Source organism: Streptomyces sp. NPDC088766 (assembly GCF_044750845.1).
GTDB lineage: Bacteria > Actinomycetota > Actinomycetes > Streptomycetales > Streptomycetaceae > Streptomyces.
The window spans coordinates 1-56,498 of sequence record NZ_JBIVKQ010000036.1 but is presented as its reverse complement, the minus strand read 5'-3'; the positions used below and the strand labels follow the sequence as shown (position 1 = coordinate 56,498).

Here is a 56,498-nt window from a genome sequence, read left to right as displayed (position 1 = left end):
GGACGAGGCGGCGGCTGCCGCGTCCGCCCTGGCCGCACACGCTGCGGGCGCGGCTCACCGCCGGACTCGTCGTGCTGCTCGCGGTCAGCTGCGCGGCCGTCGGGGTGGCGGCGGTGCTGGAGCTGAACGGCTTCCTCACCGGCCGTGTCGACCAGCAGCTGCGGGAGGCGGGCGCACGGTTCCCGGCCAGCCTGGAGCACGTCGGGACGCTGCCCTCGGACCGCGACGGCGACGAGGACGGCGACGGCGACACCCGCCGTCAGACCGTCGGAACCTTCGGGGCCCGGCTCGTCGGGGACACGGTCACCAACGCCGCGGTGGTGGCGTCCGGCGGCCGCACGGGCACGGTGAGCGTGTCGCTCGGGGCGCGCGACAGCCGTCGGCTGGCCGCGCTGCCGGCCGACGGCGACGGGCACACGACCGAGCTCTCGTCCCTCGGCGAGTACCGCCTGATGGCGTTCCGGGGCGTGGACGGCGACGTCCTGGTCACCGGCCTCCCCATGGAGCCGGTGGAGGCCACCGTCCACCGGCTGGAACTGGTCGCCGCGGTCGTCTTCGGCGCGGCGCTGGTCGTCGCCGGCTTCGCCGGGGCCCTGTGGGTGCGCTGGTCGCTGCGACCGCTCAGCCGGGTGGCCGCGACCGCCACCCGGGTCAGCCGGCTTCCGCTGTCCAGCGGTGAGGTGGGGCTCTGGCCCCGTGCGCCCGAGGCCGACCCGCGCAGCGAGGTGGGACGGGTCGCCGACGCCTTCAACACCATGCTCGGCCACGTCGAGGACGCGCTGACCAAGCGGCACGCGAGCGAGGAACGGCTGCGCAGTTTCGCCGCCGACGCCAGCCACGAGCTGCGCACACCCGTGGCGACGGTCCGCGGCCACGCGGAGCTGGCGCTGCTGCACCCCGGTCCGGTGCCGCCGAAGGTGGTGCGGGCACTGGAGCGCATCGAGGCCGAGGCGGCCCGCATGGGCGAGATGGTCGACGACCTGCTGCTCCTCGCCCGCCTCGACGCGGGCCGTCCCCTGGAGCGACTGCCCGTCGACCTGACCCGGCTGGTCCTGGACGCCGTGACGGACGCACAGGCCGCGGGTCCCGGACACCGCTGGGCGCTGGAACTGTCCGAGGAACCGGTGACGGTGACGGGCGACGCCCACCGCCTCCACCAGGTACTGGCCAACCTGCTGGCCAACGCACGCCTGCACACACCCGCCGGCACCACGATCACCATCTCGGTGGAGACCGACGGCACGACGGCGGAGCTGAAGGTCCACGACGACGGCCCCGGCGTCCCCGCGGACGTCCGCCCCCGGGTCTTCGAGCGCTTCACCCACGGGGAGCGCCGCCGTGCGGAAGGCACGCCGGGCGGCACCGGCACCGGCCTCGGCCTGTCGATCGTGGCCGCCGTGACGGAGGCCCACGGCGGCGGCGTCACCCTCGACAGCGTGCCCGGGTCGACCACCTTCACCGTACGGCTCCCGGCCCGGCCGGCAGCGGCCGATCGCCCGTGACGGACGGCCGGACGCCGGCCTGCGGTCCCGGGCAGAGCGGCCCTCACGGACCCGGTCGGCCCCTCGGCTCATGCGGCCCTCAGCACCGACGCGGGTCCTCGCCGGTGCCCTCGGCGGGTTCGCCGTCCGGCTGCCGAGCCCCCGCACGGCCCGCGGCCACACGTGCCGCACGGCCCGCGGCCACCCGTGCCGCACCGGCCCCGGCGCGTCACCGCCGCGCGGGCGCGCACCGGTGACGCGCCGGGGCCGTTCGGCTCCCGACGGGGACCTCCGGCCCTGCCGGCCCGCACGCGTGGCCCGCCAGACTGGGGACGCGCCCTTGAAGGAGGTCCGTACATGCTCGCCATCACCGTCGGTCTCGACGGCTCGCCCGAAAGCCTCGCCGCCGCCGACTGGGCCGCTCGCGAGGCGGCACAACGGGAGACGACCCTGTGCCTCCTGCACGCCGGGGAATCGCCGCGCCCTCTCCACGCGCCGCTCGCGGGCCTTCCGGCACCGGGCGTGCTCGACGCGCAGCGCGCCCGGGCGACCCGGCTGCTGAGCGAGACCGCCTCCCGGCTCGCGGAGCGCCACCCCGGCCTGCGGATCACCACCCGGCAGACCGAGGGGCCGGTGGTGCCCGCCCTGCTGGCGGCCGAGGAGGACACCGAACTGCTGGTCCTCGGGTCCCGGCGCCTCGGCACGGTGTCGGGCTTCCTGGCCGGTTCCGTCGCCCTCGCCACGCTGGCGCGTGCCGAACGCCCCGTCGTCCTCGTACGGGCCGACGGCCACCCCGAGGACGAGCACCTGCCGGACGCCACGGGCGCCGGCGCGACCACCACTCCCTACCGCGAGGTCGTGCTGGGGCTGGACCCGCGGAGCCCGGCCGACGCCGTCGTCGAGTTCGCGTTCGAGGCCGCCCGGCGTCGTGCGGCGGGCCTGCGGGTGGTCCACGGCTGGAACCCGGCGGCCGACCAGGGCTACGGCGCCGTCCTGGAGGCGGGACCCGACGCCGGACCGACGGAAGGGGCACGGCACGGACTCGGCGACGTCCTGCGGCCCTGGCAGGACAAGTTCCCGGGCGTGGAGGTGCGGGAGCAGGCCGTCATCGGAGGTGCCGGCCGTCACCTCGTGCACGCGTCGAGGGACGCGTCCCTGGTCGTCGTCGGACGCGAGCGGCGCCGGGCACCGGTCGGCGGACGCATCGGTCCGGTGACACACGCGGTGCTGCAGCACGCCTCCGCGCCGGTGGCGGTGGTCCCGCACGACTGACCCGCAAAGGAGGGCCGGCTCCGGCGGACCGCCCACGCCGGCGCGGGGCGCCTGGGCCGGACGTCCGCAAGTCCGGGAGTCGGCAGGCCCTCACGTCCGGCAGCCCAGGGGGCCGGCAGCCCAGGGGTCCGGGAGCTCGGGAGTCCGGATGCGGTGCACCGGGGCGAGGCCGGACCACGGCGCTGTCGCCCGTGCGTGCGGCGCCGCGGCCGGGAGGTCCGGCGGGGCCCGCCGGACCGTTCGGCCCGGACCCGGAGGCGCCGCAGCACGGCCGCCGGTGCCCGGCGGCGTTCCCGTGAGCCGCCGGCCGGCTCGGCGTTCCCTCCCGCCCGCGCCGGCGGGCCCGGCGTTCCGCCGCCCCGCTCCGCCGTCCGTCCCTCCCGCGCCCTCCCGTGCCGCCGGTACGCGGGCCCGGCCGGAACTGCGGTCGGGCCAGCCAGTCCTGACGGGGTGTCACGGAAAAGGGCCGGACGGCCCCCCGGAGGGGACCGGGCAGCCTCTGCCGCCGCACCGCCCGCCGGGCGACGCTGGCACCGTAAGACAGAGCGAATGTGGGAGGTGCGGAGATGCTTCTGCCCGTGACCGCCGGAGTCGACGGATCCGCCGAGAGCCTGGCCGCCGCTGCATGGGCGGCCCGCGAGGCCGCCCGGCGGGACCGGCCACTGCACCTGGTGCACGCCCTGGCCTGGCAGCCCCGGCACCAGGACGACGACAGCACGGGCGCCGCCCGGCGGCATCTGGCCCGGCGCGCACTGCGACGGGCGGAGGAACGGGTCCGCGCCGAACGCCCCGGTGTGCGTCTCACCGACGAGCAGTCGGAGGGCCCGGCCACCGCCGCCCTGCTCAAGGCCGCCGACCGGTCCGGCCTGTTGGTCCTCGGCTCCCGCGGGCTGAGCGGTTTCACCGGATTCCTCGTCGGCTCCGTCGCGCTCGGCGTGGTCGCGAGGGCCGCGTGCCCCGTCGTCCTCGTGCGGGCGGACGAGGAGGCGGCGGACGAACACCTGCCGGCCGGCGACGGAGGAGCCTCGACGGACACCGGGTACCGGGACGTCGTGCTCGCCGTCGACCTCGGCGAGGCCTGCGACGAGGTCGTCGAGTTCGCCTTCGAGGCGGCCCGGCTCCGGAACGCGCGCCTGCGCGCCGTGCACGCCTGGCACACGGCAGGCCCGGTCGGCCTCGGCACCGGCGACATCGGCCTGGTGCGGGAGTCCCGGCAGGGCGAGGAATGGCTGGGCTTCCTCAAGGCCGCGCTCCAGGTGTGGCGCGACAAGTACCCCGACGTGGAGGTCCTGGAGACGGTGGTGGAGGACAGGCCGTCGAGCGCGCTCGTGAGGGCGGCGACCGGAGCCGGCCTCCTCGTCGTCGGCCACCGCGTCGCCGAACGCCCGGCCGGCCCCCGTACCGGGCCCGTCACGCACGCCGCGGTCCATCACGTCGGCTGCCCGGTGGCCGTCGTCCCGCACGCCTGAGGGAGCGCCCGCACCGTATTCGGCCGGTTCGGACGGTGGCGTAGGCCGCTCGTCCCGGCCACACTGCCGGTATGAGCGCCGACCCCGGTTTGTACGGCCCGGCCAGTGTGACGTGGCAGGCGCACGGCGATCCCATGATGTGGGTCGCCGGAATCCGCGCGCTCCACCTCCAGGCGCTGCACCCGCGTGCGGTACGCGGCGTCATGCAGAACTCCGACTTCCGCCGCGACGCCTGGGGACGCCTCATGCGCACCGCGGACTTCGTCGGCACCATCACCTACGGCACCGCCGAGGAGGCCGAGAAGGCCGGGGCCCGGGTCCGCCGGATCCACCGCCTGCTGTCCGCGAACGACCCGGACACGGGGGAGCGGTACGGCATCGACGACCCCGCACTGCTGCTGTGGGTGCACTGCGCCGAGATCGACTCCTACCTGCACGTTCTGCGCCGCTCCGGCTACCCCCTCACCGACGCGGCAGCCGACCGCTACCTCGCCGAACAACGCGTCGCGGCCCGCCTGGTGGGCCTCGACCCCGACGCCGTACCCGCCGACAGGGCGGCGATGGACGCCTACTTCGAGAAGGTACGGCCCGAACTCGCCGCCGGGGACGACGCGCACGCGGTGGACGACTTCCTGCGCCGCCCGCCGACGCACCCCCTGCTCGTCCCGGCCCGCGCCGTGCTGTGGCGGCACGTGGCGGACCTGGCGTACGGCTCCCTGCCGCCGTACGCGCACGAGTTGTACGGCCGGGCGGCCCCGCCGCCCGCGACCGTCACCCGGCGGTTGCGGGCCACGGGCACCGTCCTGCGCGCCGTTCCGGCACGTCTGCGGTGGCAGGTGCCGCCCCGGCACATCCTGCGGGCCGTGGCACGGCTCGGCCCCGAGGCGCGTCCGGCGCCGGACGGAGCCGCACGGTAGGCCGGGCGCCGGGGGCCACCACCGAGGCAGACCACCGCCGGCTCCCGCCCGCGGCGACCGGCCGGGAAGCGGTGCCGCGCCGGTGGCGGTCCGCCTCTGGCCGGTCCTGATCGCCCCGTGTTACGAAGAACCATGCCTGCACACGAGGGAGACCCCGGACGTCGTTCCTACGACGTCGTCATCGTCGGCGGCGGTCACAACGGGCTGGTCGCCGCCGCCTACCTGGCGCGGGCCGGGCGGTCCGTGCTGGTGCTGGAGCGGCTGGACCACGCCGGGGGCGCCGCCGTCTCCACCCGGCCGTTCGCCGGCCTGGACGCCCGGCTGTCGCGCTACTCGTACCTGGTCAGTCTGCTGCCGCCGAAGATCGTGCGGGATCTGGGGCTGGACTTCCGGGTCCGGCGGCGCACCATCTCCTCGTACACGCCCGTGGAGCGTGACGGGCGGCCGACCGGGCTGCTCGTGGGCGGCGGCGAGGCACGCACCCGTGAGGCGTTCGCGCGGCTGACCGGCGGCGAACGGGAGCACACGGCCTGGCAGCGCTTCCACGGCATGACCGGGCGCCTCGCCGAACGCGTCTTCCCGACGCTCACCGAACCCCTGCCCACCCGTGAGGAGCTGCGCCGGCGCGTCGACGACGAGGAGGCCTGGCGGATGCTCTTCGAGGAGCCCGTCGGCGTCGCCGTCGAGGAGTACTTCACGGACGACCTGGTGCGGGGCGTCGTCCTGACGGACGCGCTGATCGGGACCTTCGCCGACGCCCACGACGCCTCCCTCAAGCAGAACCGCTGCTTCCTCTACCACGTGATCGGCGGCGGCACCGGCGCCTGGGACGTGCCCGTCGGAGGGATGGGGGCGCTCACCGACGCCCTGGCCGATGCCGCCCGGAGCGCGGGCGCCGTCCTCGCCACCGGGCACGAGGCCGTCCGGATCGACACCGACGGCCGCAGCGCCGAGGTCGTCCACCGCACCGCCGACGGCGAGAGCGTCACCGCCGCCCGGCACGTCCTCGTCAACGCCTCCCCGCAGGAGCTCGCCGCCCTCACCGCAGGCACCCCGCCGGCCCCCGCCGAGGGCGCCCAGCTCAAGGTGAACATGCTGCTGAGACGGCTGCCCCGGCTCCGCGACACCTCCGTCGACCCGCGCGAGGCCTTCGCCGGCACCTTCCACGTCGCCGAGGGCTACGCCCAACTGGCCGCCGCCCACGCCCAAGCCGCGGCCGGCGACCTGCCCACCGCCCCGCCGTCGGAGATCTACTGCCACTCCCTGACCGACCCGACGATCCTCGGCCCGGACCTGGCCCGGCGGGGCTTCCAGACGCTCACCCTGTTCGGCCTGCACACCCCCGCCCGGCTGTTCGAACGGGACAACGACGCCGTACGCGAGCAACTGCTCGAGGCCACCCTCGCCCAACTGGACGCGCACCTCGCCGAGCCGCTCGCCGACTGCCTGGCCACCGACGCCGACGGCCGCCCCTGCATCGAGGCGAAGACCCCGCTGGACCTGGAGCGCGAGCTCGGGCTGCCCGGCGGCCACATCTTCCACCGCGACCTGGCCTGGCCGCACGCCCAGGACGGCGTCGGCCGCTGGGGCGTCGAGACCGCGCACGCCAACGTGCTGCTGTGCGGCGCCGGCGCGGTGCGCGGGGGAGGGGTCAGCGGGGTGCCGGGGCACAACGCGGCGATGGCGGTCCTGGAGGACCTCGCCGAACGGGGCCTCTCCGGATGAGGCCCCGCCGGGCGAAACCCGCCCGCACGGCGGGCCCCGTTCCGAAGCGACCCTTCAGGACCGCATGCCCCCGGCCGTGAGCCCGGCCCCGCACTCGCCGCCCGCCTCCTCGCCCCCTGTGCCGGCCGGCCGGCTGCGAACGGTCCCGGGCCGTCGACCTCATCGCCTGGACGCCCCGCGACCCCGACGGCAAGCCCTACGAGCGGCGGCCGCGGGAGCGGTACCGGGAGGACCGCGCCGGGCCCCGGTGAGGATCACGGGTGTGCGGGTCACCGGTACCCGCCCACCCGGACCGCCCGCAGGGCGGGCGAGGGCGTGCGCGGGCCGGGCGCGGGTCCGCCCCCGCTCCGCCGGCTTGACCTGTCCCGGCGGCCCGCCGAGGATCATGTGCCATGACGCCCGGACACGGCAGCACCGTCGACGGGGTGCTGCGCCGCAGCGCCCGACGCACTCCCGCACGCCTCGCGGTGGAGTACCGAGACCGCACCTGGACCTACGGGGAACTCGACGAGGCGGTCTCCCGCGCGGCGAGCGCCCTGCTCGGCCAGGGCCTCGCCCCCGGCGACCGGGTGGCCGCCTACGGCCACAACTCCGACGCCTACCTCATCGCGTTCCTGGCCTGCGCCCGCGCCGGCCTGGTCCACGTCCCCGTCAACCACAACCTCACCGGCGACGACCTCGCGTACGTCGTCGGCCAGTCGGGCAGCACCCTGGTCCTCACCGACCCCGGCCTCGCCGGCCGGCTCCCCGACGGCGTGCGGACCCTGCCGCTGCGCGACGCCGACGACTCGCTCCTCTCCCTGCTGGCGGCCGCCCCCGCGTACGACGGCCCCGAGCCGCGCGCCGAGGACCTGGTCCAGCTCCTCTACACCTCCGGTACGACGGCCCTTCCCAAGGGCGCGATGATGACGCACCGCGCCCTGGTCCACGAGTACCTCAGCGCGATCACCGCCCTCGACCTGAGTGCCGGCGACCGCCCCGCGCACTCGCTGCCCCTCTACCACTCGGCGCAGATGCACGTGTTCCTGCTCCCGTACCTCGCGGTGGGCGCAACCAACCTCGTCCTCGACGCACCCGACGGCGACCGCCTGTTCGACCTGATCGAGGCGGGCCGGGTCGACAGCCTCTTCGCCCCGCCCACCGTGTGGATCGGCCTGGCCGACCGGCCCGACTTCGGCACCCGCGACCTCGGCGGGCTGCGCAAGGCGTACTACGGGGCGTCGGTCATGCCGGTCCCGGTCCTGGAACGGCTGCGCGAGCGCCTGCCGAAGCTCGCCTTCTACAACTGCTTCGGGCAGAGCGAGATCGGCCCCCTCGCCACCGTCCTGGCCCCCGACGAGCACAAGGGCCGCATGGACTCCTGCGGCCGCACCGTCCTGTTCGTGGACGCGCGCGTGGTCGACGGGAACGGCGAGGACGTGCCCGACGGCACGCCGGGCGAGATCGTCTACCGGTCCCCGCAGTTGTGCGAGGGCTACTGGGACAAGCCCGAGGAGACCGCCGAGGCCTTCCGCGACGGCTGGTTCCACTCCGGTGACCTCGCCGTACGGGACGCCCACGGCTACTTCACGATCGTCGACCGGGTGAAGGACGTCATCAACTCCGGTGGGGTGCTGGTCGCCTCGCGGCAGGTCGAGGACGCCCTCTACACGCACGAGGCCGTCGCCGAGGCCGCCGTGATCGGCCTGCCCGACGAGAAGTGGATCGAGGCCGTCACCGCGGTCGTCGTCCCCCGCGGCGAGGTCACGGAGGACGAACTCGTCGCCCACGCCCGCGAGAAGCTCGCCGCGTTCAAGGCGCCCAAGCGGGTGCTGTTCGTGGACGGCCTGCCGCGCAACGCCAGCGGGAAGATCCTCAAGCGGGAGCTGCGCGACCGCTTCTCCGGAGCGTAGGAGCGCAGGCGCGTCGCCCGGCCGTTCCCTGCCCCGGCCGCCGCTACCCGCGCGGGCGCAGGTCGACGATCCGGCGGATCTTCCCCACCGACCGCTCCAGCGACTCCGGATCCACGACCTCGACGGCGACCGAGACCCCGACACCGTCCTTCACGGCCGCGGCGATCGAACGGGCGGCCGTGTCACGGTCTCGGGGCGAGGCGTCGGGGCGGGCCTCGGCGCGGACCGTGAGGGCGTCGAGGCGGCCCTCGCGGGTCAGCCGCAGCTGGAAGTGCGGGGCGACTCCGGGGGTGCGCAGCACGATCTCCTCGATCTGGGTGGGGAAGAGGTTCACCCCGCGCAGGATCACCATGTCGTCACTGCGGCCGGTCACCTTCCGCATCCGCCGGAACTGCCGTGCCGTGCCCGGCAGCAGCCGGGTCAGGTCCCGGGTCCGGTACCGGACCACGGGCATCGCCTCCTTGGTGAGCGAGGTGAAGACCAGCTCGCCCTCCTCGCCCTCCGGCAGCACCTCGCCGGTGAACGGGTCGACGACCTCCGGGTAGAAGTGGTCCTCCCAGATGTGCAGCCCGTCCTTGGTCTCCACGCACTCCTGGGCGACGCCGGGGCCGATCACCTCCGACAGCCCGTATATGTCGACCGCGTCGATCGCGAACCGCTCCTCGATCTCCCGGCGCATCTCCTCCGTCCACGGCTCGGCGCCGAAGATCCCCACCCGCAGGGAGGTGCCGCGGGGATCGACGCCCTGCCGCTCGAACTCGTCCAGGAGGGTGAGCATGTAGGACGGGGTCACCATGATGATGCCCGGCTTCAGGTCCTGGATCAGCTAGACCTGACGTGACGTCATGCCGCCGGACGCGGGCACGACCGTACAGCCGAGCCGTTCGGCGCCGTAGTGGGCGCCCAGGCCGCCGGTGAACAGGCCGTAGCCGTAGGCCACGTGGACCGTGTCGCCGGGGCGCCCGCCCGCCGCCCGGATCGAGCGGGCCACCATGTCCGCCCACAGGGACAGGTCGTTCTCCGTGTACCCGACGACGGTGGGACGGCCGGTGGTGCCGCTGGAGGCGTGGATGCGGCGGATCCGCTCGCGCGGCACCGCGAACATCCCGTACGGGTAGTTCTCGCGCAGGTCCGCCTTGGTGGTGAAGGGGAACCGGGAGAGGTCGGCGAGTTCGCGGCAGTCGTCGGGGTGGACGCCCGCCTTGTCGAACGAGTCCCGGTAGAACGGCACATGGGCGTACGCGTGCCGCAACGAGGACCGCAGCCGCTCCAGTTGCAGCGCACGCAGCGCCTCCGGGCCGAGCCGTTCGCCCTCGTCCCGCGGGTCCCTCGCAGCCACCACGGACGCCTCCTCGCCAACCGTGCCGATCCGGACGACCGATCATTCGGTCGACGCCTCACGGGCCATTGATCCAGACGCGCGCCGGTGAGGCAAGGGGCCGGGCCGTACTTTCGGGACCTCGGGGAACGCCGTTGCGCCCGGACCCGGACCGGCCCCGAGGGTCTGGGCATGCCGATCCTCACCGCACCCGACGGGACCCCGCTCGCCCACCATGTCCGGGGCGAGGGCGAGCCCCTCGTCGTCCTGCCATGCGGGCCCATGCGGGCCCATGCGGGCCTCGGAGCACCTCGGCGATCTCGGCGGTCTCACCGCCCGCCGCCGTCTGATCCTGCTCGACCTGCGCGGCACCGGCGACTCCTCGGCCCCGGCGGACCCGGCGACGTACCGCTGCGACCGCCAGGTCGAGGAGGTGGAGGCGCTCCGGATCCATCTGGGCCCCGAGCGGACGGACCTCCCGGCCCACCCGGCGGGTGGCAGCCCCGCCATGCTCCACGCGGCCCACCACCCCAGGCGCGTGACCCGGCTCGTCCTCGTGACCGCCGTCCCCACGGCGGCGGCCGAGGTCCTTCTCCCCGTGGCTCGTGGGAGGGGCGCCGCCGCAGTCCCGGAAGGTCCCCCTCACGTGCCCTGTCGGCGCCGGGGACCGGTCGCTAGGCTGGCCGCGGACGACGAACCGGGAGGAGCACGGACGTGGCCGAGAGCACGATCCAGCAGCAGCCGCTCGCGAGCTGGGACAAGCCGGAGCTGGACCTCAGCAACGCCGAGTGGCAGTCCAGCAGCCGGGGCCGGGGTGATGTCCAGATCGCCTTCGTCGAGGGATTTGTCGCGATGCGCAACAGCGGCCGTCCCGAGAGCCCTTCCCTGATCTTCACGCCCGCCGAGTGGGGCGCGTTCGTCTCGGGGGCACGCGAGGGGGAGTTCGACCTGACCTGAGACCCGTCGACCGCGCCGGCCCGTCGACCGCGCCGGCCCGCCGACCGGGCCGCCCCGCCCACTTCGCGGGACGGGCCGGCCCGGCCCGGGAGCCGCCGCGCCCGGCCGGGCGGCCGGATCGCCACCGCGGCGGGCCGAACCGGCGGTGTCATCCCTCGTTCTCCGGACACGCGACCGTGGAGAGCCTGCCGGAGCCGATGCCTGAGCCAGGCTGGCCCCAGCAGGACGACGCTCGTATCCCGGAGGTGAGGACCATGAGCACGCTGCCGGTCGCCGTGGCGGTCGACGGTTCCGAGGACAGCCTGCGGGCCCTCGACTGGGCCGTGGACGCCGCACGCCGACGCCGGACGGCACTGCGCGTCTGCCACGTCCGCCACTACGCCGCGTGGACGCAGCCCGGTGTGCCCATGACCCTGCCCCCGCCCCCGGACGAGGACCCCGTCCTCAGCGACGCGCGCGCCCGGCTGGAGAAGACCGCGGACGGCACGGACGTGGAGTACGTCGGTCTCGACGGGGCGCCGGGCGCGCTGCTGCCCGAACTGGGCGCCGAGGCCGAACTCCTCGTGCTCGGGTCCCGGGGGCGGGGCGGTTTCCGGAGCCTGCTGCTGGGCTCCAACGGCATGACCGCCGCCCGCGACGCCGAGTGCCCGGTCGTGATCGTGCCCCGGCCCGGCCGCGAGGTGGACGGCCCGCCGCCCGGGCCCGGCCCGCGGGTCGTCGTCGGTCTCAACGTGGACAGCCCCGACGACGCCACCCTCGCCCTCGCCTTCACCGAGGCCGCCCTGCGGGACGCCCGCCTCCAGGTGGTCGCCGCCTATCCCTGGCCCGTCCAGACCTGGGCCGCCCCCGGCGAACTCCTCCCGACCGACATCGACCAGGGCGCCCTCGAACGCGAGACCCGCACCCTCGCCGACGGCTTCCTCGCCGCGCACCGGCAGCGCCACCCCGAGGTCCGCGTGGAGCCGTACCCCGCCCCAGGCGACGCGGCCGGCCACCTCGTCGCCGTCTCCCGGGACGCCGAACTGGTCGTGGTGGGCCGCCACCGCCGGCGCCTGCTGGCGCCCGCCCGCCTGCTGGGCTCCGTCACCCACGCCGTCCTGCTGCACGCGGCGAGCCCGGTGGCGGTGGTGCCACCGACACCCGCGGAGGAATGAGACGCCCCTGCCGGTGGCTGCATGCGGCCTATCATCGGCCGCATGCAGGACGCGCTCCCCGCCGACAGCCGCCTCGCCCTCGACCTCGTGCTGACCCTCCGGCACGACGGTCACGGCCAGGTCGCCGACGACCTCACCGACCCAGAGGAACTCACCGCCTGGGTCCGCGCCCACGCCGACGTCCTCCCGGTCTCCCCGGGCTACGCCGCCGACGCCCGGGGCGTCGCCGCCGTACGCGACCTGCGCGCCGCCGTCCGCGCCCTCTTCGCGCACGCCGTACGCCCCGGCGCGCCGAGCCCCGCCGACGCGGCCCGGCTGCTGCCCGTGGCCGAGGCCCTGGACCGTCTCAACACGGCCGCCGCCCGCCTGCCCACCGTCCCCGTCCTGCACTGGAGCGACGGCGCCGGTCCGCGCGCCGGCCGGCGGGCCGTGCCGGACGGCGACGACCTCGACGCCGCCCTCGCACAGGCCGTGATCGCCTTCCTGGCCGGCCCGGACCGGCAGCGCCTGCGCGCCTGCCACGCCCCGCGCTGCGTCCGCTACTTCCTCAAGGACCACCCGCGCCAGGAGTGGTGCAGGCCGTCCTGCGGGAACCGCGCCCGCGTGGCCCGCCACCACGAACGCCACAAGCAGGCCTCGTAGCCCGGAAGGCACCGCACCCCGACGAGAGCCGTGCGGCCACCCCGGACGGGCGGCCGCCCGCAGGACGCCGACGGCCCCCGTACCCGTACCATGGCCCCATGTCGTTCCTCCGCCGCCGCAGTGCCACGCCCGCCGGGCCCGACTTCGACGTCCTGGCCATGGATCCGGGTGACTGGCCCGGCAACCTCGGCGCCGGCCTGCTGCCGGCCCCCGACGGCACGTGCCAGGGCGTCTTCCTGCGCTACGACCTCTTCGGCGGCCGCGGCCCCGCGATGATCATCGGCAACCTTCCCGAGGGCTCGCCGGCCCGCGAGGTCGCCCGGGACGAGGTTCCCTTCGAGGTGGCCCAACTGCTGCTCGCGCTGGAGAACGAGGAGGAGGTGACCGTCGTCGGCACCGAGGACATGCCGGTGATGCAGGGCGACAACCTCCTCATCGTGCGCCGCCTCAAGCTCTCCGAGAGCCGCATCTCCTGCGTGCAGTTCGACCGCAGCGACAACGTCCTGGTGACCATCGCCGCCTGGGACCGCCCCATCACCGACGACCTGTACGCCCTGCTGAAGCCGCTCCCGGCGGAGCTTTTCCAGCAGGGCTGACCGGACCTACGGCGTCGACAGCCGTACGTCCGCGGCCCGGACGAACGCCACCCGGTGCCCGTACTGGATCTCGTAGTACAGGTCCTCGCCGACGACCACCCGGTGCGAGTCGGCGGTGAAGTCCACCGCGTAGTAGTACTCGCCGGGCACCCTGTCACCGACCACGTACTTCTGTCCCGCCGGCAGCCGGTACGGCAGCGGCGACACCGACTGGACGGGCACTCCCGCCGGGTACGCCGACGCCTCCGGGTAGGCGCGCCCGTAGACCGGCACGCTCTCCGCACCGTCCTTCGCCGTCACCAGCAGCCCCTTCGCGGGCACGGCCGTCGGCTGCGCCGCGGGGTTGCGGAACCAGGCCTTCTGGCCCAGGTACCAGATCGCCGTCCAGTCGCCGAAGCGGTCGGCGACCGCGTACTGCTGGCCGGTGGAGACCCGTGAGGAGATGTCGTTCACGCCCGTCGTCGGGGTCGTGCCCAGGCCGGCGTCCGTGATCAGGGCGGAGTTCTCGTCGTGGTCGGAGTACAGCCGCACCGCGCTCGACCCGTGCGCCGCGCACGGTTCGTCCTTCGCCGTGCAGCCCGCGTACACCGGCCGGTTGGCGGAGTAGTCCGGCAGGATCGTCACCACCCCGGCGTTCTTGCGGGCCGTGGCCTTGAAGGGCCGGCCCAGCAGTTCGAAGTAGTGCCGCCAGTCCCAGTACGGCCCCGGGTCGGTGTGCATGCCCGGCACGGTCGCCGCGGTCGGGCCGGGCACGGTGTCGTGCCCCAGGATGTGCTGCCGGTCCAGCGGAATGCCGTACTTCTTCGCCAGGTACGTCACCAGGCGCGCCGACGACCGGTACATCGCCTCCGTGTACCAGGAGTCCGGGGAGGCGAGGAAGCCCTCGTGCTCCAGGCCGATCGACGTGGCGTTGACGTACCAGTTGCCCGCGTGCCAGGCCACGTCCTTCGCCTTCACGTGCTGGGCGATGTGGCCGTCGGTGGAGCGCAGCGAGTACTGCCAGGACACGTAGGTGGGGTCCTGGACCAGGTTCAGGACCCCTTCCCAGCCGCCCTCGGTGTCGTGCACGACGATGTACTTGATCGACTGCGACGCCGGGCGGTTCCCCAGGTCGTGGTTGCCGTAGTCGTTGTCGCCGAACTGCTCGTACGGCGCCGGGATCCACTCGCAGGAGACCGACGCCGGGCACTCGGTGCCGGCCGCGGACGCCGCGCGCAGACCGGCCCGCCGCAGTTGCCCCGTGTCGGGTGCCAGTTCCGGCCGCGCGGCCAGCGCCACCAGCTGGCCGGCGTCCGTGGTCCGTTCCTGTCCGGTGCGGATCACGTCGTACACGTCGTTCGCGTACGTGGCGGCCGTCGCGGTGTCGTCGGCGCCGGAGAAGCGGGCCACCGCGCCGTACCAGTCGGCCGGATCGTCGGTCAGCGGCTCGCCCAGGTCCCGCTGTGCGGCGGCGAGCAGGGCGGCGCCGCCGGCCACATTGGCGGCCGGGTCGGTGCGCAGTTCCTCGGGGCTCAGACCGGTCAGCTCCGCAGCCTCGGGGAGCGTGCTGAGGCGGGCCGGGATCGCGGTGCCGGACGGGAGCGGCGCCTTCGGGCGCAGGGCGGCGCGGGCGTCGTCGCCGCGCGGGTCCTCCGTGCCCTCGCTGTGGTGCGGGGCGCCGGCCAGGGCGGTGCGGGCGTCCGTGAGGTGCATCGGACCGTAGCCGCCGGTCACGCTCGGCGCGCCGCCGTGCGCGTCCCAGCGGGACTGGAGATAGGAGACGCCCAGCAGCACGCTCTGCGGCACGTCGTACTCGGCGGACGCGGCGGCGAACGCCCGTTGCAGCCCCGTCGCCGACCGGTCCGCGGCGCCCGGCGAGCCCGGTGCGGGGGACGCGGCGAGCAGCGGGAACAGCAGAGCCGCCGAGGCGACGGCGCCGGCGGCTCTGCGGGTGCGTGCGGGACCGGTGGTGCGCGCCGGTCCGGGACGGGTGGGGGATCCTCGCAATGCTGACTCCTGGGACGAGCGGGCGGGGCGGGGCGTGCGGGGCCGGCTTGCCGACGATCCGTCAATCATGCCCACGGAAAGGCGATTTCCCATGTCAGCGAGGGGCGGGCGAGTTTCGTGGCGGGTGACCCCGCCGCCTGCGGTCCGTCACCGGCGTACACCAATGGCTCCGGCGCGACGGCGGCCGGTGCACGAAGGTCCGTGGTGCGCCGCCGCTCCGGCGCACCACGGACCTTTCTCCCCTCGGCGGGTGCCGACCGGCGCGGACCGATCCGCACTCGCCGATCAGCGAGTGCCGACCGCCGCCCGGACGGCCCGGCGGGCCAGCTGGCAGTCGTCGTGCAGCCGCCGCAGCAGCAACCGCTGCTCCTCGCCGGACGGCACGGCACCCGGGTGGGCCGCCCCCGCAGCCGCGGGGGCCGCGTCGTGCATCGAACGCTGCACGGCCATCTCGTAGGTGCGGATCTCCCGGGTCAGCACCAGCATCAGGTTGACCAGGAAGGCGTCGCGTGAGGCCGGGCCCGCCGACTGGGCGATCTGGCTGATCTGACGGCGCGCCGCCGGGGCCTCACCGAGGACCGACCACAGCGTCGCCAGGTCGTAGCCCGGCAGGTACCAGCCCGCGTGCTCCCAGTCCACCAGCACTGGACCGGCCGGTGACAGGAGCATGTTGGACAGCAGGGCGTCGCCGTGGCAGAACTGGCCCATGCCCTGCCGGCCCGCGGTCGCCGCGATGCCGTGCAGCAGCTTCTGGAGGTCCCCCAGATCCCGGTCGGTCAGCAGCCCCAGCTCGTGGTAGCGGGAGATCCGGGCCGCGTAGTCGAGCGGGGCGTCGAAGGTGCCGGCCGTGGGCCGCCAGGCGTTGAGCCGGCAGATCGCGCCGAGCGCCGCCCGGATGTCCGCGCGGGGCGGGGCCTCCGCGGGATGCCGTTGCAGGGCCGCCACACGTCCCGGCATCCGTTCGACGACGAGGGTGCAGTTGTCCGGGTCCGCCGCGATCAGCCTCGGCGCCCGCACAGGAGGGCGGTGCCGGACGAACGTGCGGTATGCAGCTATCTCGTGCCGGATCCGCTCGGCCCACGCGGGGGAGTGGTCCAGTAAACACTTGGCGACGGCCGTGCTGCGTCCCGTCGTGCCGACCAGGAGCACGGAGCGGCCGCTGCGGCGCAGTACCTGCACGGGGGCGAACTCCGGGCAGATCCGGTGCACCGACGCGATCGCCGTGCGCAGTTGGGCACCCTGTGGGCCGGACAGGTCGAGTCTCCCGCTGAGGGGCTGTGTGCCGAGCCCCGCGGGGCGCCGGGCGCCGCGGCCCGCGCCGAGCACGGGAGGTGCCGGCCGGGCGGGGTCGAGGTAGGGGCCGCCGCCGCCCGGGCGGGAGTGCAGCGACCGGGGCGGGGCGGACACGGAGGACGATGCTGTGTACATGGGCGAAACAGATCCCTTCGTGTGCCTGCGACATCGATGCGCCGCCCGGCCCGGCCTCCCGGGTGCACCCTGGGGAATGTCCCTCGGCGACCGGGTCGGGGTGGCGCACTCCTACCTGACACCTGTCGCCCAGTGGCACACCATCTGGCGCACCCTGGCGAACCCTGGCGAATAGTCGCCCGGCAACCTGCACGGGGCTACTGTCAACTCAGCCGAGAACCTGGGGGCTTACGTGAGCGGACAACCCAACACCCGCCTGGCGGACCTGTTCGGCCTGGCCGGCTGGTCCAAAGGGGAACTCGCGAGGCTGGTCAACCGGCAGGCGGCGGCCATGGGCCACCCCCAGCTGTCGACCGACACCTCCCGGGTGCGGCGGTGGATCGACATGGGAGAGATCCCGCGCGATCCCGTGCCGCGGGTGCTGGCGGCTCTGTTCACCGAGCGTCTCGGCCGTGTCGTGACCATCGAGGACCTCGGTCTGGTCCGGCACGGGCGTGCGGGGAAACGGCCACGCGACGGGAGTGAGCAGCATCCCGACGGCGTGCCGTGGGCGCCCGAACGGACTGCCGCGGTCCTCACCGAATTCACGGGAATGGACCTCATGCTCAACCGACGCGGCTTGGTGGGCGCGGGTGCCGCGCTCGCCGCGGGATCAGCACTCAGCAGTGCCATGTACGACTGGCTGCACACCGACCCCACCCTCTCCGCCGACGCTTCCGTCGTCGATCACCCCCTCCTGCACGCCGACTCCGCCGGGTTCGACCGTTACGAGGCCGCCCCCGTCGGGACGGAGGAGGTCGACGAACTGGAGCGCTCGGTGGAGGTGTTCCGAGCCTGGGACGCCGCCCGTGGCGGCGGACTCCAGCGCAAGGCCGTGGTGGGCCAGCTCAACGAGGTGGGCGGCATGCTCGCCTACCGCCACCCACCCCACCTCCAGCGGCGCCTGTGGGGCGTCGCCGCCAACCTCGCCGTCCTCGCGGGCTGGATGTCGCACGACGTCGGCCTGGAGCCCACGGCCCAGAAGTACTTCGTGATCGCCGCCCATGCCGCGCGGGAGGGCGGCGACCGGCCCCGGGCGGGGGAGGCCCTCTCCAGGGCGGCCCGTCAGATGGTGCACCTCGGCCGGCCCGACGAGGCCATGGACCTCATGAAGCTGGCCCAGTCCGGCTCCGGTGACGCGGTGCTGCCACGGACGCGTGCCATGTTCCACACCATCGAGGCCTGGGCCCAGGCCTCGATGGGCAAGGGGCAGGCCATGCGCCGCACGCTCGGTCAGGCGGAGGACCTGTTCGTCTCCGGCCGGATCGACGCGGAGACGCCGTCCTGGATGCAGACCTTCAAGGACGAGGACCTGTACGGCATGCAGGCCCTGGCCTATCGCACGCTCGCCGAGTTCGAACCGGGGGCGGCCGTGCACGCCCAGTACTACGCGGAGAAGGCCCTCGCCCTGCGGGTCGACGGGCGGGAGCGGTCGAAGATCTTCGACCATCTGTCCATGGCCTCGGCCTGTTTCATCGCGGACGACCCCGAACAGGCCGACCGGTACGCGCGGCTGGCCCTGATGTCGATGGGGTCGAACTCCTCCCGGCGCACCTGGGACAGGCTGCGCGAGATGTACCGGCTCACCGCCGAGTACGCGAACTACCCGCGGATCAGCGAACTGCGCGAGGAGATCCGGCAGGCGCTGCCGAAGCCGAGGGGAGGGAAGAACAACACCGCTCAGGCGTAGATGAGTTGACGGTTATCGGTCTGTCGGTCACCGGGTGACCCGGGCGACGAGCACGCAGGCGTCGTCCGCGCGGCCGCCGTTGCCGCACTCCCGCGCGATCAGCCGTGCGCAGTCCTGTGCCGTGTGCAGGGAGGCGAGACGCGGGGCCAGGTCCAGGAGGGGGTCCGCGCCGTCGGCGGGGGCCGGCCCGCCGGTGTGCAGCACGAGCACGTCGCCCTCCTCCAGGGCTGCCTCGCCCTGCCCGCGAGCGGCACCCGGGTCGGTGCCGAGGAGGACGCCGTCCGGTGCGTCCAGTCGGCGCCCCCTCCCGGCGCGGAACAGCAGCGGGGCGGGGTGTCCGGCCTGCGCCCATGCCAGGGTGCGGGTGGCCGGCCGGTAACGGCAGTACACGGTGGAGCACCGGACCGACGGGTCGTCGGCGCTCAGTAACTGCTCCAGCCAGGAAAGCAGCCGGGACGGACCGGCGCCGGACATCGCCATGCCGCGCACGGCGCCGAGCGTCGTCGCCGGGGTGGCGGTGGCGTCCGGGCCGTGCCCGGTGAGCACGCCGACGCCCAACAGTGCGTCGCCGTCCGGCAGTTCCAGGACGTCGTACCAGCTGCCGTCGGCCGGGGAACTCGGTGTGGCGGGCAGGCGCCGGGCGGCGAGGTCGAGCGTGCCGGCGGTGCGCGGGAGCCGCGGGGAGACGTGCCGGGAAGACGGCGTGGCCTCCCGCGGCCCGGCCGCGGGCCGGTGCTCGGCCGGTGCCGGGCGCCGTCGCAGGTGCAGCGAGTCACGGGTCGCGCCCACCGCGCGCCGGCTGCGGCGCAGTTCGCTGACGTCCCGCAGCACGGCCCACATCGAGGTGGTGCTGCCGCGGGCGTCGAGCACGGGTTCGCCCATCATGTGCACGGTCCTGACCGCGCCGTCCGGCCGGACGACCCGGAACTCGCCGTCGATGGGCTTCGCGTCGACGAGGCAGCCGGTGACCATGGCGGTCAGGCGCGGGCGGTCCTCCTCGAGGACGAGGGAGGGGAGTTCGTCGAGGGTGAGCGGCGGAGCGGCCGGGTCGCGGCCGACGATGCCGTGCAGCTCCGGGGACCAGACGGCCTCGTCGGTCAGCAGGTTCCACTCCGCGCTGCCGACCCGGCTGAGCGGCGACTCGTGCGGGGGAGGGGACGGCGGGCCGTCCCGCAGTTGCGCCAGGTGCGCGTCGAGGTCCTCGAGTTGGTGCAGTGCCAGGTCGCACAGCGCGCGCTGCCAGCGTCCCCGCGGGTCGAAGGTGTCGTCCTGCGCGCCCTGCCGCACGGCGTCCACGTCGCCCATGAGCCGTCGCGTCTGCGTGATCAGCGCGTCGACCTGGCCGCGTCCGGGCGTCCGGGCGGCTGGGCGGTCCGCGGAGAGGGGGGACGGCATGACGCACTCCGATGGGGGACGGGACGGCCGGACTGACGAAGGGGCCGTTACGACTGTGGCACAGCCCGCGACGCGGTGTAAGGGATTTGGCAACACACGATCCGGTGATGCGTCTGGCATATGTCACAGTCTTCACGGGCAGCTCGGGGGGTGCCGATGACGTAGGCCGCCGCCGGGGCGAGTCGTAGACGGCGTACGTGACTTGAGTGACGTCCGGGGGGCACCGGGAGGCGATCACCCGGGTGTTCGACGGTCGCGTGTTCCGTGCGGGGAGCGGGAAAACGGCGACGGGCCCGGCCGCCGTGACGCAGGTCACAATAATTCACGCGGCTTTCCCGTAATGCGATCGGCCCCTGCGAGGTCCTACAAGCACCACACCGGAAACGGCCGACCACTCACCGCTGCGGAGACCGCCCATGGATCCCACCCACGTCACCGTCGAACAGCCCGCCCGCGCCCGGCTCATCACCGCCGAGGAGCGCGAGCTGCCCGTCCCCGCGACGCTCCGCTACACCTCCGCCGACCCGCTCGCCGTGCACCTCGACTTCCCGCCGGAGGTCTCCCTCCAGGGCGAGGCGGTCACCTGGACGTTCGGCCGCGCGCTGCTGGAGGAGGGGCTGGACGGGCCGGCCGGCGGCGGGGACGTGCACATCTGGCCGTGCGGCCGGTCCCGGACGGTCGTGGAGTTCCACTCGCCGTTCGGGCTCGCCCTGCTGCAGTTCGACACGGCCGCGCTGCGCCGCTTCCTGCTGCGCAGCTACGCCGTGGTCGCAGCGGGCCGGGAGGACGTCGGCGCGGCGGTCGACGAGAGCCTCCACGCACTGCTCGGCAACGTGTGAGGCCGCCCCGGCGTCAGCCGTACAGGGCAGGACGCGGCGCGAGTTCGACGGCCACGCGAGTGCCGTCCGTGCCGTTGCCGAGCGCCCGCACCCCGGCCTCGGCGACGACGGAGGCCGCGTAGCCGTCCCAGGCGGTCGGGCCGGTGACCCGGCCCCGCCGGGTGGCGTCGACCCAGGCCTGCACCTCGCGGTCGTAGGCGTCGGTGAACCGGACGAGATAGTCCTGCGGCACGTCCGTGCCGGCCGAGCCGCGCGCGGTCACCAGGGGACCGTGGTCGTCGCCGATGCGCGCGCTGCCCGCCTCGCACACGGCCTCGCAGCGCACCTGGTAGCCGAAGCCGCAGTTGACGAAGACCTCCACGTCGACCAGGACGCCGCCGTCGGTCTCGAAGACCACGAACTGGGGGTCCAGCAGGCCCTGCGGGGCGCCGGACGACGGGCGGGGCCGCAGCACGGTGACCGCGGTCAGCTCCTGGCCGAGCAGCCAGCGGGCCGCGTCGATCTCGTGCGACACCGAGCTGTCGATCAGCATGGCGCTGGTGAAGCCGGGCGGCGAGGAGACGTTGCGGTGGGTGCAGTGCAGCATCAGGGGCCGGCCGAGCCGCCCGTCCTCCAGCAGCGCCTTGAGCCTGCGGTACTCGGCGTCGTAGCGCCGCATGAACCCGACCTGGGTGAGCCGCCGGCCGAGCCGGGCCTCCGCCTCCAGCACCCGCAGTGCCCCGGCCGGGTCCGGCACCATCGGCTTCTCGCACAGCACCGGAAGGCCGCGGGCGAACGCCGCCAGCAGCGCCTCCTCGTGCGCCGGACCCGGTGAGGCGATCAGGACGGCGTCCACGCCGGGCGCGTCCAGCGCGGCCTCGGCCGTGGTGTGCACCGAGGCCCCCTCGACACCGGCGACGGCTTCCTTCGCACGGGCGGCGTCCGGATCGGCCACGGCGGCGACCCTGGCCCCGCTCACCACCCGGTCGAGGCGGCGTATGTGGTCGGCGCCCATGTGCCCTGCACCCAGCACCGCCACGCCCAGCAGTTCACCCACGCACGCGCTCCCTCCCGGCCGACGATCATGTGTAGCGTACGCCGACCGGGTGGGGGTCTCAGTAGCGCAGCACGCCCGCGATGCCGGCGGCGTCGGTCAGGGTGCCGTCCGGGACGAAGCGGACCTCGGCGCCCGTCTCCAGGCACTGCTCGACGATCTCGTCCACGATGTCGTCGCGGGAGTCGAGGTCGGTGCTCTCGGCCGGGACCAGGTGGTCGCCGTCGTCGCGGACCGTGACGCTGTAGTTCTCCTCCACGGCGAGGAGGCGGACACGGCCCTCCCGGGCGTTCTGCCACAGCTCGTCGACCCCGGCGGCGAAGGTGCGCCGGCCGCGGGCGGAGTCCAGCTCCCGGGCCACGGCGGCGGTGTCCCGGCGGGCCTCGGCGTCGTGCACCGGGCGGACCGCCTCCCACACCGCCTCCGGGGTGGCGTGGGCGAGGCCCCCGTGCGGCACGTGCACGGCGTCACGGGTGCCTTCGCCGATCTCCTCCAGGAGGGACAGCGCCGCCGTCTCGCCGGTGACGTAGAGCCGGCGCGGGGCCTCGCGCAGCAGCCGCCCCATGGCGGTGTCGGCGTCGCGCAGGAAGTGGCGGGTGCCCTCGTCGCGGAAGGTGCTCGGCAGGTCGCCGGTGCGTTCCATCCGCTCGGCGTCGAAGTTCTCCTGGCTCCTGACCAGCGGGAAGCCGTGGGAGTGCTCCTCGGTGACCCGGTCGGCACCGCCGCTCCACAGGGTGACGCGGTCGGCGGAGACCGACAGCACCCAGAACGGCCGCTCGGCGGCCTGCGCCGAGACGAGGTTGCGGGTGAGGAAGGTGTCCGAGAGGACGACGCGCTCCGGGACCGGGCGGGCCAGCGACCACACCTGGTGCTCGCCCGGTGCGGCGAAGATCACCAGGCCGTCCTCGGTGTACGTCAGGTCGACCTCCGCGAGGGCCCGGTCGAGCTGTTCCGTCACGTCCGCGCGGCGCTCCCGGGTGACCGCCGGATCGGCCTCGAGCTGCTTCTTGGCCTCGGCCACGACATTGCGCAGGCGGACCCGGTCCTGGGTGTTGTAGGGCTCGCGGCGATGTGTCGGCGTCAGCACGGACACCGCGGGATAGGGCCGCGGGCGGCGCAGTTCGGAGAGGGTCGCGGGGCTCAGTTCGTGCTCCATACGAGCACGATAGGGCCGAATCGGAGGTAAGGCATTTGGAGCAGCGAATCTGGACGGAACGTCACAGGTGGGCCGGGCTGCCGGGCCGCGGCCCACCTGGACACGCCCCTCGGCCCCCTGGACACGCCCCTCGGCCCCCCTGGACACGCCCCTCGGCCGGGGCGCCGCCCTCGCCGCGTCCGGGCCCGTCCCCGGCTTCCCCGGCTTCCCCGGCTTCCTCGGCTCCTGGGCTCCTGGGCTCCTCGGCTTTCTCGGCGGCCGACGGTGACGCCGCCCCCGTCGGCCGGTTACGGTACGCGTCAGTAACCGGAGGACCGGACGTACCCGCGGGAGACACCCATGCCGCAGCTCGAAGTCGACGGCGCAGCACTGACGTACGACGACGAGGGGCCCCGCGACGGCGGCGGGGTGCCTCTGGTGTTCGTCCACGGCTGGACGGCGAACCGGCACCGCTGGGACCACCAGACGGCGCACTTCTCGACCTCGCGCAGGGTGATCCGGCTCGATCTGCGCGGGCACGGCGACAGCACCGGGGCGGGCGTGCCGACGATCCGGCACCTGGCGGACGACGTCCTCGCCCTCCTCGACCACCTGGACGTCGAGCGGTTCGTGCTGATCGGTCACTCCATGGGTGGGATGATCGCGCAGACCATCGCCCTCGCCCACCCCGAGCGCGTCGAGCGCATGGTGCTGGTGAACTCCATCGGCCGGATGGCGTACAACCGCGGCCGGGGCCTGCTGATGGCCGCCTCCACCCTCGTCCCGTACAAGCTGTTCGTCGCCGCGAACATCCGGCGCGCCTTCGCCCCCGGCCACCCGCCCGAGGAGATCCGCGCCTGTGTCAGGTCCTCCGCGGACACCCCGCGCGAGGTGGTCATGACGCTGTACCGGGCCATGCGCGCGTTCGACGTCCTGGACCGGGCCGGGGAGATCCGCACGCCGACCCTGATGATCCACGGCTACCACGACATCCAGCTCCCGGTGCGGCAGATGCTGCGGATGGCGAAGGCGTATCCGGACGCCACCGTCCGCATCCTCGACGCCGGCCACGAACTGCCCGTGGAGAAGCCGGCCGAACTGACGGCGGCCGTCGACGCCTTCGTGACCGTCCCGTCGGCGGCGGGCGCGGCTAGCTGAAACCGTCCGGGTCCGCCGCCTTCCAGTCCGCGGCCCAGGACTCCGGCGGCCCGGACAGCAGCACTCCCGGCTCCAGCCACTCGTACAGCTCCGCGTACGACCGGAGCGTCCCCGGGGCCGTCCGCCGCACCAGGTGGGCGGGCGTGAGCCCGGCCGGCTCCCGGACGCCCATCGCGGCCATGACCCGCACGGCGTCGCGGACCGTCTCGCGCTGGTAGCGGTGCACCCGCCGGGCCTTGTCGGCCACGTCCAGGGCGCGCACCCGCAGCGGGTCCTGCGTCGCGACGCCGACCGGGCAGGTGTCGGCAGCGCACCGGCCGGCTCCCACGCAGCCGACGGCCCGCATCATCGCGCGCGCCGCGTTGGTGAAGTCGGCGCCCTGGGCGAGCCGCCGGACCACGTCCGTGCCCGTGGCCACCCGGCCGCTCGCCCCGATCCTGACCCGGTCCCGCAGCCCGACGCCGACCAGCGCGTTGTGCACGGTGATCAGCCCCTCGGTGAGCGGCAGCCCGACCTCACCGGCGTACGGCGGCGCCGCGCCGGAGCCGCCCTCCGACCCGTCCACCACCACGAAGTCCGGCGCGACGCCCTCCGCGACCATCGCCCGGCACACCGCGAGGAACTCCCGGCGCGAGCCCACGCACAGCTTGAACCCGGTCGGCTTGCCGCCCGCCAGCTCCCGCAGCCGCGCCAGGAACAGCACCAGCTCCCGCGGCGTGGCGAACTCCCGGTGCCCCGGCGGCGACACCACCGGTTCGCCCACCGGCACCCCGCGCTCCCGCGCGACCGAGGCGCTCACCTTCTTGCCGGGCAGCAGCGCGCCGCCGCCCGGCGCGGCCCCCTGCGACAGTTTCAGCGACACGCACCGCACCTCGGGCAGCGCCGCCTTGTCCGCGAACTCCCGTGCGTCGAAAGCCCCGTCGTCGGTCCGGCAGCCGAAGTAGCCCGTCCCGATCTCCCAGACGAGGTCACCGCCGCCGCGCAGATGGTGCTCGGTCAGCCCGCCCTCGCCGGTGTCCTGCGCGAACCCGCCCAGCGCGGCGCCCCGGTTGAGGGCGTGCACCGCGCGGGGCGAGAGCGCCCCGAAGCTCATCGCGGACACGTTCAGCAGCGCCATGTCGTACGGCAGCCGGCAGTCGGGGCCGCCCACCCGCACCACGGGTGTCTCCTCGGGCGGCTCGACCGGGCCGAGGGACGGCACCAGGAACTCGCGCACCGCGCCGGCCGGCTCGACGGCACCGCGCCGGGGCACCCACGGCAGACGGCCGGTGAGGGGGTACGCCCGCAGCAGCGAGTCCCGGCGCTGCACCAGATCGCGGACTCCGATGCAGGTGAGCGACAGCAGCGGTCCGGCCGCCAGCCACCACCACGCCGAACCGGCGCACGCGGCGAGCGCCGCCCCCAGCGCGCCGACGGCGGCCAGCAGCACCGGCAGATGGCGGCCCACTCAGTCGTCCTCGTCGGCCCCGCAGGAGCTGCCGCTCGGCGGGAGGGAACCGTACAGGAGGAAGTCGTCGACCTTGCGGTGCACGCACTTCGACGAGCCGTACGCCGTGTGTCCCTCGCTGCGGTTGTCCAGCACCACGGCCGACGACCCGAGCCGCTCCGCCGTCTCCACGGTCCAGCGGTACGGCGTCGCCGGGTCCCCGCGGGTGCCGACGAGCAGCATCTTCGGGGTGTCGAGGTCCTTCACCTCGTCGCGTATGTAGTCCGTGCCCCGGGGGCGGCCGTAGCACATCAGGACCTGGGTGAGCCGGTACCGGCCGAAGACCGGCGACGCCTCCTCGTAGTCGGCGCGCAACCGCTTGAGGTCGGCGGCGATCTGCTCGGCGGCGGGGCGGTCGGGGTCGTCGGCGCAGTTGATCGCCATCAGCGCCGCCGGCAGGTTGTCCAGGGGGATCTCCTCCTCGTCGGCCAGCCCCCCGCTCGGATCACCGCCCCCCGGATCGCGCACCGGCAGGGACAGGCCGCCGGTCGCGAACGCCATGACGCCGTTGGTGTCCCCGTTCTCGACGAGCTGGGCCAGTGCCCGCTCCAGGGACGGCCACAACTGCCTGCTGTACAGCCCCTGTCCGATGGCGCCCACCAGGTCCTGCCCCGTGAACGCCTCGCCGAAGTCGGTCGGCACCGGGTCCTCGTCCATGGACCGGACGAGCCGCCGCACCTCCTCGCGGGCGGTGCGCGCGTCCTGCCCGAACGGACAGGCGATGTCCTTCACGCACCAGTCCACGAAGTCGTCCAGCGCCACCTGCTGCCCGCGGGCACCCGCGATGCCCTGCTCGGCGAGCGGCTCGGTGAGCGTGTCCACGCCGTCCAGTACGAGCCGTCCCACCCGGTCGGGGAACTGGGCGGCGTACACCGCGCCGAGCCGGGTGCCGTAGGAGAAGCCCAGGTAGTTGAGCTTCCGGTCGCCGAGGGCCGCGCGGATCACGTCCATGTCCCGCGCCGCGTCCACCGTGCCGATGTGCGGCAGGACCGGCCCGGAGTGCTCGGCGCACGCGGCGGCGGCCTTCTTCAGCTGTGCCAGCAGCGCCCGCGGATCGCCGAGGTCGTCCGGATCGTCGTCGACGGACGCGTACGCCTCGTCCTCGGCGTTCCCGCAGCTGACCGGGGAGGACCGGCCGACGCCCCGCGGGTCGAAGGTCACCACGTCGTAGCCGTCGGTGAGGTCCATGAACTCCTTCCCGCCGTAGGCGAGTTCGGGGACGCCCGGGCCACCGGGCCCGCCGAAGTTCAGCAGTACGGACCCGCGCTTGTCGCCGGTGGCGCGGTAACGGGCGAGCGCCAGGTCGAGGGTGGCGCCGTGGGGGCGCGCGTAGTCGACGGGGACGGTCGCCTTGGCGCACTGGAGGTCGTCGGGCATGCCCTCGCCCGTGCACTTCCCCCACGTGATCTTCTGATCGTGGAACCGGGACAGGTCCGCTGGGCGGTCGGCGTCCGTGTCCGTGGCCGCCGTGGGCAGCCCCGCGCCGAGCAGCGTCAGGGCCGCGACGGCGGCGAGCGCGCCGCGTCGCAGTGCGGGTCGCGTCGACAGCTTGGCCAGCATCAATGCCTCCCAGACGCCTTGCAGCGGACCGGGGACAGGCGCCCCGGCCCACGATAGGCGGGCTCCCCGGGACCCGCCTTTCGGACGCCGGGCGGCCCCGCGCGAGGCCCGCCGGGCGGTCACCGCGAGGGCGTGGTGCCGCCCGTGTCCCGCGCGGACGGCGACGGCGCGAGGTGCTTTGCCACCATTTCGACAGGTGTGACACCCATGGGGGTGAAAGACTTTTTGATCGTGAATCGCATGGTTCCGCGACGTTCCACGGGACGGCGGGCGAGCGCCCGCGACCATGTCTGGAAGGCAGGGACCCCATGAGACGGGCCACCCGAAACGGTGTGATCGCCGTCGCCGCCGCTCTCGTCGCCGCCGCTCTCGTGGGCGCCGCGGCGCTGATCCTCGGCGGAGCGGTCCTCCACCGCCGGTCCCGCCCCGGCGCGGAGCGCTGACCGGCCGCCACCGCGCGGCCGTAGGGCCCCGCGCTGCCCTACGGCCGCTCCGGTTCCGCCCGCACGCCGTGGAACCGCCGGTGCGGCGCCCGCATCTCCCGCGCCGGCCCGGGTACCGGCCCCTCCACCGGCACGCCGGGGGCGATCTCCTGGACCGGCAGGGCCCGTACGGGCGCGGCGGGCACGCCCCACCCGGAGAGCCAGGTCGTGAGCCGGGCGGACGAGGCGGCGTACACGATGCGGCCGAGGCCGATCCGGGAGTGGGCGGCCGCGCACGTCGGGCGGTGCTCGCCGGACGTGTACACCGTGGCCGCCGCCCGTTCCCCGGGCGACAGGTGTGCCGCGGACCAGCGGGCCGGCTCGAACTCGGGGTGGCGGGTGCGGTCGCCGGACGCCACCCGGTTGTGGTCCTCGGCGAGCACGGCCCCCTCGGCCCCCACCAGCACCGAACCGAACGGCCCGTCCCCGGCCCGCGACGCCTCCTCGGCGAGCACGACGCGGCGGCGCGGCGGCGGGACTTCGTCGTCCTTCACCACGACCTGCGGCTCTCCTCGTCCTCGTGCGGGTCTGCCGGCGTCCGGGGCAGGACCGCCGGCCCCCGGTAAATCCGTTGATCGCATCGGGGTGCCCTGCTGGAGTGTCCACCATGGACAACGCCGCGGTACTCGCCCTGTACGACCGGGACATGCGCGAAGGCGCGCTCCCCGAGAGCCCCGACGCACGTGTCGAACGCGTCGGGCGGGTGGTGCGCCACGTCGGCTCCGAAGACGGCTGGAACGGCGTCGTGTGGTCCGACCTGGACTCCGCGGACGCGGACGCGGCGATCGCCGGGCAGGTCGCGTACTTCGGCGCACTCGGCCGGGACTTCGAGTGGAAGCTCTACGGGCACGACCGGCCCGCCGACCTGGGGCGCCGTCTCGTGGCGGCCGGGTTCGTGCCCGAGCCGGAGGAGACCCTGATGATCGGCGAGACCGCCGAACAGCTCGCCGGCGCCGAACTGCCCGAGGGGCTCCGCATCGTGCCCGTCACCGACCGGGCGGGCGTCGACCTCATGGCCGAGGCGAACGAGAGGGCGTTCGGCAGGGGCGCCGACCGGTTGCGGGACCTGATGCGGGACCGCCTCGCCACGGACCCGGACAACGTCGTCGCCCTCGTCGTCCTCGCCGGCGACGAACCGGTCAGCTCGGCCCGCATGGAACTCGTCCCCGGCACACGGTTCGCCGGTCTGTGGGGCGGCGGCACCTCCGAGGCCTGGCGCGGCCGCGGCATCTACCGGGCCCTGGTCGCCCACCGCGCCCGCATCGCCGCCGACCGCGGCTACCGCTACCTCCAGGTCGACGCCTCGGACCAGAGCCGGCCCATCCTGCAGCGCCTCGGCTTCGCGCCCCTGACCACGACGACGCCGTACGTGTACACGCCGTAGGGCCGTCCGTCCGGCGGACCTTCGCCGTGCGCCCGGAACACACCGGCAGCGCGCTCGGCCCGGAGCCGCCGATCCGCCGGTGCGTTCGACGCCCGTACCGCGACGCCGTACCACCCGTTCGGACGCGTGTCGGTTGCCCGTGGGCCGGGCCGCCGGTGGTATAGCGGCGGGGCCGCTGTCGCAGGGCCCGGCTCCCGTCAGTCGCCAGGGAAGGGCCAGCCCATGCCACGGACCGTCGTACGGATGCCGCTCAGAGGGGCCGCCGGTGCGGCGGCCGGGACGTTGGTGATGCTGCTCGCAGCGGTCGGCCCGGCGTCCGCGGGCGGCCCGGGCGGTGACGTCGGGGTCGTCCTGCGGTGGAAGCCCTGCGAGGGGGAGACACAGACCGGGTTCGAGTGCGCGGTGGCCGGCGTGCCGCTCGACCACACCCGCCCCGAGCGCCGCACCATCGAGCTGGCCGTCATCCGCCACCGCGCCGCCGAACCGGCCGGGCGGGCCGGCACGCTGTTCTTCAACCCCGGCGGTCCGGGCGGTCCTGGCACCGTCGGACTGCCGGAACTGTACGAGAAGTTCCCCCGCGAACTGCGCGACCGCTACGACATCGTCAGCTGGGACCCGCGAGGCGTCGGCGAGAGCACGGCCGTGCGCTGCTTCGCCACCGCCGGGGAGGCCGCCGCCTGGCAGGCCGAGGTGCCCCCGTTCCCGGTGGGGGAGCGGGAACAGCGCGCGTTCACCGCCGCGTACGCCGACCTCGCGCGGCGCTGCGAGCGGCGCGACCCGGAACTGCTGCGCCACATCTCCACCGCCGACACCGCCCGCGACCTGGAGCTGCTGCGCCGTGCGACGGGGCAGGAACGGCTGAACTACTGGGGCATCTCCTACGGCACGCTGCTCGGCGCGACCTACGCGAACCTCTTCCCCGAGCGGGTCGGGCGCCTGGTGCTCGACGGGAACGTGGACCCGCAGGCGTGGGTGAACCGGGGCGCGACCGGCGAGCCCGGGCTGAACACCTTCCTGCGGCTCGGCTCCCACGTGGGCTCGGCCGACACGCTGGAGCAGTTCCTCGACCACTGCGGCCGGGCGCCCGTGACGGAATGCGTGTTCTCGGCGGGCAGCCCGGCGGCCACCCGGGCCAGGTACCACTCCCTGCTGCGACGCCTGGCGAAGCGGCCGGTCGGAGGGTGGACGTACGAGCGGACGGTGAGCGAGGTGCGGGGCGGGCTCTACACCGTGCACCCCGGCTGGGCCGGGATCGCGGACACCCTCCAGGGGCTGTGGAACGGCCGGGCGCCCGTCGAGCCCGGCGACGCGGTGGCGCGGCCGGCGCGGTACCCGGGCTTCGAGCAGTCGGTCGCGGTGCTGTGCGCGGAGAGCCCCAACCCGCGCTCGCCGGACCGCTACCCCGCCCTGGAACGACGGGCGGTGGCGGAGGCCGGTGCGCTCGGCAGCTGGTGGGCCTGGGCCAACGAGCCGTGCGCCGGGTGGCCGGCCCGGGCGGCGCGGCCGTACACCGGTCCGTGGGACCGCCCGACCGCCCACCCGGTACTGGTGGTCAACTCGACCCACGACCCCTCGACCCCGTACCGGTCGGGCCGCGCGATGGCCGCGGAGCTGGGCCGTGCGCGCCTGCTGACGCTCGACGGGTACGGGCACACCGCGCTGGACAACCCCAGCGCCTGCGTGGGGCGGCACGTGGTGCGCTACTTCCTGACCGGTGCGCTGCCGCCGGCGGGCACGCGCTGCGCCCAGGACCTCCCGCCGTTCGTCGAGCGGGTCCCGGAGCCCACGGCGCCGTCCGTCCCGGCCGGTACGCCGACGGGGACCGGGTCGCCGGCGGGGCCGCCGGAGCCGGTGCTGCCGGCGTACGGCGTCTGGCCACCGGAGATCGTCTCGGGCCTGCTGCCGCCGCCGTACGCCGCTGCGGAGGCCGGCCGCCGCTGACATGCGGCCGTTGCCCGGCTGCCGGCCGCGCGGACGACGGAAGGCGGCCCGTCCGGACCGCCTTCCTGTCTCCTGTCGTGCCACGGGGTCACGCGCGGGGGACGCTCTTCGCCGCCGTACCGGCGCACACCAGCCCGAGGACCAGTGCCAGAGCCCCGATGACGATGTTGTTGACGATGACACCGGCGTCCGGGCCGTCGCCGACGATCCACGGGGCGACGATCATCCATGTGCCGAGCGCGCACATGGCCCAGCTCAGTCCGTACATACGGGCCGGAGCCGCGGTGAACCCGAGCGCGAGCAGACCGATCGCAATGCCGACGATCAGGTTGTGCGTCACGAGTGCGGGCTGGCTGACGGTGTAGTGGAGTATCCACGGGGACACGGCGCAGTACAGACCGAGCAGGAACACCGGTCCGTCCACGAGCGCCACATCGCGACCACCGAGCATGCGGTCGTACCGAGTCCGCATCTCGGGAACATCCGGGTGAGTCGATATGTCGCCTCTGGAGTGCGAGACGTTGGCCATGACTCATCTCCTTCGACTTGCTGGCCTGACCGCGTGGTGCGGTATGCGCCGCGCCATCCCATTCTGCGCTTATTTTCCATTTATGTGTAGAGTTCGGCGCCTGTCGCTCCCGGACCCGGTCGCAGCTGCTTCCGCCCCGCCCCGTCCCCGTCCGCGGGTGCGCCGCACCCCGCGTCGTTCCGGCGTCGTATCGTCGGCTCATGCGAGAGTCCCCGAACCCCGACGACGTCGGCCTGACGACCGGCACACTGGCCCGTCGGCTGGGCGTGGCACCCACCACGTTGCGTTCCTGGGACCGCCGTTACGGCCTCGGACCGGTGGAGCGCGACGGCGGACGGCACCGCCGCTGGCGCCCGGACGACGTGGCCGTGGTCGAGGCCATGTGCCGGCTGACGTCGGCCGGTGTGCCGCCCGCGGAGGCGGCCAGGGCCGCGAGAGCGGGCGCCGACACGCCGCCCCGGACGGCCGAGGCCCCGCCGGGACGCTCCCGCGCGGCCGGTGCGCTGCCCCTGGGCGCCGACGTCCGCCAGGAGTGCCGGGGCCTGGCCCGTGCCGCGGTGCGGCTGGACGCGCCCGCCGTGGAGGAGCTGCTGGCCGAAGCCGTCGAACGGCACGGGCTGCCCGTCGCCTGGGAGGAGGTGATGGTGCCGGCCCTGCACGCCGTGGGACGCAAGTGGGCGTCGTCCGGCGACCGGTACGTGGAGGTCGAGCACCTGCTGTCCTGGCACGTCTCGACCACCCTGCGCCGCGTCACCGGTCCGCCCGCGGCGGACCGGCGCACGGAGGGTGCCGGGCCCGTGATGCTGGCGTGCGTGCCGGGGGAGCAGCACACCCTGCCGCTGGAGGCGCTCAACGCGGCCCTGCTCGAACGCGGCACGGCCACCCGCATGTTCGGGGCGGCCGTCCCGGCCGAGGCGCTCGCCGCGGCGGTCAGCCGTCTGGGCCCGGCCGCCGTGGTCCTGTGGGCGCAGGCCCGCTCCACGGCGAGCCCCGCACTCGCCCGGCAGGTCGCGGACATGCGGTGGGGCGTCAGCGGCGCGCGGCGCGGGCCGACGGTGGTGCTCGGCGGCCCCGGGTGGGCGGGGCGCTCCGCGCGGGGGCTCCCGCGACCGGCGGGGCTGAAGGAGGCCCTGACCCTGCTGTCGGGCAGGTGAGGACCGCTGCGGATCGGCTGGACCGGGCGGCCTCCCCGCCCGGTCCTGGCGGAGGGCGTCCGGCGCGTCCCGCGGGCCGGCGACCGTGCCGGAAGAGGCGGCCCCGCCCGTCTCGGCGGGCCTTCCTGCCCCGTGGCCCACGGGGCGCGCAGAGCCGCCCGCGAGTCGCGGGGCAGGCCGGATCCGGCTGGTGCGGGGCACCCGGAGGGGGTGTCCGGGGCCCCGCGGAGCCGGCCGGCCGGCGGGGTCAGCCCAGCTTCTTCAGCAGCTCGGCGGCGAGCGGGGCCGAGGAGGCCGGGTTCTGGCCGGTGACGAGGTTGCCGTCCACGATCACGTGCGGTGCCCACGGCTCGCCGATCTGCACGTCGACGCCCGCCTCGGTCAGCCGGTCCTGAAGGAGCCACTTGGCCTTGTCGCCGAGGCCGGCCTGCATCTCCTCGTCGTTGGTGAAGGCGGCGACACGGCGGCCGGCGAAGGCGTTGGTGCCGTCCTCCCGCACGGCGGCCAGCAGGGCGGCCGGGCCGTGGCAGACCACGCCGAGCGCCGTACCGGACTCCAGGGCCGTCGCGAGGATGCGGCCGGAGGTGGCGTCGACGGCCAGGTCCTCCATCGGGCCGTGCCCGCCGGGGTAGAAGACGGCCGCGTAGTCGGCGAGGTCCACGTCCTCCAGGCGCACCGGACGCTGCAGCTCGGTCATCGCCGCGAGGCCGGCCGCGACGTGGTCGGCCCGCTCCTGGCCGCCGTTCGCCTCGGCGGCGAGGCTGCCCTTGTCCACCGGGGGCACCACACCGCCCGGCGTGGCGACGACCACCTCGTGGCCCGCCGCGCGGAACGCCTCGTACGGGGCGACGGCCTCCTCGGCCCAGAAGCCGGTGGGGTGCCGGCTGCCGTCGGCGAGCGTCCAGTGGTCCGCGCCGGTCATCACGAAAAGGATCTTTGCCATGGTGGTCTCTCCGAGGGTCGTTCCTGACGTTCCGGGTGCGGAGCGTCGGTGTGTCGATGCCCCGAACCTAGGCCGTCAAGCCATAGGCAACCAATGAGAATTCCAATGCCAGGTATGGGAATCCCGATGGCCCACACGGAATACTGCGCACGGTGGACCCAAGCCATCACCTGGACCTGAACCTGCTGCGGACCTTCCTCGCGGTCTACCGCTCGGGGTCGTTCACCGGCGCCGCCCAGCTGCTCGGACTCTCGCAGCCGACCGTGACGACACAGATGCGGACCCTGGAACGGCAGGCCGGACGGGAGCTGTTCGAGCGGCTTCCGCGCGGCGTCGCCCCGACCGCCGTCGCCGACGCGCTGGCCGCGCGGATCGCGGCGCCGCTCGACGAGCTGGCCACGGTGGCCGGGCCCGGCCCGGCCACGGCGGGGCGCGCCGATCCCGTGCACCTCGCCGGTCCCGCGGAACTGCTGTGCCTGCGCGTACTGCCCGCACTCGCGCCGCTGGCCGCCGAAGGCCTCCGGCTGCGCGTGGCGCCGGGCCTGACCGAGCCGCTGCTCGACGAGCTGCGGGCCGGACGGCACGACCTGGTCATCGCCACGACCCGCCCGCGCGGCCGCACCCTGACCTCGACGCCCTTCATGGACGAGGAGTTCGTCCTGGTCGCCGCGCCCGCCTGGGCCGGACGCCTCGGGGACCGGCCGGCCGCCGAACTGCCGGCGGCCCTGCACCCGGTCCCGCTGGTCACCTACGCGCAGGACCTGCCGATCGCCCGCCGCTACTGGCGGCACGTCTTCGGCCGGCGGCTGTCCGGTTCCGCCGCCGTGACCGTGCCCGACCTGCGCGGTGTGCTCGCCGCGGTCGTCGCGGGCGCGGGTTTCACCGTCCTGCCGCGCTATCTCTGCCTCGACGAGCTGGCCTCGGGCGCCCTCGTCGCCCTGCACGAGCCGGAGGACCCGCCGATCAACACGGCCTTCCTCGTCCAGCGGCCCGGAGCGGTGGAGAACCCGGACGTCACCCGCGTCCGCGACCGGCTGCTGGACGCGGGCCGCACGTGGTGAGCGGATCCGCGCCCACGGGCGGGAGACGGACGGCCACGGAAGCCGGCGCCGCCGTGACCAGCGGGCCGCGCACACGGCGGCGCTCCCGCGCCGCGACGCCCTACGCCGCCCCGCGCCGCCCCGCCCCGCGCCGCCCCGCCCCGCCGTCCGTCCACCGGCACCGCCCGCACCTCAGTCGAGCCCGCGCGCCCGCCGGAAGCGGGCCAGCCCCTCGGACAGCTCGACCACCGGGTCGGGGTAGCCGCCCACCGCCCGGTCCGGGCCGCGCAGCTTCCACGGCTCGTGCACCGCCGCGCCCTCGATCCCCGCCAGTTCCGGTACCCAGCGCCGCACGTACGCCCCGTCCGGGTCGTACCGCTTGGCCTGGGTGACCGGGTTGAGGACCCGGTTGGGGCGGCTGTCGGTGCCGGTGCCCGCGACCCACTGCCAGTTGAGCTGGTTGTTCGCCATGTCCCCGTCGACGAGCAGTTCCAGGAAGTGGCGCGCGCCGATCCTCCAGTCGACGTACAGCGTCTTGGTGAGGAAACTCGCCGTCAGCAGCCGGCCCCGGTTGTGCATCCAGCCCTCGTGGCGCAGCTGCCGCATCGCCGCGTCCACGATCGGGTAGCCGGTACGGCCCTCCCGCCACGCCGCGATGTCGTCGTGGGCGGTCCGCTCGGTGCGCCAGTCGTCGTGCCGGGGCCGGTAGTCGGCGACGGCGGCCGCCGGACGGGCCGCCAGCACCTGACGGTGGAAGTCGCGCCAGGCGACCTGCCGTACGAACGCCTCGGCGCCCGCGCCGCCCGCCGCACGGGACCGGCGCACCAGTTCCACGGGGGAGAGGGTGCCGAAGTGCAGATGGGGCGACAGCCGGGAGGTGGCGTCGCCGGCCAGGTCGTCGTGCCGGTCCTCGTACGCGGTGATCCCGTGGCGCAGCCAGGCCGCCAGCCGTGCCCGTCCCTCGCGCTCGCCGCCCGCCGCCAGCCCCTCGGACACGCCCGCGTGCGCCGGGAGCTCCTCCGAGCCCACCCCGTCCGGGACGGTGACGGCGCGGGGCGCGTCGAGCACCTCCCGCAGCCCCTCCTGCGACCAGCGCCGGAAGTACGGCGTGAACACGGCGAAGCGGTCCGACCCGGCCGGTGTCACCGCCCCCGGCGCGACGGCGGCCGTCACGGCGTCGTGCACGTGCAGCCGTACACCCCTCGCTTCCAGGGCGTGCCGCAGCCGCTCCTCGCGGTGCTGCGCGTACCGGCTGACGTCGGCCGCCAGATGGACCTCGTCGGCGCCCGCCTCGCCGGCGACCCGGCACACCTCCTCGACGACGTCCCCCGACCGGAGCACGAGCCGTCCGCCCCGTTCGCGCAGCCCCGCGTCCAGATCCCGCAGACAGTCGGAGAGGAAGGCCAGCCGGTTGGGCGCGGCGAACCCGGCGGCGTCGACGGCCCGGTCGCGCACGAACAGCGGGACCACCTCCCGGGCCCCTTCCAGAGCCGCCCGCAGCGGCGGATGGTCGTGCAGCCGCAGATCGGAGGTGAACAGGACGACGGAGACGTTCATGACGTTCACTTCCGACGGGGGTGAGGGGCCACCGGGTGCTTCCGCGGTGAGGCGTCCGGCGGATGCGCGCTCATGCGGCGGACGTCCGGCCGGGAACCTCGGCCGCCGCGGCCCGGGCGATGTTGCGGGCCATGCCGCCGAACACCACCGCGTGGAAGGGGGAGACGCTCCACCAGTAGGCCTGGCCGAGCAGCCCGTGCGGATGGAACAGGGCACGCTGGCGGTAGCGGGTGCCGCCCGTCTCGTCGGTCTCCACGGACATCTCCAGCCAGGCCAGACCGGGCAGCCGCATCTCGGCCCGCAGCCGGAGCAGGCGTCCGGGCTCGATCTCCTCGACCCGCCAGAAGTCCAGCGAGTCGCCGACCCGCAGACGCGCCGCGTCACGCCGGCCCCGGCGCAGTCCCACCCCGCCGACCAGCCGGTCCAGCCATCCGCGCACCGCCCAGGCCAGCGGGAAGGAGTACCAGCCGTTGTCGCCGCCCACGCCCTCGATCACCCGCCACAGCGACTCCCGGGAGGCGTGCACGGGCACCTCCCGGCAGTCGGTGTACAGGCTGCCGCCCGCCCAGTCCGGGTCGGTCGGCAGCGGGTCGCTGGGAGCGCCGGGCAGGGAGGCGGAGGACCAGCGGGTGACGACCTCCGCGTCGCGGACCCGCCGCAGCGCCAGCCGTACCGCCTCGTCGAAGCCCACCGGATGTCCGGGCGGGTCCGGCACGTACCGGGCGATGTCGTGCTCCCGGCACACCACCTCGTGGCGCAGCGACTCGGTGAGCGGCCGCGCGATGGAGGCGGGCACGGGCGTCACGAGCCCCACCCAGTGGCTGGAGAGCCGGGGGGTGAGCACGGGCACCGGGACGATGATCCGGCGCGGCAGACCCGCCACCGCGGCGTAGCGGATCATCATCTCCCGGTACGTCAGCACCTCCGGCCCGCCGATGTCGAAGGCCCGGTTGACGTCCTCGGGCATCCGGGCGCTGCCGACCAGGGCGCGCAGCACGTCCCGGACGGCGACGGGCTGGATCCTGGTGCGCACCCAGCTCGGCGTGATCATGACGGGCAGGCGCTCGGTGAGGTAGCGGAGCATCTCGAAGGAGACCGAGCCCGAGCCGATGACCACGGCCGCCCGCAGCACCGTGGTCGGCACACCCGAGTCCAGCAGGATGCGGCCGACCTCGGCGCGCGAGCGCAGGTGCGGCGACAGCTCCCGCTCGGGGACACCGGCCGGGGTGAGGCCCCCGAGGTAGACGATGCGGCGCACCCCGGCGCCGCGGGCCCCCTCACCGAAGATCCGTGCCGCCCGCCGGTCGGTCTCCTCGAAGTCCCGGCCCGAGCCCAGGGCGTGCACCAGGTAGTAGGCGACGTCGATGTCCCGCATCGCCGCCGCGACCGACGCGGCGTCCGTGACGTCTCCGCGCACCACCTCCACCTCCCCGGCCCAGGGGTGGTCGCGCAGCCGTTCGGGGGAGCGGGCCAGACAGCGCACCCGATGGCCGGCCGCCAGCAGTTCCGGGACGAGCCGGCCGCCGATGTAGCCCGTGGCGCCGGTGACCAGGCAGCGGAGAGGTTCCTGGCCGTGGCCTTGGCCCTGTGCGCTCATGAGTCCTCGGTCCTTCGCGTCGACGTCCCCACTCGGTATGCCTTTCCCCGCGGGGGCGGGCAGCGGATGCGCGACGCGGTCCAAGGGCACGATCGGGTGATCGCGGGCAGCGGCTACGCTGATCGCGTGGCCACAGGGAACGATCGGGACCAGCACGAACGGGGACGGGACGCGGACGCGCCCGCCCCACCGACCGACCTGTACGCCTTCGCGGTCCGGCTGCGGCGGATGAACGGCGAGATCAACCGGCTGGTGCACGGGTTCGCGGGCGACCACGGGCTGCATGCCACGGACGTCCAGGCGCTGGCGGCGATCCTCGACGCCGAGGAGCCCATGACCCCCAAGCGGTTGCGCGAGCGCCTCGGGCTGACCTCCGGTGCCGTCACCGCGTGCGTCGACCGGCTGGAGCGCGCCGGTCACGTCCGGCGGGTCCGCGAGAGCGCCGACCGCAGAGTGGTGCACCTGCACTACGTGCCGGACGCCCGGTCCGCGGCGCGGGCCCATTTCCGGCCCCTGGCCGAGGCCACGCGGGCCGCCCGGTCCCGTTTCACCGAGGAGGAGCTCTCGGTGGTGCTGCGCTTCCTGGCGGCGATGAACGAGGAACTCTCGGGGATAGCCACCCTCGGCCGCTGAGAACGGGGCACGATCCGGCGCATCCGCCGACCCCGCGGGGGCAGAAGAAGGCACGCAGTCTAAGATCGCCTCGTCCATGATGACTCAATGATTGAGATTGTTAGTCATCGAGATATCTGTCCCTTCGCAGCAGGAGAACGATGTCCACCACCCTTCGACGTGCCCGACGGCTCGTCCCGGTCCTGCTCGTCGCCGTATGGCTCGTCCTCGGCGGCGTCCTCGGACCGTTCGCCGGGCGCCTGGGCGAGGTCGCCACGAACGACCAGGCCGCCTTCCTGCCGCGCAGCGCCGAATCGACCGAGGTCATCAGCGCCCAGCGCGCCTTCCGCCAGGACGAGACCCTGCCGGCCATCGTCGTGTGGACGTCGGACCGGGACACCCGGGTGGCGGACCGGCGCGAGGCCGCGGCCCAGGCCCTCGCCTCCCTCGCCGACGCCCCCGGGGTGGCGGGCCGGGTCTCGCCCGCGCTGCTCTCCGAGGACGGCAAGGCCCTGGAGGGCGTGGTGCCGCTGCGTCCCGACCTCGGGGAGGAGCTGGCCCCGGCCCTGGAGCGGATCCGCGCCGCGGCCGAGCGGGTCCCCGGCACCACCGTCCAGCTCGCCGGACCGGCCGCGACCCAGGCCGACCTCTCCGACGCGTTCGCCGGCATCGACGGGCTGCTCCTCGCCGTCGCGCTGGTGACCGTCCTGGTGATCCTGCTGCTCGTCTACCGCAGTGTGCTGCTCCCCCTGGTGATCATCGTCGGCGCCGTCCTCGCGCTCGGCCTCGCCTGCGCCGTCGTCTACGTGCTGGCCGACCACGACGTGGTGCGCGTGGACGGACAGGTCCAGGGCATCCTGTCGATCCTCGTCATCGGCGCGGCCACCGACTACGCCCTGCTCCTGACCGCCCGCTACCGCGAGGAACTCGCCTCCCGCACGGACCGGTTCGCGGCCATGCGGGCCGCGCTGGGCCGGTCCTGGAGCACCGTGGTGGCCAGTGCCGCGACCGTCGCCCTCGGACTGCTCGCCCTGTTGCTCAGCGACCTCACCAACAACCGGGCCCTGGGGCCCGTCGGGGCCATCGGCATCATCGCCGCCGTGGTGAGCACGCTGACGTTCCTCCCCGCCGTCCTGGTGCTGCTCGGCCGTACCGCCTACTGGCCCGCCAAGCCCCGGCCCGCCGACGGCCAGGGTGCCGGCGGCCGGATCTGGCACCGGGTCGCGGCCCTGGTGGACCGCGCCCCCCGCAAGGTGTGGGCGGTGTCGCTGGCCGGCCTGCTCGCCTGCGCGGCGTTCGCGCCCACCCTCACCTCCAAGGGCGTCCCGCTGGACGAGACCTTCGTCAACGACGCCCCGTCCGTGGCGGCCCAGCAGACGCTCGCCCGGCACTTCCCCGGCGGTGCGGGCAACCCGGTGGTGGTCATCGCCGACGCCGACCGGCTGACGAAGGTGGTCGAGACCTCCCGTACGACCGACGGCGTGGCCTCGGCCGCGGCGGTGAGCGCGTCCGGAGCGCCCGGCGGGGAGGCGCTCGTCGTCGCCGGCCGGGCCCGCGTCGACGTCACCCTGAAGGCGGCGGCGGACAGCGACGCGGCCAAGGACACGGTGGCGCGGCTGCGCACCGCGCTGCACGCCGTCCCCGGCGCGGACGCCCTGGTGGGCGGCTACACGGCCCAGCAGTACGACACCCTGCGCACCGCCGAGCGCGACCGCACCCTGATCGTGCCGGTGGTCCTCGCCATCATCTTCGTCATCCTGACCGTGCTGCTGCGCTCCCTGCTCACGCCCGCCCTGCTGGTGGCCACCGTGGGGCTGAACTTCCTCGCCACCCTGGGGGTCTCCAGCCTCGTCTTCGAGCACGTGTTCGGCTTCACCGGCACGGATCCGTCCGTTCCGCTGTACGGGTTCGTCTTCCTCGTGGCGCTGGGCGTCGACTACAACATCTTCCTCATGTCCCGGGTGCGTGAGGAGTCCCTGCGGCACGGGGTCCGCGAGGGCGTGCTGCGAGGCGTGATCAGCACCGGCGGTGTCATCACCTCCGCCGGGGTGGTGCTGGCCGCCACCTTCGCCGCGCTCGGCGTGATTCCGCTGGCCTTCCTCGTGCAGATCGCCTTCATCGTCGCCTTCGGCGTGCTGCTCGACACGCTCGTGGTGCGTTCGCTGCTGGTGCCCGCCCTGGTGCGCGACCTCGGCGCCCGCGCCTGGTGGCCGGGACGGCTCGGCCGTGACGACGACCACGACCGGGACCGCGATCGCGACCGCCGGGATGTCGCCCGGGTGGATGCATCCTGAACATGCTTCGGCCGGCAGCGGGCAGGCGTAGGTGACGGACGTGTTCGTATCGAATCGGGAGGTGTCTGCCGCTATGGGCGCGAAGGTGTTGGAACGTTTCCCCGCGGGAGCCCCGCGCGGATCGTGGCCGGCGGAGGAGTCCGCGGCCAGGCGGCGGGCCGAGGGGGAGCCCGCCACCGTGGTGATGGACCTGAAGTCGGACGCCTTCCTCGTCGTGGTCCAGACAGGTGACGAGGACTGAGACGGGAGCGACGGCCGGCGCCCACCCCACCGGGTGGGCGCCGGCCGTCTCCGTGCGTCCACGCCCCACCGGTCACGGCGCTAGCGGCCCGCCAAGGCGTCGAGGTGGGCCCCGCGGGACTCCCGCGTCTGGCCCTGGACCATGAGGAACAGGGCCTCCCGCGCCAGCCGCTGGGCACGGTTCGTCAGCGACAGGGACCGGCCGCCACCCGCCACCACCGCTGCCGTCGTGGCCGCGTGCAGCACCTCGTACGCCCGGATCCTGACGGCCAGACGCTCCTCCAGGTGTTCGTGCGGCACCGGGTGGTCGGCCAGGGCGTAGGCCCGGTCACGGACCTCGGCGAGGCGGGCGCGCAGGGCGGCCGCCGTGCCCTCGTCCAGCAGGGCGAGCGCCGCCTCCGTCACACCGAACACCGCCGGGTTGGCGGCCACCGTCTTGGGGCGGTCCGTGGCGGCCCACCGCGCGAACGGCGTCCGCAGCGCCACCGCCTCCTCCGGCAGCCGCAGCCCGTCCAGCTCCAGGGAGACCGTGCGGGCCGCGGTCAGCGCGGTCAGCCGCATCGGTGCCGAGGCCCGCAGTCCCGGCTGCTCCCGCGCCTCGGTGAAGGCGAACAGCGCCTCGTCGGCGTCGGTCACACCGGCCAGCAGCATCACGTCGTTCAGCCCCCACCCCGTGTACCAGGGGACCCGCCCCTCGAAGCGCCAGCCGTCGCCGTCCCGGGTGACCCGCACCGGAATCCGCGGATGCGCCCGCAGATGGGCGTAGGCGACCCCCGACAGCAGCTCGCCGCGGGCCAGGGGACCCAGCAGCCGTTCGCGCACCGGGTTCTCGCTCCTGGCGAGCGTCAGGACCGGCGTGTGGTGCTGCGTCTGCACGAACCAGGTCGAGCAGCACGCCCCGGCCAGGATCTCCGCCGTCTCCCGCACCACCGACGCGGGCGCGGCCGAACCGCCGTACTCCTCGGGCGCGTGCAGGCCGAGCAGGCCCGAGCGCCGGATCTTTGCGAGATGACCGGCGGGGACCTCCGTCCGGTCCACCTCTTCGGCGTGCGGGGCCAGGAGGGTGTCCGCGAGGTGCCGGGCACGGGTGACGAGCGGGTGCGGTGCGGTCATGGAGCAGATTCTTCCCGTGCCGGCGCGCGGGGTGTCGATCCGGGGGCGTGCCGTTCGTGTAGGAGGTGAAGGGCACCGCGGCACGGCGGTGCCATGGACCACGTCACGGAGGCCGTCATGAAGTACTACCTGCTCAGCGTGATCACCCCCACCGGCGGAGAGCCCCCCGAGGGGGAGGAGATGGCGCGGATCGGCCGCAACCTCGAGACCTTCCACCAGGAGCTGCGCGAGGCCGGCGCCTGGGTCTTCGCCGGCGGACTGCACGGCCCGGAGACGGCCACCGTGCTGCGGCCCGGGGGCGGCGACGTGCTGGTCACCGACGGGCCGTACGCCGAGGGCAAGGAACACCTCGGCGGGATCTGCGTCGTCAGGGCCCCGGACCTGGACGCCGCCCTGCACTGGGGCCGCCGCGCGACCTGGGCCACCACCCTGCCCGTCGAGGTGCGCCCCTTCATGGGCGAGGCCTGATGCCCCTCGACGTCGAGGCCGTGTTCCGCGCGGAGTACGGCCGTGCCGTCGCCGTCCTCGTCCGCTTCCTCGGCGACATCGACCTCGCCGAGGAAGCGGTGCAGGACGCGTTCACCACGGCCGTGCGCCGCTGGCCGCAGACCGGCGTGCCGCCGAGCCCGGCCGGCTGGATCATCACCACCGCCCGCAACCGGGCGATCGACCGGCTGCGCCGCGAGTCGTCCCGGGACGCCCGGCACGCGGAGGCCGCCGTGCTGCGTGCGTCCACCCCGCCCGCCGAGGAGGGCCCCGTGCACGACGACCGGCTCCGGCTGATCTTCACCTGCTGCCACCCGGCGCTCGCACCGCGGACACGGGTCGCCCTCACCCTGCGGCTCCTCGGCGGACTGAGCACCCGGCAGATCGCCCGCGCCTTCCTCGTGCCCGAGCCGACGATGGCTCAGAGGCTGGTCCGCGCCAAGAGGAAGATCCGCGACGCCCGGATCCCGTACCGGGTGCCCCGCGACGCCGACCTGCCCGACCGGCTCCAGGGCGTCCTGGCCGTCGTCTACCTCATCTTCAACGAGGGCTACACGGGCGAGCCCGGCCTGTGCGACGAGGCGGTACGCCTCGGCCGGCTCCTCGTCGGCCTCATGCCGGACGAGCCCGAGGCGTCGGGCCTGCTCGCACTCATGCTGCTCGTCGAGTCGCGCCGGCCGGCCCGCCGCGGCGCGCACGGGGAACTGGTGCCGCTGCCCGAGCAGGACCGCGGGCGCTGGGACCGCGACCTGATCGCGGAGGGCCAGGACCTGGTCCGCCGCTGCCTGCGCCGCGACCGGCCGGGCCCGTACCAGATCCAGGCCGCGATCCAGGCCGTCCACAGTGACGCACCGACCGCCGGGGCCACCGACTGGGGCCAGATCCTGTGCCTGTACGACCAGCTGACGGCCGTCGCCCCGAGCCCGGTCGTGGCCCTCAACCGGGCGGTCGCCGTGGCCGAGGTCGAGGGCCCGAGCCGGGCCCTCGACCTCGTGGACGCGCTCGGTCTCGACGGCTACCACGTGTGGCACGCGGTCCGCGCCGACCTGCTCCGCCGGCTGGGCCGCACCCCCGAGGCGGCGCGTGCGTACGAGCGCGCGCTCGCGCTCACCGACAGCCCGGCCGAGCGGGCCCACCTCGAGCGGCGCCGCGGCGAGCCGACCCGCTGATCCCGGCGGGAGGGCCGCGCGGGAAAGCGGCCGAGCCGGGGAATATGTTTTGGCGCATGAAAGGTTGGCATATACACCGAGCCGACCGCTCGCCACCCGTACCCAGGGCTGAGAAGCCCGCGCACCACCAGCGAGGCACCGTGACCACCGCCATCCCCGAGCAGCCCGCCGACGTCGTCGCCCGGCTGCGCGCAACCTTCCGCACCGGCCGCACCAAGCCCGCCGCCTGGCGGACCGGACAGCTGCGCCGCCTGCGCGAGATGCTCACGGAACGGGGCGAGGACCTGGCCGCAGCCCTCCACGCCGACCTCGGCAAGAGCGCCACCGAGGCCTACCGCACCGAGATCGACTTCACGATCCGCGAGATCGACCACACCCTCGGCCACCTCGACGACTGGCTGCGTCCCGAGCCCGCCCCGGCCCCCGCCCACCTCGGCGCCGACGCCCGGGCCTGGACCCAGTACGACCCGCTCGGTGTCGTCCTCGTCATCGCGCCCTGGAACTACCCCGCCCAGTTGCTGCTCGCCCCGCTCGTCGGCGCCCTCGCCGCGGGCAACGCCGTCGTCGTCAAGCCCAGCGAGCTGGCCCCGGCGACCTCCGCCGCACTGGCCCGGCTGCTGCCCGCCCACCTCGACACCGACGCGGTCGCCGTCGTCGAGGGCGGCGTCCCGGAGACCACGGCTCTGCTGGCCGAACGGTTCGACCACATCTTCTACACCGGCAACGGCACCGTCGGCCGCATCGTGATGCGGGCCGCCGCCGAGCACCTCACCCCGGTCACCCTCGAACTCGGCGGCAAGTCACCGGCGTTCGTCGACCGCGACACCGACCTCGCCGTCGTCGCCGACCGGCTGGCCCGCGGCAAGTTCCTCAACGCCGGCCAGACGTGCGTCGCCCCCGACTACGTCCTCACCGACCCCGCGACCGCCGCCGCCCTGGAACCCCTCCTCGCCCAGGCCGTCGAGAAGGTCTACGGCCCCGACCCGCAGGCCTCCGGCGAGTACGGCCGGATCGTCAACGAGCGCCACTTCGACCGGCTCACCGGCCTGCTCGACTCCGGCCGCGTCGTGGTCGGCGGCGGCAGCGACCGTGCGGACAAGTACATCGCGCCGACCGTCCTGGCCGACGTCGACCCCGCCTCGCCCGTCATGGGGGAGGAGATCTTCGGCCCGATCCTGCCGATCGTGACCGTCGACGGCCTCGACGGGGCGATCGCGTTCATCAACGACCGCGACAAGCCCCTCGCGCTGTACGTCTTCTCCCGGTCCGAGGAGACCCGTGCGCGCATCGCCGCCGAGACCTCCTCCGGCGGCCTCGGCCACGGTCTGCCGCTCGCCCATCTCACCGTCTCCGACCTGCCGTTCGGCGGAGTGGGGGAGAGCGGCATGGGCAACTACCACGGCCGGTACTCGATGGAGACCTTCAGCCACCGCAAGGCGGTGCTGGAGAAGCCGCTGGGCTGAGCCGCTGGGCTGAGCCGCCGGGCAGGGTCGCCGAGCAGGACCGTCCTCCCGGATCGCGGGAGGTTCCGGCGACACCCCGGACAGTCGGTCCGGCCGCGGCCCGGCCGGATCGACTGGTCTACACCCTTGACTGGTACAGACCAAAGCGGTTGAGTGTGCCCCGACATCCCCCCACCACGGCCGCCCCGAGCCGTGACCGGCTTCACCGGTACGCGCACGAGGCCCGGCTCCGCCCTGCCCCGTGCCGGGGACGGCCGTGCTCCGTGAAGGAGTTGATCCCGTGTCGAGGCGCCGTATCTCCGCGGTCGTGACCGCACTCGTCCTCTCCGGTGCCGTGCCGGTGCTCCTGCCGGCCACGAGCGCGTCCGCCGCCGCCTGTTCGAGCTATCCCGACTGGGTGGCCGGCAAGGCCTACCGCACCGGCGACATCGTCCGCTACACCGACGGCAGGGCCTACGTGGCCGAGCACGACAACCCGGGCTACGACCCCGTCATCAGCACCTGGTACTGGGAGCCGTACGCCTGCGACACCGGCCCCGGGACGCCGGCCGGCCGTTTCGTGGTCACCGAGGCGCAGTTCAACCAGATGTTCCCGGGCCGGAACTCCTTCTACTCCTACAGCGGCCTCACCGCCGCCCTCAGCGCCTACCCCGGCTTCACCACCACCGGCGGCGACACCACCAAGAAGCAGGAGGCGGCGGCGTTCCTCGCCAACGTCGGTCACGAGACCGGCGGTCTGGTGCACGTCGTCGAGCAGAACACCGCCAACTACCCGCACTACTGCGACTGGAGCCAGTGGTACGGCTGCCCGGCCGGCCAGGCCGCCTACTACGGGCGCGGCCCCATCCAGCTCAGCTGGAACTTCAACTACAAGGCCGCGGGCGACGCGCTCGGCATCGACCTCCTCAACAACCCCTGGCTGGTGCAGAACGACGCGGCCGTGGCCTGGAAGACGGCCCTGTGGTACTGGAACACCCAGAGCGGTCCCGGCACCATGACGCCGCACAACGCCATGGTCAACGGCGCCGGGTTCGGCCAGACCATACGCTCCATCAACGGCTCCCTGGAGTGCGACGGCAAGAACCCGGCGCAGGTGCAGAGCCGGGTGACCAAATATCAGCAGTTCGCCCAGATCCTGGGCGTCTCCCCGGGCGGCAACCTCTACTGCTGAACCCGAAGGGCCTGTGAACCCGAAGGGTCTGCGCCACACTTCGCCGATGGCCTCTGATCCGATCACCGCGGACGCCGCGGGAACCTGGAGACCCGGCGACACGACCGTGAGCCGCATCGGCCTCGGCACGATGCGGCTCACGGGCGACGCCGCCTTCCGCCTCGGCGCCCCGGGCGACCGTGACCGGTCGATCGCCGTCCTGCGCAAGGCGGTCGACCTCGGCACCACCGACGGCAGCAGGGCCGCCCGCATCGAACACACCGTCGCCGTCACCGACCGGGGCCCCGCATTCCGACCCTGCCCTGACCTCGCCGCGGACCGGATGGCGCCACCCGCGCCGGTCGGGCCGGCGCGCAAGGCCGACCGGCGCGTCCCCGGTCGGGCCGGCGGGGCGTGGGCGGAACCCGGGGAGGGTGAGGAGCCCAAGGGCGCCGGCCCGCCCGGCCCGCCCGGGCCGGCGCCCGCCCCGGCCGCGCACGCGGCGCGGGTCCAGGTCCGACCCGGTTCCTTCGGAAGCGACTGGCGTCCGTGAGGTTTTACGTATAACCTCTCTCGCTGATCAGCCCTCCCGAAAGGTCCCGATGAGTCGCATCGCCCTGGTCACCCTCGTCGTCGACGACTACGACGAGGCGATCCGCTTCTACACCGAGGCCGTCGGTTTCCGCCTCGTCGAGGACGAGGCGCGTCCCGACGGATCGCGCTGGGTCGTCGTGCGGCCCGGCGATCACCAGGACGGCACCGGCCTGCTGCTGGCCAGGGCCAAGGGCGACGCCCAGCGCTCCCGGGTCGGCGACCAGACCGGCGGACGGGTCGGGTTCTTCCTGCACACCGACGACTTCGCGGGGGACCACGCCCGGATGTGCGCCGCCGGAGTGGCCTTCCTGGAGGAGCCCCGCCACGAGCCGTACGGCTCCGTCGCCGTCTTCCGGGACCTGTACGGGAACCGCTGGGACCTGCTCCAGCCCGCCGGCTGACCCCGCCGGCCCTCGCCCTCTTCCGCGCCCCGCGGCCGGAACCCCGCCCCACCGCCCAGCCCCGCCCGAGGAAAGATCCACCATGACCGCTACGCGCGTAGACGCCGCCACCCTCCGCCGGCTCCCCAAGGCCGTCCTGCACGACCACCTCGACGGCGGTCTGCGCCCCGCCACCGTCGTCGAGCTGGCGGCCGAGGTGGGCCACACCCTGCCGGCCACGGACCCGGAGGAACTGGCCGCCTGGTACTTCGAGGCCGCCAACTCCGGTGACCTGGTCCGCTACATAGCGACCTTCGAGCACACCCTCGCCGTCATGCACACCCGCGAGGGCCTGCTGCGCACGGCGGAGGAGTACGTTCTCGACCTGGCCGCGGACGGCGTCGTCTACGCCGAGGTGCGCTACGCCCCCGAGCTGATGCTCGACGGCGGCCTGACCCTCCCCGAGGTCGTCGAGACCGTCCAGGAGGGCCTCGCGGCCGGTATGGCCAAGGCGGCCGCCGCCGGCACCCCGGTCCGCGTCGGCACCCTGCTGTGCGGCATGCGGATGTTCGACCGGACCCGCGCCACCGCCGACCTCGCGGTCGCCTTCCGGGACGCCGGCGTCGTCGGCTTCGACATCGCCGGCGCCGAGGACGGCTTCCCGCCCGCCGACCACCTGGACGCCTTCGCGCACCTGCGCCGCGAGAACGTCCCCTTCACCATCCACGCCGGCGAGGCGCACGGCCTGCCCAGCATCCACCAGGCCCTCCAGGTCTGCGGCGCCCAGCGCATCGGCCACGGCGTGCGCATCACCGACGACATCGTCGACGGCAAGCTCGGCCGCCTGGCCGGCTGGGTGCGGGACCGCCGGGTCGCGCTGGAGATGTGCCCGACGTCCAACCTCCAGACCGGCGCCGCCACCTCCATCGCGGAGCACCCGATCACCGCGCTGAAGAACCTCGGCTTCCGCGTCACCCTCAACACCGACAACCGTCTGGTCTCGGGGACGACGATGACGCGTGAGATGTCGCTGCTGGTCGAGGAGGCGGGCTGGACGGTCGAGGACCTGCGCACCGTCACCGTGAACGCCCTCAAGAGCGCCTTCGTCCCGTTCGACGAGCGCAAGGCCCTCATCGAGGACGTCGTCCTGCCGGGTTACGCGGCCGCGCTCTGAAGCAGCCCGCGCACATAGGCGGCCTGTCCGACGTGCTGGAGATCGTCGGACAGGACGCTGACCAGGCGTACGCCGAGCGTGACCGGCGGGTCCCAGCGCTCGTCCACGACGCGCTCCAGGTCCGCCGCGGTCACCCCGCGCAGCGCCCGGAGGGTCTGCGCGTGGACGGCGTCGTGGTAACCGGTCAGCAGGTCGCCGTCGGCGACCCGTACCTCGGCGACCTGCGCCGCGCTGTGCCCGTACCCGGTGTCCCGGCGCGGCAGACGCAGGCCGAAGCGTTTCTCCCAGTCCTGTGAGAGCCACACCTGATCGAGCCCGAAGGCGTCGGCGACATGGTCGTCCTGGACGCGGGTGAGGTGCCAGACCAGCCAGGCGACCGAGTTCGTCCCGGCGGCCGGCCGGGCGTTGAGGTCGTCCGGGTCGAGGCCTGCGACGGCGGCGTGGACCTCTTCCCGGACGCGGCCGTAGCCGTCGATGAGGATGTCCTTGGCATGCATACGTCCACCATCGCGCACCCGCCGCCCCGGCGCCGCCTCCCGGCCGGGCCCTATCCGCCGCGCTCCGTCTCCAGCAGGGCCATCAGCGCGCGTGCCGCCGGGCTGGTCGCCCGGGCGGGCGGCAGCAGGGCGACCGTCTCGTACACCACCTCGCCCGTCCCCTCGAGGGGCAGCGCGGTGAGCGCCTCCCGCTTGTGCCGGAAGTGGCGCGGTACGACGGCGACGCCGAGGTTCTCGTCCACCAGGTCCAGCAGGCTGTGCACGTCGTTGACCTCGAGCGCGACCGTCCGGCGGACCCCGGCCGCCGCGAAGGCCGCGTCGGTGGCGCGGCGCGGGCCCCAGTCGGGGTGGAAGTCGACGAACACCTCGTCGGCGACGTCGGCCGGGGTCGGCGCGGCCGCGGCGCCGGTGAGCCGGTGGTCGGGATGGCACAGCACGTACATCGGCTCACCGGCGAGCGAGGCGGAACGCAGCTGGTCGCTGTCCGCCTGCGTGCGGTAGGCGAAGGCCAGGTCCAGCCGCCCGGCGGCCACCTCCTCGGCGAGCGCGCCCGAGCCGGACTGCCGGAGCCGGATCTCCACATCCGGGTGGCGCCGCCGGAACGCGGCCAGCAGCCCCGCCACGTGCACCCCGGCGATGCACTGCTCGGTGCCCACCGAGAGGGTGCCGCGCACCACGCCCTGCACGGCCGCCACCGCCTCGTGCGCGGCGCGCACCTGCACCAGGATCCGTTCCGCCTCCGCCAGCAGCGCGCGGCCCGCCTCGGTCAGCGTCACCCGGCGGGTCGTGCGGACGAACAGGGGCGCCCGCAGCTCCCGCTCGAGCGCGCGGATGGACGCCGACAGCCCCGACTGGGAGACCATCAGGCGTTCGGCGGCCCGGGTGAAGTGCTGGTCCTCGGCGACCGCGACGAAGTGCTGGAGGTGGCGCAGTTCCATGATTGAGAAGCCTATCCGCTGAATTCCATCGGATTCTTCTGTTGGACCACTACCCGCAGGCAGGGCGAGAGTGGATGACGGTCCCGTGGCCGACCTGCCGTTGCCGGGACCGGTCTTCCGAGCCGAACCCCCCCTGGAGTCGCGTTGTACACCGCACACCCCGACCGCTACGCGCACATGCCCTACCGGCGCACCGGACGCAGTGGCCTGAAGCTCCCCGCGCTGTCGCTCGGACTGTGGCACAACTTCGGGCCCGACCGTCCCGTGGAGACCCAGCGGGCCATCCTGCGCCGCGCCTTCGACCTCGGCATCACCCACTTCGACCTGGCGAACAACTACGGCCCGCCGCCCGGCGCCGCCGAGTCCGCGCTGGGCGAATTCCTGAAGGCCGACTTCGCGCCGTACCGCGACGAGCTGGTGATCTCCACCAAGGCCGGCTACCTGATGTGGCCGGGTCCCTACGGCGAGTGGGGCTCGCGCAAGTACGTGCTGTCCTCGCTGGACCAGAGCCTGAAGCGGATGGGCCTGGACCACGTCGACATCTTCTACTCGCACCGCCCCGACCCGGAGACTCCGCTGGAGGAGACGATGGGCGCCCTGCACTCCGCGGTCCAGCAGGGCAAGGCGCTGTACGTCGGCGTCTCCAACTACTCGGCCGAGCAGACCCGCGAGGCCGCCCGCATCCTGGGCGAGCTGGGCACGCCGCTGCTCATCCACCAGCCGCGCTACTCGATGCTCGACCGGCGCCCCGAGAGCGAGGGCCTGCTGGACGCGCTGGACGAGCTCCAGGTCGGCTCCATCGTCTTCTCCCCGCTGGAGCAGGGCGTGCTCACCGCCCGCTACCTCGACGGCATCCCGGAGGACTCGCGGGCCGCGAGCGACAGCCCCTTCCTGAACTCCGACGCCCTCACCGGTGAACTGGTGGGCAAGCTCCGCGCCCTCGACGACATCGCCAGGTCCCGTGGCCAGTCGCTGGCCCAGCTCGCCCTGGCCTGGGTGCTGCGCGGCGGCCGCGTCACCTCCGCCCTGGTCGGCGCGAGCAGCGCCCGGCAGATCGAGGACAGCGTCGGCGCCCTGGACAACCTGGAGTTCGAGGCGGACGAACTGGCCCGCATCGACGCGGTGATCAACGGCTGAGCCGTTACGCCGGCCGGACGGTGACGGATTCGCCCGCCTCTTCTCGAAGCTCTCGCCAAGAACGGCGGTGAATTCCGCTTCCGCGGTGTCGTGCACGGTTTCGTGCACGGCGTCCTCCGTTCGCGGCGATCATCGCCTTTCCCCGGGCTGACCGCCGCGAGCGGAGGAATTCACCGGTCATGCCCCGGCGGGCACCCGGTCGAGGAATCCGAGGACGGCGACGATGCGGTCGTCGGCGTCCAGCGTGATCACGTCGGAGCCGGCCGCCGGCGCCGACCCGCCCGCCTCGCTCACCAGCTCCCGGGCGAAGCGGGCCGTGTCGTGGTGGCCGTCGACCGTGCCGGTGAGCCGGAAGGCGAAACCGGGGAACCGGTCCTGTGCCGCCGTGACGACGGCCGTGATCCCCTCGTGGCCGCGTACGTCGGAGAGAGGGTCGGTGCAGCTGCCCTGCGGGGCCCAGGCGTCGGCCACGGCCTCGGCCCGGGTTCCGGGGCTCGCGGGCGTTCCAGGCCTCGAAGCAGCGGGCGACGGTGTGCTGGTGGCGGGCGACGGCGTGCTGGTGGCGGTCGGTCTGCGCGGACAGGGGAAATCAGCCCCCAACGGGTCGTCGATGCTGGTCAGGACACGGATTCGGGCTTCGCCGATCCGGTGCGACCACCTTGCCCGCGCCCGCCCGCCCGGTCGATTGCCCCACGGGTGATGACGGCGCCGACCCGGGCCTGCCGTATTTCGGCCATGAACGTCGGGGAATATGCCAAGAGACTGGCCAAAAAAGCATGGTGACAGTGTTTCAGTAGTCAACATACTCAAACCCAAGGGGCAGTTCACCCCGCAGGAGCCGCACGGAAAGCGAGGCCCGCACCGGCAGCGAGCGACGGGGGAGAAGGACGTGCACGACGAATTCCTGTGCCATGTCACCGCGTACGGAGTGTGCGACGGACGCCGCATCGGGGTCCCGCTCGGCACCTACCGGGCCCCGACGCTGGCGCTCGCCCTGTGGTGGCTGAGGGACCGGGCCTCCTGGATCGCCGAGCGGCTCGATCCCCGGCCGGAGAGCACGGGCATCCCGCCCAGCGCCCTCGTCCCGGTCTCCGACACCGTGCCGGACGTCCCCCGCCTGCTGAGGGCCTGGTGCGCCGACGTCGACCAGCAGGAACTGATCGCCGACGAACTGGCGGCCGGCCGGCTGGTGCGGATCGCCGCCAGCGACGAGACCACCGAGTACGAACTGCTCGCCGAGTCCGTCGACGCCCTGCGCATGCAGCGCACCGTACCGCCGCTGGTGATGCCGGTCGGCTGACCGGTGTCCGCCGCTGCGGTTCCGTGGCCCGCAGCCCGGTCTCCCGCGCGGCACGCAACGGTGCGAATCGATAGAATTCCGGCATGGCGGAGTCGCCGATCACGTCCACCGCGCCCGAACTCGTGCTGGAGACCGAGACGGGCACCACGGTGATGATCCCGAGCCACGACTACCACGTCGGCCGCGACCCGCTCAGCGACATCGTCCTCGACGACGCCCGCGTCTCCTGGCACCACGCGGTCCTGCGGCCGGACGGCGACCACTGGACCCTCGCGGACGAGCACAGCACCAACGGCACCTACGCCGACGGCCGCCGGGTCCGGGAGTGGAGCATCGGCCCCGGCAGCGTCATCCGCTTCGGCAGCCCGGACGACGGCCCGTGCGCCGTCCTGACCGGCCGCCCGCCGCCCGCACCGCCACGCCCCTCGGCGGTGGCCAACCCCGCCGTCACCGGGACGTTCCGCCGGCCCACCACCGTCCGCCCGCTGCCCACCCGCACCGTCCGTATCGGCCGCGCCCCCGACAACGACCTGGTCCTCGACGACCTCGTCGTCTCCCGCCACCACGCCGAACTGCGCGCCCTGCCCGACGGCACCTACGAGATCGCCGACCTCGGCAGCCACAACGGCACCTACCTCAACGGCCTGCCCGTCACGGCCGCCCCCCTCGGGGCCGGAGACATCGTCGGCATCGGCCACTCGGCGTTCTGCCTGATCGGCGACGAACTCCAGGAGTACGTCGACACCGGCGAGGTCTCCCTGGACGTGCAGGACCTCACCGTCGCCGTCGACCGGGGCCGCAAGGTCCTCCTCGACCACGTGTCCTTCCCGGTGGGGGAGAAGTGCCTGCTCGCGGTCGTCGGACCCAGCGGCGCCGGCAAGTCCACCCTGCTCGGCGCCCTCACCGGGCAGCGTCCCGCCGACCACGGCACCGTCGTCTACGACGGCCGCGACCTCTACCGCGACTACGCCGAACTGCGCCAGCGCGTCGGCCTGGTCCCGCAGGACGACATCCTGCACGCCCAGCTCACCGTCCGCGGCGCGCTGACCTACGCCGCCGAACTGCGTTTCCCCCAGGACACCGCCAAGGCCGAACGCCGGGCGCGCGTCGCGGAGGTCATCCGCGAACTGGGCCTCGAACAGCGCGCCGACCAGCCCGTGCACAGCCTCTCCGGCGGCCAGCGCAAACGCGTCAGCGTCGCCCTGGAACTGCTGACCAAACCGTCCCTGCTCTTCCTCGACGAGCCGACCTCCGGACTCGACCCCGGCATGGACCGCTCGGTGATGCACATGCTGCGCGGCCTCGCCGACGACGGCCGCACGGTCGTCGTCGTCACCCACAGCGTCCTCAGCCTCGACGTCTGCGACCGTCTCCTCGTCCTCGCCCCCGGCGGCCGGATCGCCTACTACGGCCCGCCCGACGACGCCCTCGCCTTCTTCGGGTTCGTCGACTGGCCCGAGGCCTTCGAGGCCTTCGAACGGGACCGGGACCGCGACTGGGCCGGGGAGTACGCCGCCTCCCCCCTCCACCGCCGGTACGTCGTCGACTCCAGCGCCCAGCCGCTGCTGCCGCACTCCGACGCGATCGTCGTACCGGCGCCGCCCCGCCCGCGCAGCCGCGGCGCCCAGCTCGGCACCCTCGTCCGCCGCTACACGGCCGCGCTGAGCGCCGACCGCACCTTCCTCGTCATCATGATCGCCCTGCCGTTCGTGATGGGGGCCATGGCCCGCGCGCTCGCCGGCGACCGGCTCACCCGGGACACCGCGATGAACGCGCTGCTGATCCTGTGCGTCGGCGGCGTCCTCACCGGCGCCGCCAACGCCGTACGCGAACTCGTCAAGGAACGCGTGATCTACCAGCGCGAACGCGCCGTCGGCCTGTCCAGATCGGCGTACCTGATGTCGAAGGTCGTCGTGCTGGGCGCGGTCACCGTCGTGCAGGCGGTCGTGCTCACGCTCGTCGCCCTGCTCGGCGTCGACCTCGGCGCCCCCGGCGGAGAGGGCGTCCTGATGCCCCCGCTGGCCGAGATCACCGTCGCGGTCGCCCTGCTCGCCTTCACGGCGATGATGCTCGGCCTGGTGGTCTCCGCCCTGGTGCGCAAGGAAGAGGTGACCATGCCGCTGCTGGTGCTCCTCGCCATCGTCCAGGTCGTCTTCTGCGGCGCCCTGCTGTCGCTGGACGGTGTGCCGGGCCTCGAACAGCTCGCCTGGCTCATCCCCTCCCGCTGGGCGTTCGCCGCCATGGCCGGCACCCTCGACCTCGCCCGGATCGTGCCCGGCGACCTCACCGGCGACCCGCTGTTCGCGCACTCGACGGGGGTGTGGCTGCTCAACGTGGGCATGCTCGTCGTGCTCTCGGCCGCCTTCGGATTCGTCGTCTCCCGGCTGCTGCGCCGGCACGAACCCGCCGTGATGCGGAAGTAGGCCCGCGATGACGCACCCCGGCTTCCGGCCCACGCACGTCGTCCCCCAGCAGGGCATGCCCGCCTGGGAGACCCCCGACCCGGCCCGGCCCACCGTCCCCCTCGACCCGCTGCTGCCCGTCCGGCTCGTCGAGCGGCGCGGCGACTGGGGACACGTACTGTGCTCCAACGGCTGGTCGGCCTGGGTGGACGGCCGCTACCTCGTCGCCGTGCCCCAGGACCCGCCCCTCCCCGACGACCCCCCCACCACCGCCGCCGACCCGCGCCCCCTGCTCGGCCGCACCGAACAGGCCCTCGCCCGCTACCGCGCCGCCGTCGAGGAACTCGCCACGGGCGGCCTCGACGGCGAGGCCTTCCACCACCGCACCCAGGGCCTGCGGATCGGCGTGGTCGTCGACGGCGAGTCCGTCTGGCTCTACGACCCCGCCTGGTTCTGCTGGGTGTACGGCGACGGCAGCCGGCTGAGCACCTACGCGGCCGACGACCCGCCCGCCGCGGTCCAGGACGGCGGCCGGGACGCCGGTCCGCACGGCGGCCAGGACGGCGGCCCCGACAGTGGCCCGGAGGGCGGCCCGGACATCGGCCACGCCCCGACCCGGGTCGTGACGCCCGACGGCGAACGCCGGTGACCCGCGAGACGACGAGCCCCTTCTCCGGCCGGCCCTCCGACCTGATCGGCCGCCAGGTGGCGGGCTACCGCATCGAGCGGGAGATCGGACGCGGCGGCATGGCCGTCGTGTACCGCGCCCGCGACCTGCGCCTGGAACGGACCGTCGCGCTCAAACTGCTCGCCCCCGAACTTGCCCGCAACGACACCTTCCGCAAGCGTTTCACCCACGAGTCCCGGGTCGCCGCGGCGATCGACCACCCGCACATCGTGCCGGTCTTCGAGGCCGACGAGACCGACGGACTCCTCTACATCGCCATGCGGTACGTCGCCGGCGGCGACCTGCGCCACCTCCTCGACGACCGCGGACCGCTGCAGCCGGCCGCCGCCGCCCGGATCGCCGCCCAGGTCGCCTCCGCCCTCGACGCCGCCCACGAGCACGGCCTCGTCCACCGCGACGTCAAACCCGGCAACATCCTGATGGACCGCGGCACCGACAGCGACCACCCCGAACACGTCTACCTCACCGACTTCGGCCTGACGAAGAAGTCGCTGTCCCTCACCGGCTTCACCACCGTCGGCCAGTTCGTCGGCACCCTCGACTACGTCGCCCCCGAGCAGATCTCCGGCCGCCCGGTCGACGGCCGCTGCGACGTGTACGGCCTGGCGTGCGTGGTCTACGAGACCCTCGCGGGCCACCCGCCGTTCCGGCGCGACGACGACATGGCCCTGCTGTGGGCCCACCAGTACGACGAGCCGCCCCCGCTCACCACCGCCCGCCCCGACCTGCCGCCCGCCGTCGACGACGTCTTCGCGCAGGCCCTCGCCAAGACCCCCGACGCCCGCCACCCCACCTGCCTCGCGTTCGTCGCCGCACTGAGGACGGCACTGCTGTCCGGCTCACCCCGGCGACATCCGCCGACGGAGGCGGACCGCGGACTCGCGGCAGCAGGCCAGAACCGCCCCGAGCCTCCGCCCCGGTGGGCGGCCCCGGTCTTCGAACCGCGGGGCGATCGGGCCTGACGCCGCCTAGTGCTGTGACCGGAAAGGTTTGCCGGAAAGCTCGCGGCGTCCGGTGCGGTGCCTCGCAAGGCGGAGCATGACCCGCGTACTGGATGTACTC

48 protein-coding genes and 3 pseudogenes are annotated in these 56,498 nt (G+C 74.4%); 34 read left to right on the top strand and 17 right to left on the bottom strand.

Annotation, left to right across the window (positions count from 1 at the left end; all coding sequences use genetic code 11):
- Positions 1-14: 14 nt before the first annotated feature.
- The 6 genes from ACIP5W_RS33290 to ACIP5W_RS33265 all read left to right on the top strand — a co-directional run bounded on the left by ACIP5W_RS33290 (position 15) and on the right by ACIP5W_RS33265 (position 8,756).
- The gene (locus ACIP5W_RS33290; protein ID WP_401481403.1) at positions 15-1,502 is read left to right on the top strand and encodes a sensor histidine kinase; all 1,488 of its coding nucleotides are present in this window, start codon (positions 15-17) and stop codon (positions 1,500-1,502) included.
- Positions 1,503-1,838: 336 nt separating this feature from the next.
- A complete protein-coding gene (locus ACIP5W_RS33285; protein ID WP_401481381.1) occupies positions 1,839-2,753 on the top strand; it encodes a universal stress protein in 915 nt (304 codons plus the stop codon).
- Between the two features lie 566 nt (positions 2,754-3,319).
- Positions 3,320-4,222 (top strand): universal stress protein, encoded by a 903-nt coding sequence (locus ACIP5W_RS33280; RefSeq protein WP_401481379.1) that lies wholly within the window; start codon positions 3,320-3,322, stop codon positions 4,220-4,222.
- A gap of 71 nt (positions 4,223-4,293) precedes the next feature.
- A complete protein-coding gene (locus ACIP5W_RS33275; RefSeq protein ID WP_401481377.1) occupies positions 4,294-5,139 on the top strand; it encodes an oxygenase MpaB family protein in 846 nt (281 codons plus the stop codon).
- Between the two features lie 132 nt (positions 5,140-5,271).
- Positions 5,272-6,864: a phytoene desaturase family protein gene (locus ACIP5W_RS33270; RefSeq protein WP_401481375.1), complete on the top strand. Its 1,593-nt coding sequence runs from the start codon at positions 5,272-5,274 to the stop codon at positions 6,862-6,864.
- A 392-nt stretch (positions 6,865-7,256) separates the two neighbouring features.
- Complete coding sequence (locus ACIP5W_RS33265) at positions 7,257-8,756, top strand: acyl-CoA synthetase (protein ID WP_401481373.1); 1,500 nt, start codon at positions 7,257-7,259, stop codon at positions 8,754-8,756.
- A gap of 43 nt (positions 8,757-8,799) precedes the next feature.
- Here ACIP5W_RS33265 and paaK read toward each other — a convergent pair.
- Positions 8,800-10,098 (bottom strand): annotated as a pseudogene (paaK, locus tag ACIP5W_RS33260) (phenylacetate--CoA ligase PaaK).
- 168 nt (positions 10,099-10,266) lie between these two features.
- Between paaK and ACIP5W_RS33255 the strand changes: the two are divergent.
- From ACIP5W_RS33255 to ACIP5W_RS33235, 5 genes and pseudogenes are all read left to right on the top strand, one after another.
- Positions 10,267-10,652: pseudogene (locus ACIP5W_RS33255) on the top strand (alpha/beta fold hydrolase); the annotation flags it as partial.
- Between the two features lie 136 nt (positions 10,653-10,788).
- The gene (locus tag ACIP5W_RS33250) at positions 10,789-11,031 is read left to right on the top strand and encodes a DUF397 domain-containing protein (protein ID WP_363089433.1); all 243 of its coding nucleotides are present in this window, start codon (positions 10,789-10,791) and stop codon (positions 11,029-11,031) included.
- 254 nt (positions 11,032-11,285) lie between these two features.
- The gene (locus ACIP5W_RS33245; protein WP_401481371.1) at positions 11,286-12,185 is read left to right on the top strand and encodes a universal stress protein; all 900 of its coding nucleotides are present in this window, start codon (positions 11,286-11,288) and stop codon (positions 12,183-12,185) included.
- Positions 12,186-12,227: 42 nt separating this feature from the next.
- Positions 12,228-12,827 carry a CGNR zinc finger domain-containing protein gene (locus ACIP5W_RS33240; RefSeq protein WP_401481369.1) on the top strand — a complete coding sequence of 200 codons (600 nt, stop codon included), beginning with the start codon at positions 12,228-12,230 and terminating at the stop codon, positions 12,825-12,827.
- 98 nt (positions 12,828-12,925) lie between these two features.
- Positions 12,926-13,423, top strand: coding sequence for a hypothetical protein (locus tag ACIP5W_RS33235; protein ID WP_401481367.1), 498 nt, complete (start codon positions 12,926-12,928; stop codon positions 13,421-13,423).
- A 6-nt stretch (positions 13,424-13,429) separates the two neighbouring features.
- On the opposite strand, the gene ACIP5W_RS33230 is transcribed toward ACIP5W_RS33235, so the two are convergent.
- Both ACIP5W_RS33230 and ACIP5W_RS33225 read right to left on the bottom strand, forming a co-directional pair.
- The gene (locus ACIP5W_RS33230; protein WP_401481365.1) at positions 13,430-15,409 is read right to left on the bottom strand and encodes an N-acetylmuramoyl-L-alanine amidase; all 1,980 of its coding nucleotides are present in this window, start codon (positions 15,407-15,409) and stop codon (positions 13,430-13,432) included.
- 285 nt (positions 15,410-15,694) lie between these two features.
- Entirely contained in the window at positions 15,695-16,837 is a 1,143-nt protein-coding gene (locus ACIP5W_RS33225; protein ID WP_401481363.1) for an aminoglycoside phosphotransferase family protein, read from the bottom strand.
- Between the two features lie 232 nt (positions 16,838-17,069).
- Between ACIP5W_RS33225 and ACIP5W_RS33220 the strand changes: the two genes are divergently transcribed.
- Positions 17,070-18,566, top strand: a complete 1,497-nt coding sequence (locus ACIP5W_RS33220; RefSeq protein WP_401481361.1) for a hypothetical protein — start codon at positions 17,070-17,072, stop codon at positions 18,564-18,566.
- Positions 18,567-18,593: 27 nt separating this feature from the next.
- Here the strand turns inward: ACIP5W_RS33220 and ACIP5W_RS33215 are convergent, their stop codons facing one another.
- Positions 18,594-19,961 (bottom strand): SpoIIE family protein phosphatase, encoded by a 1,368-nt coding sequence (locus ACIP5W_RS33215; protein WP_401481359.1) that lies wholly within the window; start codon positions 19,959-19,961, stop codon positions 18,594-18,596.
- Positions 19,962-20,377: 416 nt separating this feature from the next.
- On the opposite strand from ACIP5W_RS33215, the gene ACIP5W_RS33210 reads away from it, so the two are divergent.
- Positions 20,378-20,800, top strand: coding sequence for an SsgA family sporulation/cell division regulator (locus ACIP5W_RS33210; protein WP_401481357.1), 423 nt, complete (start codon positions 20,378-20,380; stop codon positions 20,798-20,800).
- Positions 20,801-20,813: 13 nt separating this feature from the next.
- Here the strand turns inward: ACIP5W_RS33210 and ACIP5W_RS33205 are convergent, their stop codons facing one another.
- Complete coding sequence (locus ACIP5W_RS33205) at positions 20,814-21,836, bottom strand: Gfo/Idh/MocA family protein (RefSeq protein ID WP_401481355.1); 1,023 nt, start codon at positions 21,834-21,836, stop codon at positions 20,814-20,816.
- Positions 21,837-21,894: 58 nt separating this feature from the next.
- Positions 21,895-22,989, bottom strand: coding sequence for a chemotaxis protein (locus tag ACIP5W_RS33200; protein ID WP_401481353.1), 1,095 nt, complete (start codon positions 22,987-22,989; stop codon positions 21,895-21,897).
- 339 nt (positions 22,990-23,328) lie between these two features.
- Here ACIP5W_RS33200 and ACIP5W_RS33195 point away from each other — a divergent pair, with 339 nt between their 5' ends.
- Positions 23,329-24,126: an alpha/beta fold hydrolase gene (locus ACIP5W_RS33195; protein WP_401481351.1), complete on the top strand. Its 798-nt coding sequence runs from the start codon at positions 23,329-23,331 to the stop codon at positions 24,124-24,126.
- Here the strand turns inward: ACIP5W_RS33195 and ACIP5W_RS33190 are convergent.
- Together ACIP5W_RS33190 and ACIP5W_RS33185 are read right to left on the bottom strand one after the other, a co-directional pair.
- Positions 24,119-25,573, bottom strand: coding sequence for a glutamate synthase-related protein (locus ACIP5W_RS33190; protein WP_401481350.1), 1,455 nt, complete (start codon positions 25,571-25,573; stop codon positions 24,119-24,121). The genes ACIP5W_RS33195 and ACIP5W_RS33190 overlap by 8 nt on opposite strands.
- On the bottom strand, positions 25,574-27,172 hold the full coding sequence (locus ACIP5W_RS33185; protein ID WP_401481349.1) for an alpha/beta hydrolase: 1,599 nt from the start codon (positions 27,170-27,172) through the stop codon (positions 25,574-25,576).
- A 308-nt stretch (positions 27,173-27,480) separates the two neighbouring features.
- Here ACIP5W_RS33185 and ACIP5W_RS33180 point away from each other — a divergent pair, with 308 nt between their 5' ends.
- Complete coding sequence (locus tag ACIP5W_RS33180) at positions 27,481-27,615, top strand: hypothetical protein (protein WP_401481347.1); 135 nt, start codon at positions 27,481-27,483, stop codon at positions 27,613-27,615.
- Between the two features lie 38 nt (positions 27,616-27,653).
- Here ACIP5W_RS33180 and ACIP5W_RS33175 read toward each other — a convergent pair whose 3' ends face one another.
- The gene (locus tag ACIP5W_RS33175; RefSeq protein ID WP_401481345.1) at positions 27,654-28,151 is read right to left on the bottom strand and encodes a nucleoside deaminase; all 498 of its coding nucleotides are present in this window, start codon (positions 28,149-28,151) and stop codon (positions 27,654-27,656) included.
- Positions 28,152-28,261: 110 nt separating this feature from the next.
- On the opposite strand from ACIP5W_RS33175, the gene ACIP5W_RS33170 reads away from it, so the two are divergent.
- Both ACIP5W_RS33170 and ACIP5W_RS33165 read left to right on the top strand, forming a co-directional pair.
- The gene (locus ACIP5W_RS33170) at positions 28,262-29,038 is read left to right on the top strand and encodes a GNAT family N-acetyltransferase (RefSeq protein WP_401481401.1); all 777 of its coding nucleotides are present in this window, start codon (positions 28,262-28,264) and stop codon (positions 29,036-29,038) included.
- A 222-nt stretch (positions 29,039-29,260) separates the two neighbouring features.
- On the top strand, positions 29,261-30,979 hold the full coding sequence (locus ACIP5W_RS33165) for an alpha/beta fold hydrolase (RefSeq protein ID WP_401481343.1): 1,719 nt from the start codon (positions 29,261-29,263) through the stop codon (positions 30,977-30,979).
- Between the two features lie 88 nt (positions 30,980-31,067).
- Here ACIP5W_RS33165 and ACIP5W_RS33160 read toward each other — a convergent pair whose 3' ends face one another.
- Positions 31,068-31,508, bottom strand: coding sequence for an SPW repeat protein (locus ACIP5W_RS33160; protein WP_401481342.1), 441 nt, complete (start codon positions 31,506-31,508; stop codon positions 31,068-31,070).
- Positions 31,509-31,708: 200 nt separating this feature from the next.
- Here ACIP5W_RS33160 and ACIP5W_RS33155 point away from each other — a divergent pair, with 200 nt between their 5' ends.
- Positions 31,709-32,662 (top strand): MerR family transcriptional regulator, encoded by a 954-nt coding sequence (locus tag ACIP5W_RS33155; RefSeq protein ID WP_401481340.1) that lies wholly within the window; start codon positions 31,709-31,711, stop codon positions 32,660-32,662.
- A 247-nt stretch (positions 32,663-32,909) separates the two neighbouring features.
- On the opposite strand, the gene ACIP5W_RS33150 is transcribed toward ACIP5W_RS33155, so the two are convergent.
- Complete coding sequence (locus ACIP5W_RS33150; RefSeq protein WP_401481338.1) at positions 32,910-33,605, bottom strand: type 1 glutamine amidotransferase domain-containing protein; 696 nt, start codon at positions 33,603-33,605, stop codon at positions 32,910-32,912.
- A gap of 152 nt (positions 33,606-33,757) precedes the next feature.
- Here ACIP5W_RS33150 and ACIP5W_RS33145 point away from each other — a divergent pair, with 152 nt between their 5' ends.
- A complete protein-coding gene (locus ACIP5W_RS33145) occupies positions 33,758-34,666 on the top strand; it encodes a LysR family transcriptional regulator (RefSeq protein WP_401481336.1) in 909 nt (302 codons plus the stop codon).
- A 171-nt stretch (positions 34,667-34,837) separates the two neighbouring features.
- Here ACIP5W_RS33145 and ACIP5W_RS33140 read toward each other — a convergent pair whose 3' ends face one another.
- Together ACIP5W_RS33140 and ACIP5W_RS33135 are read right to left on the bottom strand one after the other, a co-directional pair.
- Positions 34,838-36,202, bottom strand: coding sequence for a cryptochrome/photolyase family protein (locus ACIP5W_RS33140; RefSeq protein ID WP_401481334.1), 1,365 nt, complete (start codon positions 36,200-36,202; stop codon positions 34,838-34,840).
- Positions 36,203-36,272: 70 nt separating this feature from the next.
- A complete protein-coding gene (locus tag ACIP5W_RS33135) occupies positions 36,273-37,799 on the bottom strand; it encodes an SDR family oxidoreductase (protein WP_401481332.1) in 1,527 nt (508 codons plus the stop codon).
- Between the two features lie 126 nt (positions 37,800-37,925).
- Here ACIP5W_RS33135 and ACIP5W_RS33130 point away from each other — a divergent pair, with 126 nt between their 5' ends.
- The 3 genes from ACIP5W_RS33130 to ACIP5W_RS33120 all read left to right on the top strand — a co-directional run bounded on the left by ACIP5W_RS33130 (position 37,926) and on the right by ACIP5W_RS33120 (position 40,946).
- Complete coding sequence (locus ACIP5W_RS33130; protein WP_401481330.1) at positions 37,926-38,432, top strand: MarR family winged helix-turn-helix transcriptional regulator; 507 nt, start codon at positions 37,926-37,928, stop codon at positions 38,430-38,432.
- A gap of 140 nt (positions 38,433-38,572) precedes the next feature.
- The gene (locus ACIP5W_RS33125; protein WP_401481328.1) at positions 38,573-40,705 is read left to right on the top strand and encodes an MMPL family transporter; all 2,133 of its coding nucleotides are present in this window, start codon (positions 38,573-38,575) and stop codon (positions 40,703-40,705) included.
- Positions 40,706-40,778: 73 nt separating this feature from the next.
- Positions 40,779-40,946 carry a hypothetical protein gene (locus ACIP5W_RS33120; protein WP_401481326.1) on the top strand — a complete coding sequence of 56 codons (168 nt, stop codon included), beginning with the start codon at positions 40,779-40,781 and terminating at the stop codon, positions 40,944-40,946.
- An 80-nt stretch (positions 40,947-41,026) separates the two neighbouring features.
- On the opposite strand, the gene ACIP5W_RS33115 is transcribed toward ACIP5W_RS33120, so the two are convergent.
- Entirely contained in the window at positions 41,027-42,058 is a 1,032-nt protein-coding gene (locus tag ACIP5W_RS33115) for an acyl-CoA dehydrogenase family protein (protein ID WP_401481324.1), read from the bottom strand.
- A gap of 117 nt (positions 42,059-42,175) precedes the next feature.
- On the opposite strand from ACIP5W_RS33115, the gene ACIP5W_RS33110 reads away from it, so the two are divergent.
- The 7 genes from ACIP5W_RS33110 (at position 42,176) to ACIP5W_RS33080 (ending at position 48,474) form a co-directional block, all read left to right on the top strand.
- Positions 42,176-42,526, top strand: coding sequence for a YciI family protein (locus ACIP5W_RS33110; protein ID WP_401481399.1), 351 nt, complete (start codon positions 42,176-42,178; stop codon positions 42,524-42,526).
- On the top strand, positions 42,526-43,713 hold the full coding sequence (locus tag ACIP5W_RS33105; RefSeq protein WP_401481322.1) for an RNA polymerase sigma factor: 1,188 nt from the start codon (positions 42,526-42,528) through the stop codon (positions 43,711-43,713). The genes ACIP5W_RS33110 and ACIP5W_RS33105 overlap by 1 nt, the downstream gene beginning before the upstream one ends.
- A 140-nt stretch (positions 43,714-43,853) precedes the next feature.
- Positions 43,854-45,176 (top strand): aldehyde dehydrogenase family protein, encoded by a 1,323-nt coding sequence (locus ACIP5W_RS33100; protein ID WP_401481320.1) that lies wholly within the window; start codon positions 43,854-43,856, stop codon positions 45,174-45,176.
- Positions 45,177-45,456: 280 nt separating this feature from the next.
- Entirely contained in the window at positions 45,457-46,347 is an 891-nt protein-coding gene (locus ACIP5W_RS33095; RefSeq protein ID WP_401481319.1) for a glycoside hydrolase family 19 protein, read from the top strand.
- A 46-nt stretch (positions 46,348-46,393) separates the two neighbouring features.
- A complete protein-coding gene (locus ACIP5W_RS33090) occupies positions 46,394-46,879 on the top strand; it encodes a hypothetical protein (protein WP_401481317.1) in 486 nt (161 codons plus the stop codon).
- Between the two features lie 49 nt (positions 46,880-46,928).
- Positions 46,929-47,321: a VOC family protein gene (locus tag ACIP5W_RS33085; RefSeq protein WP_401481315.1), complete on the top strand. Its 393-nt coding sequence runs from the start codon at positions 46,929-46,931 to the stop codon at positions 47,319-47,321.
- 82 nt (positions 47,322-47,403) lie between these two features.
- Positions 47,404-48,474, top strand: a complete 1,071-nt coding sequence (locus ACIP5W_RS33080; protein WP_401481314.1) for an adenosine deaminase — start codon at positions 47,404-47,406, stop codon at positions 48,472-48,474.
- Here the strand turns inward: ACIP5W_RS33080 and ACIP5W_RS33075 are convergent.
- Both ACIP5W_RS33075 and ACIP5W_RS33070 read right to left on the bottom strand, forming a co-directional pair.
- Positions 48,456-48,971: a DinB family protein gene (locus ACIP5W_RS33075; protein ID WP_401481312.1), complete on the bottom strand. Its 516-nt coding sequence runs from the start codon at positions 48,969-48,971 to the stop codon at positions 48,456-48,458. The two genes, ACIP5W_RS33080 and ACIP5W_RS33075, sit on opposite strands and share 19 nt — an antisense overlap.
- 50 nt (positions 48,972-49,021) lie before the next feature.
- Complete coding sequence (locus ACIP5W_RS33070; protein ID WP_401481310.1) at positions 49,022-49,909, bottom strand: LysR family transcriptional regulator; 888 nt, start codon at positions 49,907-49,909, stop codon at positions 49,022-49,024.
- Positions 49,910-50,053: 144 nt separating this feature from the next.
- On the opposite strand from ACIP5W_RS33070, the gene mgrA reads away from it, so the two are divergent.
- Positions 50,054-51,046, top strand: coding sequence for an L-glyceraldehyde 3-phosphate reductase (mgrA, locus tag ACIP5W_RS33065; protein WP_401481308.1), 993 nt, complete (start codon positions 50,054-50,056; stop codon positions 51,044-51,046).
- A 177-nt stretch (positions 51,047-51,223) separates the two neighbouring features.
- On the opposite strand, the pseudogene ACIP5W_RS33060 reads toward mgrA, so the two are convergent.
- Positions 51,224-51,629, bottom strand: a pseudogene (locus ACIP5W_RS33060) (nuclear transport factor 2 family protein).
- Between the two features lie 306 nt (positions 51,630-51,935).
- Between ACIP5W_RS33060 and ACIP5W_RS33055 the strand changes: the two are divergent.
- The 4 genes from ACIP5W_RS33055 (at position 51,936) to ACIP5W_RS33040 (ending at position 56,398) form a co-directional block, all read left to right on the top strand.
- Positions 51,936-52,346 (top strand): hypothetical protein, encoded by a 411-nt coding sequence (locus ACIP5W_RS33055; RefSeq protein ID WP_401481306.1) that lies wholly within the window; start codon positions 51,936-51,938, stop codon positions 52,344-52,346.
- Positions 52,347-52,429: 83 nt separating this feature from the next.
- The gene (locus ACIP5W_RS33050) at positions 52,430-54,769 is read left to right on the top strand and encodes an FHA domain-containing protein (protein WP_401481304.1); all 2,340 of its coding nucleotides are present in this window, start codon (positions 52,430-52,432) and stop codon (positions 54,767-54,769) included.
- Positions 54,770-54,776: 7 nt separating this feature from the next.
- Positions 54,777-55,397, top strand: a complete 621-nt coding sequence (locus tag ACIP5W_RS33045; RefSeq protein ID WP_401481302.1) for a hypothetical protein — start codon at positions 54,777-54,779, stop codon at positions 55,395-55,397.
- Positions 55,394-56,398 (top strand): serine/threonine-protein kinase, encoded by a 1,005-nt coding sequence (locus tag ACIP5W_RS33040; protein WP_401481300.1) that lies wholly within the window; start codon positions 55,394-55,396, stop codon positions 56,396-56,398. The genes ACIP5W_RS33045 and ACIP5W_RS33040 overlap by 4 nt, the downstream gene beginning before the upstream one ends.
- Positions 56,399-56,498 lie beyond the last annotated feature (100 nt).

Excerpts from the sequence above, each read along its gene's own strand:
- ACIP5W_RS33080 (WP_401481314.1), top strand. The coding sequence starts at position 47,404 with ATGACCGCTACGCGCGTAGACGCCGCCACCCTCCGCCGGCTCCCCAAG.
- ACIP5W_RS33050 (WP_401481304.1), top strand. The coding sequence starts at position 52,430 with ATGGCGGAGTCGCCGATCACGTCCACCGCGCCCGAACTCGTGCTGGAG.
- ACIP5W_RS33045 (WP_401481302.1), top strand. The coding sequence starts at position 54,777 with ATGACGCACCCCGGCTTCCGGCCCACGCACGTCGTCCCCCAGCAGGGC.
- ACIP5W_RS33280 (WP_401481379.1), top strand. The coding sequence starts at position 3,320 with ATGCTTCTGCCCGTGACCGCCGGAGTCGACGGATCCGCCGAGAGCCTG.
- ACIP5W_RS33225 (WP_401481363.1), bottom strand. The coding sequence starts at position 16,837 with ATGTACACAGCATCGTCCTCCGTGTCCGCCCCGCCCCGGTCGCTGCAC.
- ACIP5W_RS33180 (WP_401481347.1), top strand. The coding sequence starts at position 27,481 with ATGAGACGGGCCACCCGAAACGGTGTGATCGCCGTCGCCGCCGCTCTC.
- ACIP5W_RS33235 (WP_401481367.1), top strand. The coding sequence starts at position 12,926 with ATGTCGTTCCTCCGCCGCCGCAGTGCCACGCCCGCCGGGCCCGACTTC.
- ACIP5W_RS33200 (WP_401481353.1), bottom strand. The coding sequence starts at position 22,989 with ATGGAGCACGAACTGAGCCCCGCGACCCTCTCCGAACTGCGCCGCCCG.
- ACIP5W_RS33165 (WP_401481343.1), top strand. The coding sequence starts at position 29,261 with ATGCCACGGACCGTCGTACGGATGCCGCTCAGAGGGGCCGCCGGTGCG.
- ACIP5W_RS33195 (WP_401481351.1), top strand. The coding sequence starts at position 23,329 with ATGCCGCAGCTCGAAGTCGACGGCGCAGCACTGACGTACGACGACGAG.
- ACIP5W_RS33070 (WP_401481310.1), bottom strand. The coding sequence starts at position 49,909 with ATGGAACTGCGCCACCTCCAGCACTTCGTCGCGGTCGCCGAGGACCAG.
- ACIP5W_RS33170 (WP_401481401.1), top strand. The coding sequence starts at position 28,262 with ATGGACAACGCCGCGGTACTCGCCCTGTACGACCGGGACATGCGCGAA.
- ACIP5W_RS33285 (WP_401481381.1), top strand. The coding sequence starts at position 1,839 with ATGCTCGCCATCACCGTCGGTCTCGACGGCTCGCCCGAAAGCCTCGCC.
- ACIP5W_RS33135 (WP_401481332.1), bottom strand. The coding sequence starts at position 37,799 with ATGAGCGCACAGGGCCAAGGCCACGGCCAGGAACCTCTCCGCTGCCTG.
- ACIP5W_RS33215 (WP_401481359.1), bottom strand. The coding sequence starts at position 19,961 with ATGCCGTCCCCCCTCTCCGCGGACCGCCCAGCCGCCCGGACGCCCGGA.
- ACIP5W_RS33150 (WP_401481338.1), bottom strand. The coding sequence starts at position 33,605 with ATGGCAAAGATCCTTTTCGTGATGACCGGCGCGGACCACTGGACGCTC.
- ACIP5W_RS33265 (WP_401481373.1), top strand. The coding sequence starts at position 7,257 with ATGACGCCCGGACACGGCAGCACCGTCGACGGGGTGCTGCGCCGCAGC.
- ACIP5W_RS33275 (WP_401481377.1), top strand. The coding sequence starts at position 4,294 with ATGAGCGCCGACCCCGGTTTGTACGGCCCGGCCAGTGTGACGTGGCAG.
- ACIP5W_RS33125 (WP_401481328.1), top strand. The coding sequence starts at position 38,573 with ATGTCCACCACCCTTCGACGTGCCCGACGGCTCGTCCCGGTCCTGCTC.
- ACIP5W_RS33140 (WP_401481334.1), bottom strand. The coding sequence starts at position 36,202 with ATGAACGTCTCCGTCGTCCTGTTCACCTCCGATCTGCGGCTGCACGAC.
- ACIP5W_RS33155 (WP_401481340.1), top strand. The coding sequence starts at position 31,709 with ATGCGAGAGTCCCCGAACCCCGACGACGTCGGCCTGACGACCGGCACA.
- ACIP5W_RS33120 (WP_401481326.1), top strand. The coding sequence starts at position 40,779 with ATGGGCGCGAAGGTGTTGGAACGTTTCCCCGCGGGAGCCCCGCGCGGA.
- ACIP5W_RS33090 (WP_401481317.1), top strand. The coding sequence starts at position 46,394 with ATGGCCTCTGATCCGATCACCGCGGACGCCGCGGGAACCTGGAGACCC.
- ACIP5W_RS33105 (WP_401481322.1), top strand. The coding sequence starts at position 42,526 with ATGCCCCTCGACGTCGAGGCCGTGTTCCGCGCGGAGTACGGCCGTGCC.
- ACIP5W_RS33085 (WP_401481315.1), top strand. The coding sequence starts at position 46,929 with ATGAGTCGCATCGCCCTGGTCACCCTCGTCGTCGACGACTACGACGAG.
- ACIP5W_RS33110 (WP_401481399.1), top strand. The coding sequence starts at position 42,176 with ATGAAGTACTACCTGCTCAGCGTGATCACCCCCACCGGCGGAGAGCCC.
- ACIP5W_RS33075 (WP_401481312.1), bottom strand. The coding sequence starts at position 48,971 with ATGCATGCCAAGGACATCCTCATCGACGGCTACGGCCGCGTCCGGGAA.
- ACIP5W_RS33270 (WP_401481375.1), top strand. The coding sequence starts at position 5,272 with ATGCCTGCACACGAGGGAGACCCCGGACGTCGTTCCTACGACGTCGTC.
- ACIP5W_RS33210 (WP_401481357.1), top strand. The coding sequence starts at position 20,378 with ATGGATCCCACCCACGTCACCGTCGAACAGCCCGCCCGCGCCCGGCTC.
- ACIP5W_RS33160 (WP_401481342.1), bottom strand. The coding sequence starts at position 31,508 with ATGGCCAACGTCTCGCACTCCAGAGGCGACATATCGACTCACCCGGAT.
- ACIP5W_RS33185 (WP_401481349.1), bottom strand. The coding sequence starts at position 27,172 with ATGCTGGCCAAGCTGTCGACGCGACCCGCACTGCGACGCGGCGCGCTC.
- ACIP5W_RS33115 (WP_401481324.1), bottom strand. The coding sequence starts at position 42,058 with ATGACCGCACCGCACCCGCTCGTCACCCGTGCCCGGCACCTCGCGGAC.
- ACIP5W_RS33245 (WP_401481371.1), top strand. The coding sequence starts at position 11,286 with ATGAGCACGCTGCCGGTCGCCGTGGCGGTCGACGGTTCCGAGGACAGC.
- ACIP5W_RS33240 (WP_401481369.1), top strand. The coding sequence starts at position 12,228 with ATGCAGGACGCGCTCCCCGCCGACAGCCGCCTCGCCCTCGACCTCGTG.